Genomic DNA, 57671 nt, shown 5'->3' on the forward strand with positions numbered 1-57671 from the left:
GAGACAAACGATGCTAAAGTGAATATTGAGGCGATTGCTTCCTAATAGTCACCGATTACGGGTGACCTTCTCAAACACCATCTCCCTGGGCGCGGCCATCCCCTGAGGTGGGGTGTTGCGACGACCACTAGAACGGAAGCGGGAAAGGGCGGGGGCATGATCGCGTAGGCTTTCGTGGCATGATGGCCGACCTTGTGGCGAAACGGGTGACGGACGTGCTCGCGCCCCAGGTGCTGGTCATCGTCATGCCGCCGCTCGTGGGCCTGCTCGCCCAGGGCTGGGGCGGGGCCGCGTGGGGGCTGGTGGCCTCGGCGTTCTGCGGCGGCGTCCCGGCGGCGGTGATCGCGCTGGGGGTGCGCTCAGGCCGCCTCGACTCGCACCACATCGTGGACCGCGCCAGGCGCACCGGCCCGCTGCTGGCCGCCTCGGTGGCCGTACTGGCGGCGCTCGCGCTGCTGGTCGTGCTGGGCGCGCCGACGCTGCTGGTGGCCACCGTGAGTGCGATGCTGGCCGCGCTGGCCGTCACCGTCCCGATCACCCTGCGGTGGAAGATCTCCTTCCACGCCGCCGTGTCGGCGGGCACGGTCGTGGTGATCGCGCACGTCCTGCCCCCGTGGCCGACCGCGATGATCGGCGGCGCCGTCGTGGCGCTGGTGTGCTGGGCCAGGGTGCGGCTGATCCACCACACGTGGGCGCAGGTGGCCGCGGGCGCGGCGGTCGGCGTGCTGACGACCTGGACGACGCTGGCGGCGTTCGGCGTGGAATAGGAGCACGCCCGCCGGGGTTGCCGCGAGCATGGATGCCACGAACCGCGGCCGGGTACGCGTCGAACGCACGGCCAAGCGTGTGAGGACCTATCTGGGCGGCCGGGTGGTGGCCGACACCACCTCCGCCCTCCTGGTGTGGGAGGTGCCCTACTATCCCGCCTACTACTTCCCGCTCGAAGACGTCGACGAGTCGGCGCTCAAGGCGACGGGCGCCACCAAACACTCCCCGAGCAGGGGCGAGGCCGTGGTGTACACGGTCAGCTCCGGCACGAAGGAGGCCGCGGACGCCGCCCTGGCCTATCCGGACTCGCCGCTGGAGGAGATCCGGGGCCACGTCCGTTTCGAGTGGGACGCGATGGACTCCTGGTTCGAGGAGGACGAGCAGGTATACGTCCATCCGCGCGACCCGTACACGCGGGTGGACATCCTGCCCAGCTCGCGGCACATCCGGGTCGAGGTGGACGGCGTCACCGTGGCCGACTCCCGCCACGCGCGCATCCTCTTCGAGACCGGGCTGCCCGCCCGCTACTACCTGCCCAAGACGGACGTACGTCTCGATCTCCTCGAACACACCGACACCATCACCCACTGCCCTTACAAGGGGAGCGCCGAGTACTGGACGCTCAACGGCCGGCAGGACCTGGCCTGGTCCTACCCGACGCCGCTGCCGGAGAGCGAGCGGGTCGCGGGGCTGGTCGCGTTCTACAACGAGAAGCTCGACATCTACGTGGACGGCGTGCTGCAGGAGCGCCCGAAGACGAAGTTCTGAGTCGCAGGGCGGCCTTCCGGCCGTGGCGCCCTGCGCGAGAAGGGCTTCACGTGGGACCAGATCGCCGACGTCCTCTCGCTCACGCACGACGTCGGCCCGGTTCACCGCGAAGGCTCAGGGGCCGAGGCGGCCGGCCTTGGCGTTGAGGTAGCGTTGTTGAGGCAGGCTTGGTGTGCGCCGTGCTGCCTCCAGATATTGCTCGCGTGCCGCTTCAGGGTTTCCGGCCAGTTCCAGCAGATGGGCTCGTACGGCGTGCACGCGGTGGTCGCCGCTCATGCGCGGGTCGGCGGCTACCGTCTCCAGCAGCGGCAGTGCGGCCAGCGGGCCGCGGGCCATCGCCACCGCGACCGTGTGGTTGAGCGCCACGACCGGGTTGTCGCCGTGGCGTAGCAGCAGCTCGTACAGGCCCACAATCTGCGGCCAGTCGGTCTGGTCTGCGCTGGGAGCCTCATCGTGGACGGCGGCGATGGCCGCCTGCAGCTGGTAGGGGCCGGGCACGCCGCGCGGCAGGGTGGCGGTGATGAGCGCGATGCCCTCGGTGATGTCGTCGGTGCGCCACAGGCGGCGATCCTGCTCGGCCATGGGGATGAGGCGGCCGTCCGGACCGGTGCGGGCCGGGCGGCGAGCATCGGTGAGCAGCATGAGCGCCAGCAGTCCGCTCACCTCGTTGTCGTCGGGCAGCAGACGGTGCAGCAGCTGGGTCAGCCGGATCGCCTCGGTTGCCAGCTCCACACGCTGCAGTTGCGGCCCCGCCGTGCTGACATACCCTTCGTTGAAGATCAGATACAGGACGTGCAGGACCGCTGCCAGCCGGGCGGCCCGCTCACGGCCGGTCGGCATCGCGAACGGCAGGCCGCTGTCGCGGATGCGGTGTTTGGCCCGGCTGATCCGGCGCGCCATGGTCGCCTCCGGCACCAGGAAGGCCCGGCCGATCTCCGCGATGCTCAGCCCGCCGACCGCCCGCAGGGTGAGCGCGATCTGTGCGGTGCCGGGCAGCGCGGGGTGGCAGCACAGAAACAGCAGGATCAGCGTGTCGTCGGCATCGGCAGGTGGCCGGTCGGCGGCCGGGGAAAGCCACTGCTCGGGTAGCACCCAGCCGGCCACGGTCTCCTCGCGGCGGCGCCGAGCCTGCTCGTTGCGCAGCAGATCGGTCAGCCGCCGCGAGGCGACAGTGATCAGCCAGCCGCCCGGGTTATCCGGGACACCCTGCTTGGGCCACTGCCCGGCGGCGGCCAGCAGGGCCTCCTGCACGGCGTCCTCGGCGGTGGCGAAATTGCCGTATTGGCGTACCAGCGCGCCGAGGACCCGCGGCGCCAGCTCACGCAGCAGGTCCTCCACGCCTCACACCTCCAGGTCCTGGACCGCCTCGGCCAGCGGCCGGACATCGGCGTAGGCGTTGGCGGCCAGCTGTGGCGGCGCCGGGCACTCGCCCAGCCGGGCGGCGATCTGGGTCGCGCGATCAAAGCTGTCGCACTCCACGATCCAGTAGCCGGCCAGCACCTCCTGCGTTTCGGCGTAGGGGCCATCGGTGACGTACGGCACACCGTCGCGGCCGCCGACGCGGCGGGTGTGCACCGGGGCGGCCAGTGCCCTGGTCTCCACCAGCTCGCCGGAGTCGGCCAGGGACTGGTTGAAGCTGTCCATCCAGGCATACATCGGGCCGAAGTCTTCCGGCTTCAGGCCCAGATCGGCGCCGTTGCCGCCCATCGCGTCGTACTCCTGCTGGGAGGCGTAGCTGAGGATGATGTACTTCATCGTGCTCTCCTTGTCGGTTGGTGCGTTCACGGGAGACGTCGAAGCTGGCGCCGCCGATCGGACAGCAGACGGACATCAGAATGCTCTGATGTCCGGATGAGCAGGAGGGCAAGAGCCGCGAACTGGACGAACTGGACCGCGGAACCGAGCACCAGGCGCAGGCTGAGACTGTCCAGATCAGGCCAGGCCACGATGACGGCATACAGGACCGACGCCCCGACGCACGCCCACGCCCACCCGCGCCGACCCAGCCGGAAGAACCTGCGCGCCCACACAACGCACACGGCGATCCAGGCGAGCAGGAACAGCGGACCGGCCAGAACACCACAGGCCAGCAGACGAGAGGTGGCGAACATACGGGGACTCCTTCCGAGTGGTGTCACCTCGGAGGTCGAAGCCACAGCGCGGATCCGGACACCGCCACGAAGCGCTACTGACACTCCGTGCCGTCGGCCGCCGCGCTCAGTTAAGGTGGAAGAGGGTCTGGGTCGGGCGGTCCGGGCAGGAACGGCACTCGAAGATGTACACGTCGCCTCCGCCTCCCACTTCCAGGCCGTGCGGGTTCTTTGTGGCCGCGGCTCGTTGGAAGCGGTGATTCCGGAAATAGAGCGGCCCGCCGTCGTCGTCGGGCCGGTCCTCCACCGGGAGCCAGGTCCGCCAGGACTCTCCGTCGAACTCCTCGTGCCGTACGGACAGCAGATGCTCGACGGGCCCTCCGCACCTCTCGCAGGCGAACCATCTCGTCGCGGCGATCAGGCCGTTGGGGTAGCCGCCAACCTTGGTTCCAGGGGCCACGCTGAGGTGGTAGTAGTAGTCCCACCCGGTGGCCTCCTTCAGCCCGTCCAGTTGGCCGTCGATCGTGTTGTGCAGATCATCCGGCATCTCGTACCCGTGGGGGTACTCCATCACCTGCTCCGGATGCACCACACAGGGCACGGGAACGTGGCCCTGCGGAGCGTCAGCGGATCGCGGGGGCGAGGCGAGCACGCGGCGGACGTCGGCCGCGTCCTTGGCGTAGTGCTCCTCGGCGCACGACGGCCAGGGCTCATCGGCCGGCCATCGTAAAGGCCCCCCGAAGGAGCTGTTCTCGTAGGACGGAACTCCCGTGCGCGGATGAAGCCGAAGCGCCTGCCTGCCGAGCGGCTTCAGTTGCGGGAAGAGCTCCGCCACCGCTACCGGCCGGGGCGGGGTATGACGAGCCATCAACGTCTCCGATCGCGCTGGACGCACGGACTCTATCGCCCAGGTCCGACAGCGCCTCGGACAGCCAGGCTGCTCGCGCGGATCGATCGGCTGGACGACGGCGACCCCATCGAGGAGTACCTGATCCAGGTGCGGCCCGCCCCGCGGGACGGGCCCGTCATGGTCAGGTCCACCAGCAAGACCGCGGCCATGTGGACAAACGCGGTGAGGTCTGCCTGTTGAGCAGTGTCGCGGCCGCCGCGCAGGCGGTCATGCCACCTCCCGCCGGTACCGTGTCAGGACGGCGGCGCCGGCCGGTTCGGCCGACAGGCACTCCAGGTAAGCGGGTGGCCCGCCGGCGGGAAAAAAGCCGATCGCCGGTGCCGAGGATGGTGGGGAAGGTCAGCAGCCGGTATTCGTCGATCAGGTCCTCGGCCATCAGCGCATGGACGACGCTCAGGCTTCCGGTGATGATCACATCCCGCTGCTCGCGCTTGACGGCGTCGATGAGGTCGCCGTCGATGACCTGCGAGTTGGCCCAGGCCGAGGACGATGACGCTCACGATGGGTGTCCCTTTCGTTTGATGCTCACCTGTATGTACCGGCGGCATCGGCCGGACTCATCGCGATCTGTCGAACGTGTTGAAAACAATCTCCTGGGACAGGCCGAACGCCTCGAACACGGCGGGATCGGCGAAGACGACGTTACGCGCGATCCGGCCACTGGTGACCGTGAAGACCTGGAGCGTGTGCAGGCGATGTCCGCCACCGGGCTCGGGGGCGTACGCGGCGAGCGCGGGCTGGCCGTTGGCGGTGAGGCGCCTGAGGCCCCAGCCGGTCCCGCGCATGTCGAACACGCGACGCATGAACAGGCCGTAGTCGTGGCTGCCCCGGTACCACAGCGGCACGGGCGGCATCTCCAGGACGGCGTCGTCGGTGAGGAGCCGGACGAGTGCGGGGACGTCGGCTGTCTCGAACGCCCGCATGTACCGCTCGATCACCTGGCGCACCTTCGGGTCGTCCGGCTCGCTGACCTCGCCGGCGTCCGTGGCCTCGCCCGCTTCGGCGAGGGCGGCGCGGGCCCGCTGCAAGGCGCTGTTGACGGCCGGGACCGTGGTGCCGAGCTGGACGGCCACCTCGGCGGCGCTGAACTCCAGTACCTCGCGCAGCACGAGCACGGCCCGCTGACGCGGCGGCAGCGTCTGCATCGCCGCCACCAGCGCGAGCCGCATGTCGGCCCGTACCCCCACCTCGAACCGGGCGTGGGGAAACGGCTGAAGCCAGGGAATGTCGAGGGCCGGTGCGAGCGGCGCCCCGGGATCATCGCTGGGCGCGCCCAGCCCGGACGGCAACGGCCGCCGCGCTCGGCCCTCCAGCGCGCTCAGGCAGACGTTGGTCGCGATCCGATACAGCCAGGTCCGCAGCGACGCGCGGGTGCTGTCGTACCGATTTCGGGCCTTCCACGCCCGCAGCATCGTCTCCTGTACCTGGTCCTCAGCCTCGTGGAATGACCCCACCATCCGATAGCAGTACGCCACCAATTCGGCTCGATACGGCTCAAAATCCACCGCCCCATCATGGCGCACGCGACATCCACACGTCTGCGGGCAAGCATTCACGTCGTGAGCATGACGTAGCGGTGCGAGAGCTGTTGATCGCTCTGACGCGTGCTCCGATCGGAGCTGAACAGGCTGTCGAGGGGCTATGGGGAGGGGGTTGGCCGAGGCCGCTGTGTGCTTCACCAAGAAGCTCGACATCTACGTGGACGACGTGCTCCAGGAGCGCCCGAAGACGAGGTTCTGAGCCGCGGCGACCCGGATGTCACCGGGCGGCGGCGGGCTCGTCAGTGAGGCGGTGGCCGTAGACCTCCTCGGTGTAGGCGCTGTTGGCCGCCGCCCGCAGGATGAGCGGCATGAAGGAGTCGAGGAAGAGCCGGCCCACCGGACCCGCGGCCTTGCTGTTGTTGATGCGCGCCGCCTGCTTGACGATCTTCTCCACCCTGGGGCGGCGCAGCTCGACGAACCTGTCGAAGGCGGCGGTGTGGGAACGGGTGTCGCGCAGGCAGCGGCCCAGGATCACGGCGTCCTCGACGGCCAGCGAGGCGCCCTGGCCGGAGCTGGGCGAGGGCGCGTGCGCGGCGTCCCCCAGGACGATCATCCGGCCTCGGTGCCAGGTGGGCAGGCGTTTGAGCAGGTGGACCGGGCTGGCCTTCATGACCTGCTCGACGGGTGTGGCCTCGAGGATGCGCACGGCGGGGCCGGCGTCGTCCTTGAAGGCGTCCACGAGCGTGCGCAGCCACTGCTCGCCGGTGATCGGCGCGAGCTCGCCGCGATCGGGTTCGGCGGCGCGCGGGAGGTTGACGAACCACCAGACCTCGCGGTCGGGAGCGACGGCGTAGCCGAAGAACGCGCGCCGTCCGAAGATCATCGTGTATGAGCCGGGCTCCTCGTCGACCCGCACGCCCCGCGTGTAGCCGCCGAGGCTGATCAGGCCCGCGTACGCGGCGGCGGGCGCCAGGGGATCGACGGCCCCGCGGACGGTCGAGTGCACGCCGTCACAGCCGATCAGCAGGTCCCCGGTGGCGGTGGTGCCGTCGGCGAAGGTGGCGCGGACGTCCGTGCCGGACTGTTCGGCGCTGACCAGGCGCCTGCCGTGGTGGATCGGGATGCCCCGGCCGGCCGCCTCCTCGTAGAGCGCGCGATACAGGTCGGCGCGCCTGACGGTCCTCGACGGCGCGCCGTTCGCGGCGCTGATCTTGGAGATGCCCAGCCGCTTGCCCTTGGCGCCGCGCAGGGTGATCTCCGGGGTGGCGAAGCCGTCGGCGGTGGCCCGCCCGTCGGCGCCGATCGCGGCCAGCGCGTCGATGCCGTTGGAGCCGAGGGTGAGGAAGACCCCGGCGCCGTCCGCGCCTTCCGGGTACGCCTCGTAGATGGTGGGTTCGATGCCGGCCTGCTGGAGTGCCATGGCGGTCGCCGGTCCGGCGATCCCTCCGCCGATCACGAGGGCTGTGCGGCTCATGCTTGTCGTTCCTCCATGTCGTGGTGGAAGGCGGCCCATTGACGGCCCCAGTCGTTGTCGATCCGCTCGATGAACCGGGTGGTGAACGCCTGGTCGGCCTCCAGGAGTGCCAGGCGGTAGTCCTCCTCGACGAGGAACAGCGGGTGCGTGCCGGCCGCCACGGTGTCGTCGATCAGCGTGCGAATCTCCGTTCGCTGCGCGGACAGGCGGCGCAGCCGTTCGTTGAGCAACTCGATCACCTCGTCGGGGTGCAGCGCGCCGATCAGGGACAGCGCGGCGACGAAGCGCGGGTACTCGTGGCCGGGATCGGCCACCAGCTCCCGCATCCACTCCCGCAACTCGGCGCGGCCGGCGTCGGTGAGCGAGTAGACGGTGCGCTCGGGACGCTGCCCTTCGCGCGTCGTCTCCTGCTCGACGATGAGGCCCGCCTTGGCGAGCTGCCCGAAGACCATGTAGAGCGATCCGTGGCTGAACTTGATGCTGCGCGCGTCGTCGTTGTCGCGCATGGTCCGGGACAGCTCGTACGGGTGCATCGGCCGCCCGCTCAGGTACGACAACACCGCCAGCCCCAGCAGATTGCCCCGCCTGCCCATCGTCTGCTCCCTTCGTCAGTTATGACTATCCACGATCGACTAGTCAGAATCAACTATTTCGGTAAAAGTCCGGCTCGCGGAGTGCTGTGAAGGACTTGCCGTGAGGCTGAACCCCCCGGCTCGGATGCGCCCATTACTGCGCAAGACTTCGGCCCTGACCTGGGTAAACGCTGGTGATCTGACGCCCGGTATTCCCTCCCCGGCGCAACCTCTCGATCAATCTGTGACCACGCAAGTACAATGCGTATGCATCCCTTGACGAGAGGTGAGCGTGATGTCCGGTGAGGGCTATCGAGTTCTGCTTCTGTCCCGTTCTTGGGGCAAGCGCCTACGTGAGAAGGGGTTCACGTGGGACCAGATCGCCGACGTCCTCGAACTCACGCACAACGCCGGCCCGCTGCGCCGTTACCGGCTGGCCCACGGTCGGACCGCCGCCGAGGTGGTGTCCATGGTCAACGACGCCGACCCGGCGGGCACGGCCTGCATGCGAGAAGCTCGGCTTTACTCCTTCGAGACGTGGCCGGAAGCGGGCCGCCGCCCGTCCGCGCGACTCCTCGCGATGCTGGCCAAGATCTACCAGACCGCCGCCACCTGCCTGGTCACCGACGACGTCCTGAGCACCTGCAGCGCCGTCGACCGGGACGAGATAGACGGCGCGGATTTCCGCGACCTGGACGTCAATCGTCCTCGCGAAGCTCGTGTCACCATGGAACCGAGCGCAGCGGCCACACCCACCGACACGTCGCTCCTGGACGCTTCGGCGTGCGTGCGACTGCTGCGCGCCATCGACGTCGAGGAGACCGACGTGAAACGACGGGAACTGCTTTTCCAACTGGCCCTGGTACTGGGCGGAAGCAAGGCACTCGACTTCCTGCGCATCCTCACTCCCGACGAGGAAGACCGCCTGGCCGGAGTACTCCGCAACACCTGCCGCGTGGACGAGACAACAGCGCGCACCTTCGAGAAACTCACCATGCACGCCCGCCAAGCCGACGACAAGTTCGGGCCGGTCAGCCTGCTCCCCGTGGTGAACGGGCATCGCACAGCGCTCGCCCAGATACTCGCTCGCGAGTCGATGTCACCCATGCTGCGAGACCGACTCCTCAGTTCATATGCGCAACTGTCCCAACTCTCCGGTTTTCTCGCCTATGACCTACTCGATTACGCAGCGGCCGAGCACGCGGCCAACGATGGGCTGAGAGCCGCACTCGAACTCGGCGACCCAACGTCGATCGGCTACATGCATTGCCGGATGAGCACCATGGCCGCCTACCGGCAGCAGGCGACCGCGGCTCTGGACCACGCCTTCGCCGCGAGGGGCTGGGCAGCACGATCCCCGAGCAAGCTGTTGCGTGCACAGGCCGAATCGGTGACTTCGCAGGCCCACGCCCTTGGAGGCAAAGCCTTGGCAAGCGCCCAGGCGCGCGACAGCGCCATGGCGCTGGCTGCCGCGCCGGGCGATTCCGAGCCGGCGTTCCTCTACTGGGTCTCGCCGTCCATGATCGAGAGTAAGGCGGCCCGGTCGCTGATCTGGTTGAGACAGGCCGGACCTGCTGTGACGGCGGCCCAGCGGTCGCTGGCCGGACTCGATCCGAGTTACAAGCGGGAGCGTGCGTTCGCACTCGTTCAATACGCCGAGGCCATGATCTTGGCCAAGGAGATCCCGGAGGCGACGAGCAGGCTGGCGGAGGCCGCCGGCATCGCCGCGAAGCACAGTTCGGCCCGTCCGATCGATCAGCTCAAAAGGGTGCGGGCCCATCTGGAGCCGTGGGCCGGAGACAGCCACGTTCGCCGGTTGGACGAGACCCTGCGGTTCCACGGGCTGAAGGCGCAGCCTATCTCGGTCTGACAAGTGACCGTACGCCGCCGTGGAGACGCTTCCGTCTCCACGGCGGCTTCCAGTTTTCGCGCCCTTACTGCAGATCGGCAGGGCGGTTGGGCAAGCGGAGATGGCGGCCGAGGCGGGTCATTTCATGAAGCAGCTTGAAGCCCTCCTCGGCGGAGCAGAGCCCTTCTACGGCTGCTTCGCAGAACAGGTCCATGGTGTCTCGAGTGGTGATGCCCCGCGCACGGGCGTACTCCCCAGCGTCTCGATCGTCTGTGATCCAGAAGGATCCGCGGAACTGTGACCAGTTGAGAATGACGTGACATGTCTGTGCTTCGCCCAAGTGTTGGGTGGGCCTCTGGGGTGAACCGCCGAATACCGCACGGCGTACCTGCTCGATCTGGCGGCTCTCGTTCAGGTCGGTGATCTCGATGGGTTCGCCCAGCCAGCCGTCCTGGCTGACCATGCCCAGTTCCGGATAGATGGCCTTCGACTTGCCGGCCTCGGCTTCGATGGCCTCGACCCAGCGGCCTCGGCCACGCAGAATCTCCTCCAAGAGTCGTAGGCGTGAAACCGTGGCGAAGTTGCAGAGCACGGTGTTATCGGGGAACCAGTACCAGGTCATGATGCTAGCGGAGGTTCCTCTCCGGCTTGTTCGAGCGCTTGCCGGATGGTCTCGCTGTCCATGCCGATCAGGTTGGCGAAGGGACGCAGGGTCGAGGCCCCGTCGAGGTAGGCCTGGAAGGTGTCGCGCAACAGCAGCTGTGGGATCCGACGGTGGGAGGCGGCGTCGATCCACTCGGTGAACGAACCCAGCTCGCCGGCCAGCAGAGCCGCCGACTCGGTGGTTATGCCTCGATACCGGTCGCAGAGGTCCTTGGGAATCAGGTTCAGGTTGTGCAGTCGCCAGGCCAACGCGCTGGGCGATACCCACCACCGGAAGGCCAGCTTGGCGAAGGCCTCCTTTGCCCAGGTCATTCCGCTCGTCTCGGACCTCAGCATGTCTTCGGGTAGGAGGAAGGCGGTGGCGAAGGCGTTGGCCCGGATCTCGGACGACTGGCGGCTGTGGCGTTTGTCGTAAATATCGGCTTCCACAAGCAGGCCCTGATCGTCACCGGCCAGCACGTGTCCCAGCTCATGGGCGAGCGTGAACCGCTGGCGGCTGGGGACCGTCGAGGTCCCGGCAACGATCAGCCGGGCATGCTCCTTGGTGCAGGCCAGACCGTCGAATCCGTTTGGCAGGTCGCTGATCGCCACATCGATCTTAAAGACATTCTCGATCAGCTCGGCCAGATCGCGGGTGTGGCTGGGATCGGCTCCGGCATTGCGTGCCTGGTCGAGGGCCCATGCGGCGAGTTGCTGCCCTTGCCCGATCCACCTGTCGCCGATCGGCGGGGTTCGGGGGAGGACGGAGTGTTGCTCATAGCCGAGGAAGGCAAGGTCCGCGCGTAGCTGAGTGAGCCGGTCGGCCTCCAGGGTGACACTGCCCACAGAACTGTCCGGTGGGGACGAGAGCCGCGCCGCCAACGCAGGGGTTTCATCGGCGCCGAGCAGCCAGTCAACCGTCACGCCGCCGAGTTCGGCGAGCCGTGCCAGGTCGAGGGAGGTGAACCTCCGGGTCCCGGAGAGCGATTTGGACATCTTGGACGGGTCGAGCCCGGCCAGCACCGCGAACTCGCCCTGGCTCTGTCCGCTGTTTGTGATCAATTGGCGGACACGCTGCGCCACGACATCCCCGTTCATGGCTTCACCCTAAGCTTCTGTTGCGAAAATCGCAACAGAAGTTCATTGGGCAGCCTCGCCGGGACGGAAGCGCCGTTCTGAAGATCACTCACATGCCGAAAGCGAGGGCTGGTCGTCTGGCCGTATTCGTTTCGCCTCGGCGATCAGGCCGGTGATCAGCATGTTCAGGGCCTGCTCGAAGTCCGCCTCGGGTGTCACGCCCCGCTGGGTGCCGCGCAGTAGCCGGCTGAAGTGCGGCAGTGCCACCGGGTCAATCTCCCGGATGTAGGCGCCCACGTTCTCCTGGCCCGCGTGCCTGTCCGGGTCGCCGCTGAAGCCGCCGGTCGACATCAGCAGGCAGCCGAAGACCAGCCCGTTCACCGCCCCCAGCGCCCGCCAGGCGCCCACGTCGTCGAACCCCGCCTGGAACAGTGCCCCGGCCAGGCCGTCCAGCGGCTCCAGTGCGCGGACGGAGGTCGGGTTGGAGCGGTCGGTGACCAGCGCGAGCGGCACCACGGGGTGGCGGGCGAAGGCTCGGTACGTGCTCAGTGCCACCTGGCGGACTTGCTCGTGCCATGGCAGCGCCGGGTCCGGCCGTTCCACCTGGCTGAACACCCGCTCCGCGATGCCATCGAGGATGTCGGCCTTGTTCGAGACGTGGTTGTAGAGCGACATCGCCTCGACGCCGAGCGTTTTCGCCAGCCGCCGCATGGACAGCCCCTCCAGGCCCTCCTCGTCGGCCAGTTCGAGAGCTGCGTCCAGAACCTTTTCCCTGCTCAACGGCTCGCGCCGGGCCATGCAGTGCTCCTCTCGCCGCCTTCCCGATTGACGAAGCTTACGGTGTATGTGTTCTACTTACGACGTAAGCATACGCTGTAAGTAGGGAGGGATCGGGCAATGACCGATGTCATCGTGGTCGGCGGCGGGCCCGTCGGGCTGTTGCTGGCGTGTGAGCTGAAACTGGCGGGCGCGGACCCGCTGGTCCTGGAGGCGGCCACCGGGTTCGTGCCCGAGCGCAGCATGGGCCTGCGCTCGCTCAACGCGCGCAGCGTGCAGTCGCTGGCCCTGCGCGGCCTGGCTCAGGCGGCGGCCGAAGAACAGCGGGCCATGCTGGACGAGCTGGCCGGGCGGCGCGACAGCGCGGAGGGGGCCGACGTCGTGGCACTGTTGATCGAGCTGCTGGGCAAAGGGCTGGTCAGGGGGCACTTCGGCGGGCTGCCGCTGCTGACCGACGGCGGCGCCGACTATCTCATGCTCAAACAGCACCGGCTGGAGGCTGTGCTCGCCGGGCGGGCCGACGAACTGGGCGTGCGGGTCCAGCGGGGGTGCGCGGTGGTGGACGTCGCGCAGGAGCCTGACGCGGTCGTCGCCACGCTCGCCGACGGGCGCGTCGTACGCGGCTCCTACCTGGTCGGGTGCGACGGCGGACGGAGTGTGGTGCGCAAGCGGACGGGGTTCGCGTTCGACGGGACGGCGGCCACCATGACTGGGCGTACCGCCGTGGCGGAGCTGGCCGACCCCGACGCCGTCTCCTCGTCGCTGCGCGGGCCAGGCGGGCTGGTGAACCTGTCGCTGGTGCCGGGGGAGATCGCGACCATCGAGTTCGACGGCGGTCCGGAGGAGCGAGACACACCGATGACGGCCGGGGAACTACAGGAGAGCCTGCGGCGGGTGACCGGGATCGACGTGGTCGTCTCCCGGCTGGAGACCGGGATCCGGTACGGCGACAACACCCGGCACGCGTCCACGTACCGGACGGGGCGGGTGCTGCTGGCGGGCGACGCCGCGCACGTGCACTCGCCGATCGGCGGCCAGGGGCTCAACCTCGGGCTGCAGGACGCGGTCAACCTGGGGTGGAAGCTGGCGCTCGTGGCACGGGGCCTGGCGCCCGAGAGCCTGCTCGACACCTACACGGGGGAACGGCATCCGGCGGCGGCCAGGGTTCTGCGCAACACGCGGGCCCAGGTGGCCCTCATGCGGCCGGGACCGCAGGTGGACGCGTTGCGCGAGGTCCTATCCGAGGTGCTGGAACTGCCGGAGGCCCGCGACCACTTCGGCGGCATGATGGACGGGACGGACATCGCCTACGCGCCCGGTGCCGATGCCCGCGTCGGCCGCTTCGCCCCGACAGCCCTTGAAGTAGTGGAGGCAGTGAGAGCAGCCGGGGACGAGGCAAGCGCGGGTGCCAGGTGGGCCGCCGCCGTCTCCGCACCGGGCGATCCTCGCGGCCGGTCGGCCGTTCTCACGCTCGGCGGCGCGCTGCGGGACGGGCGCGGGGTGCTGGTCGACCTGGAAGGCGGGGGAGACGGCGCGGCGTCGACCGTGGCCGGGCATCGGGGCCGGGTGCGGCTGGTCCGCGCTACCACGCCCGACCCCGACGGCGCCCAGGCCCTGCTGGTGCGCCCCGATGGTTACGTGGCCTGGGCGGGTGGCCGCGAGGGGGTCGGCGAGGCGCTCACCCGCTGGTTCGGCCCCGCCGCACCGGTCAAGTGAGCAGGCGGGTGAGGACGCGGGTGCCGAACTCCAGGCCCTCTACCGGTACTCGTTCGTCCTTGCCGTGGAACATGCCGAAGTAGTCCAGATCGGGACGGAGCATCAACGGCGCGAACCCGTACCCCTTGATGCCGATCCTGGCGAACGACTTGGCGTCGGTGCCGCCGCTCATCACGTACGGGACCGGCCGCGCGAGCGGGTCCTCGGCCACCAGTGCCCCCGCGAGCTCGTCGAAGAACGCCGACGGGAACGGCGCGTCCGGCGCGTCCTCGAGGTTGACGAACTCCCGGGTGATCTTGGGCCCGAGGAGCGCGTCGATGGTCTCCAGGAACTCCTCCTGCAGGCCCGGCAGGTACCGCCCGTCCACGTGCGCCTCGGCCGTGGAGGGCACCACGTTGACCTTGTAGCCGGCCTGCAGCATGGTCGGGTTCGCGGAGTTGCGGATCTGGCTCTTGAACAGGCTGCCCAGCGGGCCGAGCCGGGCCGCCTCCTCGTCCAGCCGGTCCAGGTCGATCGGCCGGCCGGTGATCTCCGACAGGTTCTGGACGAGGGCGGCGACCGACGGCGTCAGCCGTACCGGCCAGCGGTGGGAGGCCACCCGCGACAGGGCGTGCGCCAGCGTCGCGACCGGGTTGTCCACGGGCGGGCGCGAGCCGTGCCCCGCCACGCCGTGCGCGGTCACCTTCATCCAGGCGGTGCCGCGTTCGCCGACCGCGATCGGGTACACGCGGTGCTCGCCCGAGGCCACGCTGAAGCCGCCGGACTCGCTGATCGCCTCGGTGACGCCGTCGAACAGGTCGCGGTGCTCGGTGACGGCGTGGCGCGAACCGTAGTCGCCGGTCGCCTCCTCGTCGGCCAGGAACGCCAGCACCAGGTCACGCTTGGGCCGCACGCCGCGCGCCGCCAGGTCGAGCGCGGTCGCGATCGTCATCGCGCACGAGCCCTTCATGTCGACCGCGCCCCGGCCGTACACGCAGCCGTCTTCGACCTCGCCGGAGAACGGGTGCATGCGCCACTCGGCCGGGTCGGCGGGCACCACGTCGAGGTGGCCGTGGATGAGCAGCGCGTCGGGGGAGTCGCCGTCGATCCTGGCCACCACGGTGGTCCGCTTCGGCGCGGACTCGAACACCACCGGCGCGAGGCCCGCCTCCGACAGCAGCGTGGCCACGTACTCGGCCGCCGGTCGCTCGCCGGAGCCCGGATTGGTGGTGTCGAACCTGATCAGATCCGAGCAGATCTCGGCAACGCTCTTCACGCTCTCCCCTTCAGTGTCAACGGCGGTACTCCGGGCGTCTCCATGCCGAAGATCAGCCCGTAGAAGGCCAGTTCAGCCTCCAGCACCGCGACGATAGTCTCCTCCCTGCGCCATCCGTGCTGCTCCCCGGGGAAGGTGAGCAGTGCCCACTCTTTGCCATGTTTGTCCAGTTCGGCGGTGAAGCGTTCGGCCTGTCCGACGTCCACGATCGCGTCCTCCAGGCCGTGCAGCATCAGGCAGGGGCCGGAGGCGCGGGCCGCGTTCAGCAGCGGGGAGCGCTCGGTGTAACGGGCGCGGGTCTCCGGCAGCGGGCCGACCAGGCCGTCCAGGTAGCGGGACTCGAAGTCGTGCGTCTCGGCCGCCCAGCTCTCCGGGTCGGTGATCGCGTAGTGCGCGACCCCGCCCGCGAACACGTCGCTGTGCACGAGCGCGGCCACCGTCGTCCAGCCGCCGGCGCTGCCGCCCCTGATGGCGAGCTTGGCGGCGTCGGCGTAGCCCAGCTCGACCAGGCCGCGCGCGACCCTGGCGCAGTCGTGGACGTCCACCACTCCCCACTGGTGGCGCAGCCGCTCGCGGTAGGCGCGGCCGTAGCCGGTGGAGCCGCCGTAGTTCACCACGGCCACGCCGATGCCCCTGCTGGTGAAGTAGGAGATCTCCAGGTCCAGCATGATCGGCAGGTTGCCGGTGGGGCCGCCGTGCACGAAGATCACGTACGGTGCCGGGCCCGTGGCGCCGGCCGGTGGGTACACGTGCGCGTGCACGCCCTCGACGGTCATGGCCTCGGGGGTGGGCAGCAGATCGCGGTCGGGCAGGGGCTTGGGGGCGGAGACCACTTCGTGCTCGCCCGTGCCGAGGTCGACCAGCCTCACCTCCAGCGGCGTGTACGGCGTCGCGCCCACGGCCGCCGCCTTGCCGCCCGCGACCGACACGGTCGAGGCCCAATGGGTGGCCTCGCCGCCGATCTCCGTCAGCTCCCCGGTCCGCGGGTCGAGCACGCCGAGGCGGCGGTGGTCGGCGGTGCCGTACACGACGGCCAGGCGGCCGTCCTCCGCGACGGCCAGGTACGACATGCCCGGCTTCCACGCCGCGCCGCCGAACTCCAGCTCCATCGGGGTGAGGTTGCGGCCGGGGGAGCCGTCGAGGGGGATCAGGTGGACGTTCCACCAGCCGGTGGGGTCGGTGGCGGCGTACAGACCGGACTCGTCGCGCCACTCGGCCTGGGCGACGGACTCCTCGGGGCCTCCGGCGACCACGCGGTGTTCGCCGGCAGTGCCGTCCTCGTTCAGCGGGGCCACGCAGAGTTCGGTGCCGTCCCAGGGCATGTTCGGGTGGTCCCAGCCGATCCAGGCGACATGACGCCCGTCGGGCGAAATTCTGGGATTCATCAGGAAATGGTGGGCTTTGACGATCACCCTGACCGGGCCGCCGCCGAGCGGCGCCGCCACCAGGTCGCGCACGTCGTCGCTCTCCCTGACCGCCCACACCTCCTCGCGGCCCGGCGGCAGATAGAGGTCGGCGTAGCGCGAGGAGGCCTCCGGCGAGATCGCCACGGGCGTCCCCGCCCCGGCGTCGAGCCGGTACAGCCGCTGGTCGGCCCAGTTCGTGAAGACCAGCCCGCCGCCGGGCAGGGGACGCCACGAGCGGCCCCCGTACTCGATCACCCGGTTGCGCGCGTTCCACCCCGGGGGCAGCACGTCGGTGCGGGAGCCGTCCGGCAGGCGGCGCACCACGCAGCGCCGGCCGCCCTCGTGCGGGCGCGGCTCGTCCCACCAGACCTCGACGCCGGCGGGCGTGGCCACCGCCTCCACCCACTGGGGGCTGCCGTCGGTACGGGCCACGTCGATCGGTCGAATGCTCATCAACTCACCAATTGCCGTTGGTACATGGAGGAAGGGGCTGCTCGGGCGGGTGCAGGATGTACGCGATGCCGCCGCTGCCCGAGCTCCTGAGCCACACGTTCTCGAACGCGGCCCTCGGATAGACCCTGCGCACCTCGGCCTCGCTCGGCGCGGCAGGATCGTTCACGACGACGTCGCCCCCGGCCGTGAAACCGACGACGACCAGAATGTGCCCGTTGGTGGAGTAGCAGGAACCGGGCAGCTCATGCGCCTTGAACGACTGCGAGGTGATCACGGGGATGCCGGCTCGGACGAACCGCTCCAGCTCCACCGCCGACCGCAACCGCGTCACGAACCCGGACAGCCCGAACCGCCCCGCGTACGCCACGTTGAACGCCCAGTTGCCTGTGCCCTGATAGCTCTCGTCGTAGGCGCCCCCGGCCGCGTGGTCCACGATCGGCGCGGGATCGCCCTCGCCCACCCAGGCCAGCTCCTGCGGACCGGGGCCGAGGCCCCAGTAGCCGAGCACCATGGCCACCGAGGCGGGGCTGCACCAGTTGGCGCCGCCGCCGTCCCACTGCGGATGGTGTCCGGCGTGCGCGTGCTGCGAGTGCCGGGGCACCGCCAGCTCCACCGGGCCCGCCCCGCTGGGCGCGCTCGGCCGCACCGGCCGCTGCGGCAGGGCCGAGGCCATCACGCCCAGCCCGCTCAGCCCGGCGCCCGCGCCGTGCAGGTCGACCCGGACCTGGTACGCCGTCACCGGCCGCCTGGCCACGAACGTGTCCACCGCGACGTCGCCGTCCTCGTCGCCCTGGCCGGGAACCGACGTGCGCGGCCGGTCGTACTCGGACCAGCGGCCCATGACGTACCACTTGGTGAGCTCACCCGAGGCGGTCCTGGCCCGCAGCGCGACCTCGATCCAGGCGCCCCGCGGGGCACGCGCGGTCCAGGACGGCACGAGCTGGGTGGCGGCGAAGCCGATCGGGCGTTCCCCGCTCGTCCACCGAGGTTCGAGGGCCGCGGGCACGGCGAAGCGGGTGAAGGCGACGCGTGCCAGATCGACGGTGAGCACTGGACCTATTGTGGATTCGTACCGCTTGATACGCATCGGATGGTTTACGTACCGGCCCCGGATTGTGTCGGTGATGATCTCTATGGTTCGGGGCATGACTCAAGCGGTACAGGCATACTCCTACGCCGGGCCCTCCGCTCTGGCCGACGGCAGGCTCGGGCTCTCGACCTCCGGCGGCACGGCCTTGTCAGGGCCGCAGGCCCACCCCCGCTTCTTCAGCGGCCTGCTCACCCACGCCGCGCCGGCCGCCGCCGGGCTGCTGGCCGTGGCCGACGTGGCGCTCACCCGCTACCACCAGCCCAGGCCGGGCTGGACCCGCGACCCGGTGGTGACCTGCGACGGCGGGCGGCTCAGGTTCGAGTCGTTCTCGGCCTGCGGCGGCGTCTACGCCCGGCTCGACGTGCTGGAGCTCGACGGCGACGTGCTCGACAGGGGCACCACCAACGTCGACGTCAACGGCCCGCTGCGCGAGTCGCTGGCCAGGGTGGGCGGCCGTGACCCGCTCCACCTCGGCGTCGGGCCCGACGAGCTGACGGTCACCACGCTCGACGGCGCGGTCGTGGAGAAGAAGGTGCCGCTGCCGTCGCGGTGGCTGCGCGGGTTCGCGGAGGTGCAGGTGATCGCCGCCGGGTTCGACCTGCGGGCCGAGCTGACCGGGCCGCACGCCGTCCGGTTCCTGCGCTCGCTCCCGAAGGCCGCCCGCGCCACCGTCTGGGCCGTCCCCTCGGGCCGCGACCTGCGCCTGTCGTCGGCGCACGCGCCAGGCGGCGTCTGCCTGTCGGGCGCAGGACGGGTGGCCACACTGCTGCCGCTGCTGCGCTTCGCCAAGGCCCTGCGCGTGTACGGCCCCTCCGACCGCTCCTCCACGGCCGGCGCGTGGGAGCTGGAGCTGCCCGGCATGCGCTACACCCTGGCCGTCTCCCCGGAGCCGTGGCGCGGCTTCTCCGGCGAGGGCGCGGTCCTGGCCGACCTGGCCACCGACGAGGCCGCCGACGACGCCGACGTGGTGGGCATGCTGCTCAACTTCGAGCCGTCGGTCGAACTCGGCCTGCTCGCCGACCGCTCGGGGCTGCCCGTCGAGCGGGTACGCGCGGCGCTCACCCAGCTCGGCACCGCCGGGCGCGTGGGATACGACCTGTACGAGGCCGCCCACTTCCACCGCGAACTGCCCTACGACCGGGCGCAGGTCGCCGAGCTCAACCCGCGCCTGACCGCCGCGCGGGCGCTGGCCGAGTCGGACGCCGTCCGCCTGAACGGCGACGTCGCCCACGTGACCACCGACGGCGGGGTGCGGCGGGTGCATCTGGGCGACGGGTCGTGCACGTGCCCCTGGTGGTTCGACCACCGGGGGTCGCGGGGGCCCTGCAAGCACGTGCTGGCGGCGCGGATCGTGGCGCGGGTCGTGGTCGAGGTCCCCTCATGACGCCGCCCGTCATGTCGATGGGCGCCTTGACGGAGGCCATCGGAGCGCAGGCGCGCGGCGTCGTGCCGGGGCGCGCCGACGCGGCCGCGTCGGGAGTGAGCGGCGGGCGCGTTTCCCGCGCGTACGGCGGAGTCGAGCCGGAGGCCGGCGGTCGGGGGGCCGCGTGGGAGGCGGTGGTCGCGGCCATCGACAGCGGCGACGTCGAGTTGGTCGCCGAGCGGGTGCTGGCGCTCGACGACCAGGCCCGCCGCCAGGTGGCCGCCGCCCTGCCCGCCCACATCCCCGTGGCCGAGAAACGCGCGCAGGCCAGGCGGCGGGAGCGCGAGGCCAGGCGGGAACGCGACAACGAGGCCGCCTGGCAGGAATACCGCCGCAGCGCGGCCCGCCTCGGCCGCACCGTCTACGACTTCGAACGCTGGAAGTGGGACGCCCCATGGAACCGTCCCGCCCGACCGGCCATGGACGAGACCTGGATCGGCCCCATGCGGGTGGCCGGGGCGGCGGCCATCGGGGGCGCGGCGGCCGTCGTCGCCTGGCTGAACCGCCGCGAGTTCGACAACCACTGGAACGAGGCGAGCGACAATCCCGCCCTCCTCGAACGCATCCTGTCCACCCGCCCACCCTCCTGGCAGGCCGACTTCGCCACCCGCGCCGCCCTCAGGCTCCGCGACACCGTACGCGGACGCCGCCGCCTCGACGACGCCGCGGCGCCGGCCCTGGCGATGCTGCGCCGCACCGGCATCACCCCGCCAGAACACGACCCGCTCGTACTCGCCTGGCTGAGCCGCCAGGTCACCGCCGCCGACCTGCGCGAGGACCCCCTGCTGGACCATCTGCTGCCGAGGCTGTTCGAGGCGGAGGGCGCCGGCAGGCTCCTGCGGAGCGAACGCGCCGAGCCGCCCGGGGCCGGCGCCTGGCTGAGCGCGCTCGCCGAACTGGAACGCGAAGGAAGAATCGGCAGGGACCTGCTGCTCGACGGGTGCCTGCGCCGTTTCCTACGCGGAGGCCAAGCCGCCGACCTGCGCTTCTTCGTCCAGTTGCACGAGCTGATCGCACCCACGCACGAGGAGGCGGGCGAACGCGCCCGCGACTACCTGCGGCTGCTGCCGACCGCGCCGGGACCCGTGGCCGAGGCGGCCCTGCGGCACCTGCGCGGGCTCGGCTCGCTCGGCCCCGCCGAGGTGAGGCGGGCACTGCGGGCGCTGCTGTTCAGGCAGGAGCGCAAGCTCGTGACGGCCGGGCTGACGTGGTTCGACGCGGTGGCCCGCGAACCCGGCGGCGACCTCGACGAGCTGGCCCCCGCCCTCGCCCACGCCTTCGTCTGCGAGTCGGCCGACGTGCAGGGCCGGGCGGTGCGGATGGCGGTCAAGCACGCCAAACGGTTCACGGCCGAGGGGGCGCGGAGCGTGCGCGAGTCCATCGGCCTGCTGCCGCCGGAACTGGGTGAGACGCTGGCCGCGGTGTTTGGCGAGGAGGCGGCGGGGCTCGACGGGTTCACCACCGTGCCGCTGCCCGAGCCGAAGCGGGCCGGGCCGTTCCCCGCGCCCGTCCGGACGGTCGAGGAACTGGGCGACTGGCCGTTCGGGGGCGGTTGGGAGGCCACCGAGCTGTGGCTGGCCGGAGTCGTCCGGCTGCACGCCGCCGACCGGGCGGGGCTCGCGGCGAAGCTGGCGGCGGGACGGCCGCCGGGCAATGCGCCGAAGACCCCGTTGAGCGTGCCGTGGCACTGGTGCAGGGAGATCGCCAGAGTGATCCTGGCGCAGGCCGGCGGAACGGGCCCCGAGGCCGGTGCGCGGCTGCCCGAACCGGGCGACGTCCTGGCTCCCCACCTGTTCACGCTGCGGCGCTGCGCCGAGATCCACGACGCGCTCGTGGCCGGGACGCTGCCGCCGTACCTGCTGGCCGAGCCCACCGGGAAGACCGGGCACGTGGACGCGGCCGAGCTGGTCGAACGGCTGGCCGGATACGAACGCGCGGGGGTCGAGGCCATGCCCGCCGACCTGCAGCAGGCGCTGCTGCGGCTGCCGCGCGAGAGCGCGCCCGAGGTGGTGGCACGGGCCGCCACGCTCACCTCGCAGGCGGGCCGGGCGGCGGCGCGCTGGATGGACGGCGGCCGCCCCGAGCCGGTGACCGAAGTGATCTGGTCGAACGCCGGGAGCCTCGGGCCGGCCACGGAAGTCGTACGGCCGCAGGACGGCCGTCCCGACCAGGTCGCCGGAGACGTCCGGTCGGACGGCGGCGTTCGGAGCGCGCCTCTCGACGACCGTGCGCCGGTCGGGCCGGGCGGCCTGCGGCCCATGCCGCGGATCCACGCAGCCTCGACCGGGCTCCCGCTGGTCGACGGCCTGTTCACCGACCCGGACCCGTCCGGCTGGGACGGCGCCGACGCCTTCATCCCGTGGTGGCCGCACGTGCTGCCCTCCGACCGGGAGGTCGTCGCCCAGCACCTCCTGCCCCACCTGCTGGACCGATGGGACAGGCCCGCCTTCCAGCCGTCCCACGCCCACGCGCTCGCGCGGGCCTCGGGGCCCGCGGGCGAGGCCATGGCGCTCGTCCAGGCGCACGTCATCGCGGGCCCCTCCGGGCCAGGGCCGTCCGACGAGCGGTCGGGGCTGGTCGTCGACCTGGCCGCCCGAGGGGAGCCGAACGCCGAGGAGGTCGGACGTCAGCTCGGGCTGCTGGTACGCCGGGCGTCCGCCAAACCGGGGCTGGTGTTCAGGACCCTGGAGAACGCCGCCCTGCAAGGAGCCCAGCGGGAAGTGTGGCGGATCATGACCGGGTTCCTGCCCGTGTTCCTGCCGGGAGAAGCAGAACGGCCCCACGCCCGGCACACGCAGGGGCTCGCCTTCGCCCTGCGCGCCGCACGCTGGGCCGAGGCCAGGGGGCCGCTGCCGTGCGTGGCCGAGGTCGCCGGGCGCAGGGCGTCGAACAACCTCGTACGGGAGGCGCGCCGGTTGCACTCCTTCCTGGCGTGAGGCCCTCACGCCAGGAAGCCGGTCAGAGGTAGAGGCCCGTGGATTCCTCGCCCGTGGACGGCGTGATCTCGCGGCCCGCGCGGAGCGCGTACAGTTGCGCCAGCGTCGCGCCCGAGGGCCCCACGCCCTGCGACGAGCCCAGCCACGCCACGGCCTCCTCCTTGCTCAGCGGCCCCACCTCGACCTGCGCCAGGCAGCGGCCTGGACGGACGACAGCGGGGTGGAGGCGGGTCAGGTCCTCGTTCGTGGTGATCGCCACCAGGACGTCGCGCCCCTGGCCGAGCAGACCGTCGGTCAGGTTGAGCAGCCGCGAGAGCCCCTGCCCTGCCTGGGCCTTGGCGCCCGCGCTGATCAGCTCGTCGCAGTCCTCGAGAACGAGCAGCCGCCACCGCTGGGCGTCCTCGTCGGTGTCGTAGCCGACCGCGACCTCCATGAGGTAGCCGGGCTCGTTGAACAGGCGCTCGGGGTCGAGCACGCAGTCGACCTGGCACCACTCGCGCCACTGCTTGGCCAGCGAACGCAGCAGCGTGGTCTTGCCGGTGCCCGGCTGCCCGTGCAGGAGGACGAGACGGCCGTTCACGTCGGCCGGGGTGATCGCCATCAGCTTGTCGAGCGCCGGACGGACCTTGGCCGAATAGTTCGAGCTGATCTCGTTCCACGGCTGCGCCGTGATCGGCTTCTCCGAACGGGTGCCGCCGTGCGCGCCCCGCCACCAGAAGCCCATCTCGACGTGGTCGACCTCCGGCATGGCCTCTTCCGCGCCCTCGATGCTCTCGGCGAGCACGGTCTTGGCCAGCTCCTCGTTCACCGCCGTGACGCTGACGGTGGCGGTGCGGTTGCGGTGGCGCACCACCCGCAGCGTCCAGCCGTCGCCGGAAATGAGGCGGGACTCCGACCCGTCCTCGACCCGCGCGGTACGCAGCACGCGCCCGCTCGCGGGCGTCAGCGTGGCATCCGGGCGGACGCGCTCCAGATTGGCCAGCCGGGACCACGGCTGAGCCCCCGTCGCGAACGGCGACAACGCCAGGGCGTCGATGACGTCGATGGCGGAGTCGGCGTCGTCGATCCAGATGTTCATCGGGAGCTCAGAGGAGTCCGGGCCCGGGAACGGCACCTCCCTGATCACAGACATACTGGCCATGATCTATGCAGAGGCCCCGGATGTCGAAGGGTTTTGACAGACAGAATCGTTCAGTCTTTCTTGAACGTGCCGCTCTGGGTGACGAGGTTGAAACCTGGTACGTCCCGCCAGGTGTAGCCGAGTATGTCGTTCTCCATCAGGTCCAGCTCGATCGTGCCGGGGATGCAGCCGCCCTCGTTCGCGCCGAGGGCGAACGTCAGCCGGGTGGCCTCGACCTTGGTCAGCGTGATGGTGCCCGAGCACGTGCCCTGGCCGTGCTCCTCGGTCCAGGCGGCGGTGGACTTGCCCTTCTTCAGCTTCACCGTGTTTTTGGCGCCGCTGCTGAGAGGGTTCGTGCTGACGGTGTGGCCTGACCAGTCGCCCTCGAAGGCGGCGGGGATCTTCAGGCTCGGGTCGGCGGGCGGGGTGTTGTCCGCGGTGGAGGGGGTGCCGGACGGTGTGGTGGTGGCCGGGGGCGAGGAGGTTTCGTCGCCCGGTGTCGTGGCCGGGGAGGAGGACGTGCGGTCGCCGGTTCCCGTGGTCGGGGTCTGGTTCAACTGCAGGAGCGTGACGGTGGCCGCGACCGCCAGGGCCACCGCCGCCGCCACACCGCCGACGAGCAGGCCCCGCGATCGGGAGCGCCGCGTCCCGCCGGTGATCTCGGCCGGGCCCTGCGGTCCGGTGGGCCCGCCGTCACGCGACGGCTGCCCCGGTGCGGCCCCGTGAACACCGGGCCCCGCCCCACTGCCGGTCTGTAATCCGGGCCCCGGCCCCGCGGACGCCGCAGACGAGGCAGGGCCGGCCGGACCCCGGACCGAATGAGGGGGCGCTGATGGAGTGGGCACCGGGCCTGAGGAGGCCGGGCCCGGGACCGCCGAGTGGGCCAGGCCCGTGGTGCCGGAGGGTGTGGGGCCTGTGGTGCCGGGAGGTGTGGGGCCGGGGCCGGTGGAGGACGGACCGGGGGCGGGGGGTTGGACGTTGGGGGTGACCAGGGACACCATGAGGTGTTGCGCTGTCGGCCGGAGGGCCGGGTCCTTGGCCACGCAGGCCCCGATCCACCCGCGTAACCGCTCCGGCAGCACCGACAGGTCAGGCTCGGCGTGCAGCACCCGGTGCAGCACCGCGGGCACGGTGTCGGCCCCGAACGGGCTCGTGCCCGTGGCCGCGTACAGCATGGAGGCGGCCCAGGCGAACACGTCGGAGGCGGGCGTGGCCGGCGAGCCGCCGATCTGCTCGGGCGCCAGGTAGGCGGGCGTGCCGATCAGCCCGCTGGTCAGCGTCGCCGCCCCTTCGGCTCTGGCGATGCCGAAGTCGACGACGCGGGGCCCGTCGGGACCGAGCAGCACGTTGGCGGGTTTGAAGTCGCGGTGCACGATTCCGGCCGCGTGGATGGCGGCCAGCGCGGTGGCCGTGCCGACGACCAGGCGTTCGAGGTCGCCGCCGCGCAGGGGGCCGCGCTCGCTCACGCGGTCGGCCAGTGAGGGCCCGTCGATGTACTCGCTCACCACGAAGGGCCGCTGCCCGCCGGTCGAGACGTCGAGCACCCGCGCCGTGCAGAAGGACGCGATGCTCTCCAGCGCCTCCAGCTCCCGCCCCAGCCTGGCCCGCGTCTCCTTGTCGCCCGTGCTGAGCAGCTTGATCGCGACCGGCTCTCCGGCGGGGGAGTGGGCGAGATACACCACGCCCTGCCCGCCCTCGCCGAGCCTGCCGGACAGGCGATACCCGCCCAGAGACGGCGGATCGTCGGGGATCAGGGGGGTCACCATGGCGGATACGTTACCTGTCACCATGCGGATACAAAGATCGGCCGCTACCCTCGGACGCTGGGTCAAATCACTCCTTACGCGGAGGTATCGGGGAAGTGTCGAAGGTCACGTTCCGTGAGCGGGCGCGATACTGGTTCGACAACACCATGTCCAAGGGCACGGCGTCATTGATCGGCTGGCTGGCGGTGGTGTCGGTCGGGCTCATCGTGCTGGTGACGGTGCTGACGCTCTGGCTCGCGCCCGGCGAGCCAGAAGGCGTCAGCAATGTCGGGGAGGTTCTTTGGATCGCTCTCATGCACGCGCTGAACCCCGGCAGGATCGCCGGCGACAAGGGTTCGATCGCGTACATGACCGTGATGTTCGCCGGTTCGCTCGGCGGTCTGTTCATCGTCAGCATGCTCGTCGGCCTGCTCGCCAACGGCCTCAAGGAGAAGGTGGACCGGCTGCGCAGGGGCCGTTCGCGGGTCGTGGAGTCCGGTCACACGGTGGTGCTGGGCTGGTCCGACCAGGTGTTCACGATCGTGTCCGAACTGGTCAAGGCCCAGTCCAGCCAGAAGCGTTCGGCCATCGCGATCCTGGCGGAACGTGACAAGCTCGACATGGAGGAGCAGATCCGCGAGACCGTCGGCGATCTCGGCAAGACCAGGGTGGTCTGCCGCACCGGGCGGCCCACGGAGCCGCGCGACCTGGCGCTGATGAACCTGGCGGGAGCCGCCTCCGTCGTCGTCCTGTCACCCGAGGGCGAGGACCCCGACGCGCACGTCATCAAGATCCTGCTGGCGCTGGCCAAGCGCAAGGGCGCGCACCCGCCGGTGGTCGCGGCCCTGGCCTCCAGCCGCAACATCGCCGCCGCCCGCCTGGCAGGCGGGGAGGAGGTGCACCTGGTCGACTCCGACGACACCGCCTCGCGGCTCATCGTGCAGTCCTCCCGCCAGTCGGGCATGTCCGTGGTCTGCATGGACCTGCTCAACTTCGACGGTGGCGAGATCTACCTGCGCACCCCGAAGAAGCTCGTCGGCATCACCTACGGGGAGGCGCTGCACGCCTACCAGACGGCTTCCGCGATCGGCCTGCGCCGGCCGTCCGGTGTCGTGCTGAACCCGCCCATGGACACCGTCATCAACGCCGACGACCAGATCATCGTCATCGCGTACGACGACTCCCACGTCCGCCTGGCCGCCGGCAAGCACGCCGTGGACGAGGGCGCCATCGTCATGGCCGAGAGCGAGCCCCTCGAACCCGAGCGCACGCTGCTGCTCAACTGGAACGGCAGGGCCGAGCAGATCATCCGCTACCTCGACGGCTACGTCTCCCCCGGCGCGGTCCTGGAGGTCGCCGCCGACCACCCCAAGGCGGGCACGAACCTGGCGGGGCTGCGCAACCTCACCGTGAACGTCAAGGACTGCGACACCACCGACAGGTTCGCCCTCGAATCGCTCGGCGTCGGCCTCTTCCAGCACGTCATCGTCCTGTCGGACGACCGCTTCGACGCACGCCACTCCGACACGCGCACGCTCATGACGCTGCTGCAGCTCCGCGACATGCAGAGCACGCTGGGCGAGCACTACTCGATCGTCAGCGAGATGCACGACGAGAACAACCGCGCCCTGGCCGAGGTCACCGAGGCCGACGACATCGTGATCAGCGACACCGTCATCGGCCTGCTCCTCGCCCAGCTCGCCGAGAACAGGCACCTGGCGGACGTGTTCGCCTACCTGTTCGACTCGCGCGGCTCCGAGATCTACCCCCGGCCCGCCGCCTCCTACGTCAAGACCGGGACGAAGGTGACCTTCTCCACGGTCGTGGAGGCCGCCCGCCGCCGGGGCGAGACCGCCATCGGCTACCGCGACTCCCAGGCGCGCAACGACCCGCCCCACTACGGCATCGTCCTGAACCCCGACAAGTCCGAAGTCGTGGTGCTGGGCGAGCGGGACTCGGTGATCGTTCTCGCCGAACGCTGAGCGCGGCGGGGAGGTACGTTACCGTTTGCCCCGTGAGGACCATTGACTGGGTCGACGGCGCGGTCGAACTCGTGGACCAGACCCGGCTCCCCCATGACCGCGTGATGCTGCGCGTGCACACCGTCGACGAACTCGTCGACGCCATCAGGCGTCTGGCCGTGCGCGGCGCGCCCGCGCTCGGCGTGGCGGGCGCTCTCGGCGTCGTGCTGGCCGACGGCGACCCCGCCCAGATCGCCCGGCTGCGCGCCGCCCGCCCCACGGCGGTCAACCTCGCGTGGGGCGTCGACCAGGCCGCGGCCCACCTGCCGGAGGGCCGCGAGGCGGTGCTCGCGGCGGCGCTGCGCGTGCGCGACGACGACATCGCCGCCTGCAGGGCCATGGGCGAGCGCGGGGCCGACCTGCTGGAGGGCGACCGGCTGCGGATCATGACCGTGTGCAACACCGGCGGGCTCGCGGCCGTCGAACGCGGCACCGCGCTCGGCGTCGTCCAGACGCTGCACGAGCGCGGGCGGCTGGCCGAGGTGCTCGCCCTCGAAACCCGTCCGTTGCTGCAGGGGGCCAGGCTCACGACCTGGGAGCTGGCCAGGATGGGCGCGCCGCACCGGCTCATCGCCGACTCCGCGGGGCCGTACCTGCTGGCCAAGGGCGAGGTGGACGCGGTCCTCATCGGCGCCGACCGCATCGCCGCCAACGGCGACACCGCCAACAAGATCGGCTCGTACGCCCTCGCGCTCGGCGCGGAACGCGCAGGGGTGCCGTTCCTGGTGGTCGCGCCCGAGTCCACGATCGACCAGAACACCCCGTCGGGCGAGCACATCGAGATCGAGGACCGGGGCGCGGAGGAGATCGTCAGCCTCGCGGGGGTGCGCGTGGCGCCTGAGGGGACCCAGGCGCTGAACCCGGCGTTCGACGTGACACCGCACGATCTGATCACCGCGATCGTCACCGACAAGCGGGTGATCAGACCCTAAATCCCCAATCCTTGGGACCTGTCCGCAATCCCCGCGTTACGCTCGGACATCACGACAGCGACCCTCGGAGCTCACCGTGGCCATCGACCTGGTGTTGCGGCGCGATTGGAACGCTCGCCCGCCACACGGCGACTACACCCAACTCGACTCCACCAAGGGAGTGAAGGTTCACTACACGGGCGGACGGGTCGATCCCGGCATCGTGTCCGACCACGACGGGTGCGCCGCCCTGGTCCGCTCCATCCAGGCCGACCACATGGACGGCAACGGCTGGATCGACATCGCCTACACGTATGTCGCCTGTCCGCACAGGAAGGTCTTCGAAGGACGCGGGCCGCACCGCCTGCCCGCCGCCAACGGCGCCGGGCTGAACACCGGCCACTACGCCGTGCTGGGGCTGGTGGGCAACGCGGGGCTCGTGCAGCCGACCGACGAGATCCTGCACGCCATCCTCGACGCCGTCGAGCACCTGCGCGACAAGGGCGGCGCGGGCAAGGAGATCAAGGGGCACCGCGACGGCTACGACACCGACTGCCCCGGCGAGCCCCTCTACGCCTGGGTCCGCCGCGGCGCGCCCAGGCCGGGCACGGCCTGACCGGCCGATGACCTGGAAGTAGACCTTGCGAGGCCTCGCCCGGCTGGCCCCGGTATCACCGAAGGTGCTCACTTCGGCCTACTATCCGAACCATGGAACTGGCAGCGGGGTTCACGTCCACCACCCGCGAGGACTGGCGGACGCTGGCGGTGGAGGTTCTGCGTAAGTCAGGGGTGGAGGTGGACTCCCCGGAGGCGGCGCTGGCCACCACGACCTACGACGGGATCACCGTCGCGCCCCTGTACGACCAGGACGACCTGCCCGGCGATCCTGGACTGCCCGGCGCGGCGCCCTACGTCCGCGGCGGGCGTACCGTCCCCGGCTGGGACGTGCGGCAGCGGCACGCCGTGCCCGACCCGGAGGCGGTGCTGGCCGACCTGGAGAACGGGGCCACCTCGCTGTGGCTGGTCGTCGGCGACGGCGCGATCCCGGTGGACGCGCTCGGCACGGTGCTGAAAGACGTCTACCTCGACCTCGCGCCGGTCGTCCTGGAGGCGGGGGAGCGGACGGGAGAGGCCGCCGAGGCCCTGTTCGGGCTGGCCGCCGCCCGAGGCGTCGCGCCGCGCGGCAACCTGGGGGCCTCCTGCCTCGGCCCGTCCGCCGTGACAGGGCTGGAGCTGGCCCGTCGCTGCGCCGCCGACTTCCCCGGGCTACGGGCCGTCACCGTGGACGCCACGCCCTACCACGACGCGGGCGGCAGCGACGCCGAGGAGCTGGGCTGCTCGATCGCCCGCGGCGTCGCCGAGTTGCGGGCGCTCACCGATGCCGGGCTGACGGTCGAGGCGGCGCTGGGGCAGATCGAGTTCAGGTACGCGGCCACCGCCGACCAGTTCGCCACCATCGCCAAACTGCGGGCCGCCCGGCGGATGTGGGCCCGGGTGGCCGAGGTGTGCGGGGCGGCCGAGCACGGGGCCCAGCGGCAGCACGCCGTCACCAGCTCGGCCATGATGACCGCCCGCGACCCGTGGGTGAACATGCTGCGTACCACCCTGGCCTGCTTCGCCGCCGGGGTGGGAGGGGCCGACGCTGTCACCGTGCGGCCGTTCGACGCCTGCCTGGGGCTGCCCGACGCGTTCTCCCGCAGGATCGCCCGCAACACGCAGTCGCTGCTGCTGGAGGAGTCGGGGCTCGGGCGGGTCGTCGACCCGGCGGGCGGCTCCTGGTACGTCGAGCGCCGCACCGCCGACCTCGCCGAGGCCGCCTGGGGCTGGTTCCAGGAGATCGAGGCGGCAGGGGGGATCACGGCGGCGGGGACGCTGGTCTCCGGCCGGATCGCCGCCACCCGGGCCCGCCGCGACGACGACATCGCCCACCGCCGCTTCCCGATCACGGGGGTCACCGAGTACCCGAACCCCCACGAAGAGCCCCTGCGCAGGGACGCGGCTCCGGCCACCGGCGAGACGGGGCTGCCGAGGGTGCGTTACGCGCAGGCGTTCGAGGCGCTGCGGGACCTGGCCGACGCGCAGCCCGAGCGCCCCAAGGTGTTCCTGGCCACCATCGGCCCCGTGGCCGTCCACACCGCGCGGGCGGCGTTCGCGGCGAACCTGTTCCAGGCGGGCGGCCTGGACGTCGAGACCGCAGGACCCGGCGCCGATCCCGAGCAGATCGCCACCGCCTTCGCCGTCAGCGGCACCACCGTCGCCTGCCTGTGTTCGAGCGACAAGCTGTATGCCCAGCACGCCGCCGCCGTCGCCACCGCCCTGCGCAGAGCGGGCGCGCGAAAGGTGTGGTTGGCTGGGAAGGGGGAGTACGAGGGTGTGGACGCCCGCCTTTACGCCGGCTGCGACGCGCTGGCCGTGCTCCGTGAGACCTTCGAGGACCTGGAGGTGACTCGATGATCCCGGATTTCTCCGGCATCCCGCTCAAATCCCAGCTACCGGTCGACCAGGAGCCGCCAGAGGCCGGCGAGGTGTGGGAGACGCCGGAAGGCATCGGGGTCAAACAGCTCTACACGGCCGGGGACATCGAGGGGCTCGACTTCCTGCGCACCTACCCGGGCAGCGCCCCCTACCTGCGCGGCCCGTACCCCACCATGTACGTCACCCAGCCGTGGACCATCCGCCAGTACGCGGGCTTCTCCACGGCCGCCGACTCCAACGCCTTCTACCGGCGCAACCTGGCCGCGGGCCAGAAGGGCCTGTCGGTGGCCTTCGACCTGGCCACGCACCGCGGCTACGACTCCGACCACCCCCGCGTGGCCGGCGACGTCGGCATGGCGGGGGTGGCGATCGACTCGATCTACGACATGCGGCAGCTCTTCGACGGGATCCCGCTCGATCGGATGTCGGTGTCGATGACCATGAACGGCGCTGTGCTGCCCGTGCTGGCGCTCTACATCGTGGCGGGCGAGGAGCAGGGCGTCGCACCGGAGCAGCTCGCGGGGACCATTCAGAACGACATCCTCAAAGAGTTCATGGTCCGCAACACCTACATTTATCCGCCAGGCCCGTCGATGCGCATTATTTCCGACATCTTCTCGTATACCAGTGAAAAGATGCCGAAATTCAACTCGATCAGCATCTCCGGTTACCACATCCAGGAGGCCGGCGCCACGTGTGACCTGGAGCTGGCCTACACGCTCGCCGACGGGCTCGAATACCTGCGCGCCGGGGTGGCCGCCGGGTTGGACATCGACCGGTTCGCGCCGAGGTTGTCGTTCTTCTGGTGCATCGGCATGAACTTCTTCATGGAGGTCGCCAAGCTTCGTGCCGCCCGGTTGTTGTGGGCTCGGATCGTTTCCGGATTTAACGCGAAAAATCCCAAATCGCTGAACCTTCGTACCCACAGCCAGACCTCCGGCTGGTCCCTCACCGCCCAGGACGTCTTCAACAACGTCGCCCGCACCTGCGTCGAGGCCATGGCCGCCACCCAGGGCCACACCCAGTCCCTGCACACCAACGCCCTCGACGAGGCGCTCGCCCTGCCCAGCGACTTCTCCGCCCGCATCGCCCGCAACACCCAGCTCCTCCTCCAGCAGGAATCGGGCACCACCCGGGTGATCGACCCTTGGGGCGGCTCCTACTACGTCGAACGCCTCACCCACGACCTCGCAGAACGCGCCTGGGCCCACATCCAGGAGGTCGAGGCCGCGGGCGGCATGGCCAAGGCCATCGAGGCCGGCCTGCCCAAGCTGCGCATCGAGGAGGCCGCCGCCCGCACCCAGGCCCGCATCGACTCGGGGCGCCAGCCCGTGATCGGCGTGAACAGGTACCGCGCCGACAGCGACGAGGCCATCGAGGTCCTCAAGGTCGACAACAGCGCCGTACGCGCCCAGCAACTCGACAAACTGGCCCGTCTCAAGGCCGAACGCGACGCCGAGGCCGTCAAGCACGCGCTCGACGCCCTCACCAAGGCCGCCGACGACCCCGCTCCAGGGCTGGAGAACAACCTGCTCAAGCTGGCCGTCGACGCCGCCCGCGCCAAGGCCACGGTCGGGGAGATCTCCGACGCGCTTGAACGGGTGTTCGGCCGGCATGCCGAGCAGGTGCGTACCATTTCCGGCGTGTACCGCGACGAGTCAGGCTCATCCGCCGCCATCGAACGCGTCCGCCGGGCCTGCGCCGACTTCGAACGCTCCCAGGGCCGCCGCCCGCGCATCCTGGTCGCCAAGGTGGGCCAGGACGGCCACGACCGAGGCCAGAAGGTGATCGCCACCGCCTTCGCCGACCTGGGCTTCGACGTCGACGTCGGCCCGCTGTTCCAGACGCCGGAAGAGGTCGCCAGGCAGGCGGTCGAGGCCGACGTGCACATCGTGGGCGTGTCATCGCTGGCCGCCGGACACCTCACGCTGGTGCCCGCGCTGCGCCGGGCCCTGGCCGACCTGGAGGCCGCCGACATCATGATCGTGGTGGGCGGTGTCATCCCGCCGGGAGACCACGAGGAACTACGCGCCGCGGGCGCCGCCGCGATCTTCCCACCCGGCACCGTGATCGCCGACGCCGCCCTCGACCTCCTCGACCAACTCAGGAAGCACTGACAGGCGTCCAACGGGCCTCTGGGGCGCCCTGGGGCTGCCTGGGCGCCTCAGGCAAGCCCGACGCCCCGAGGGCCCGCAATCGGCCATATCGCCGCGACCTCGAAGAGGACCTCGCCAAGCTCGCCCCGACCGACGACCGTCACGCCCGCAGGACTCCGGGCTGCTATGGACCTGACAGGCCCCGTCCAGGGCGCTTCTCGGGGGGCCTTAGTTGGTCACGCTCTCGGTCCCGCTCTCGCCCTCGCCCTCGCACATCGTGATCATGGAAGACCTCTGGGTGATGATGGGGGCGGTGATTCGCAGGGTGACGCGGTGGACGCCTCCCGTGCTCGTCAACGCCTGCGGCGAGGTCAGGAGGCGCTGGCCGTTCTCGGTGATCGTGGTCGACGCCCGCCCGACGGGGGTTCCGTCGACGTACCAGGTGTAGCTGAAGTTCAGCGGGGGGCCCGTGCGCCGCACCAAAGCCCGGAGCGTCACCTGGCCGCCAGACCAGCAGTCGCCGTTCCTGGTGCCGTTCGCCCGCACGCTCGCAACCCTGAGGCCCGGAACCGTCGTGCCGTCCGTCGGGACGGCGCTGGGCGTGCCGTCGGACTGCGGGGTGGGCCTGGCGGTGCGGGTCCGCCCGGGCTGCTGCGTCTCGACCGGGGCGCTGGCGGCGGTGGTCGTGGGCGCGTCCGTGGTGACGGAGGCGTTGGTGGTTTTGGGGGTGGGGGTGGTGGGCGTGAGCCACACGATGGCGGCGGCCAGGGCGAGCACGGAGATACCGGCCAAAATGATGATGATCGCGATCTTCAACCGCCGCCGCCACCGCCGCGGCCGGGCAGCCGGAGCAGGGGCCTGCTCCTGAGCGGGAGCTTCGGGGGCCAGCAACTCGACCAACGCCGAGTGCTGGGCCATGGCGGGCTGCTCACCCCTGGAACCGTCCAGAGGCGCATCGGCCGCGAACTGACCCGGCACGGGCTGCTCGCCGCCGTTCGGGTAGGACGCGTGGGCCGCTTGCTCACCGGAGCCCGCGTATGCCGCGTGGGCGTGGTGCTCGCCCGCATCGGGGAAGTGCGCGTGGTGCTCGCCGCTGCTCGGGTGAGGCGCGTGGGCCTGATACTCGCCGGAGCCCGGATACGGCGTTCGCGGGTGCTCGCCGGAGCCCGAGTACGGGGTCCGTGGATGTTCGCCCGCGTCCGGGTACGGCGTCCTGGCGGCGTGCTCGGTCTCGACCGGAGCAGGGAACGGCATCGACGCCGCCCCCGGATGGGATGCGGCGCCTGGGTGCGATTCGGCACCCGGATATGAGGGGGCAGCCGGATCGTGACGCGAGCCGAGCCCAGGATGCGCGGCGGAGTCGTGGTGCGGGGCGGCGTCGTGGTCGAGGGTTTGATCGGGCGTCTGAGGCCAGCCCTGCCCCGGGTCGGGGGTCTGGTCGGCGGTCCGCTGCCAGGCCGTCGCTTGGTCAGCGGGTTGGTGGTGCCAGGTCGCCGGTTGGTCGGCGGTCTGCTGCCAAGCCGCCGGTTGGTCGGCGGTTTGTTGCCAGGCTGCCGCTTGGTCGGAGGCCGGGTCTGAGGTCTGTGGCCAGCCCGTCGCCAGGTCGCCGGTCTGGTCGGCCGTCTGATGCCAGGCCGCCGCCTGATCAGCCTTCTGATCAGCGGGTGCCGCCTGGTCGGCGGTGTGGGGCCAGCCCATCGCCAGGTCGCCGGTCTGGTCGGGTTCCTGGGCCCAGTTCGCGACCCGGGGAGCGCCGCCTCGCGACGAGCCGCCGTCCCGTGCCCTGCCACCGTCCCCGGAGACGCCGCCACCGCCTCGCGAGGTGCCGCCGCTTCGAGAGGTGCCGGCCCCGCGCGATGCCGTACTGCCGCGTGAGGCGCCGCCGCTGCGGCCCTTGTCGCCGCCGAGCAACCTCAGCAGCACGTCCCGCATGGCGGGCCGGGCGCCGGGTTCCTTGAGCAGGCAGATCGGGACGATCTCCCGCAACGGCCGCCGCAACTCCCCGAGGCGCGGGTCCTCGCGCAGGATGCGGTTGATCACCGCGGGTGGCGAGTCGTCACCGAACGGCGGTGTTCCCGTCGCCGCGAACACCATCACCGACGCCCACGCGAACACGTCCGCCGGCGCCCCCACCGCCTTGCCCGCGAGTTGCTCGGGCGCCATGTAGGCGGGCGTGCCCACGATGTTGCCCGTCCCGGTGACTCCCTGCGCGAACGCCCCCGCGATGCCGAAGTCCACGACCAGCGGCCCCTCGGGCCCCAGCAGCACGTTGCCCGGTTTGAAGTCGCGGTGCAGAACGTCCGCCTGGTGGAGGGCGTCCAACGCGGTCGCGGTCGCCACGGCCAGCCGCTGCAGATCCGTTCCGCCGAGCCGTTCGGCCTGCTCCAGCGAGGGCCCGTCCACGTACTCGGACACGATGTACGGCCTGTCGCCGGTCGAGGCGTCGAGCACCCGCACGAGGCAGAACGGTTCGACCTTGCGCGCGGCCGCGACCTCCTGGGCAAGGCGGTCGCCCTCGGCCAGCCCTTCACGCAGCACCTTGACGGCTACGGGGCTTCCGTTGCGTGCCTGGCCGAGGTAGACGACGCCGTGGCCGCCCGCGCCGAGCCGCCCGACCAGCCTGTAGGACCCCACCGTCGGCGGGTCGCCGTCACGGAGGGGTTCGACGTTGGGCATGAGGGGAGTGACTCCTGTGACGGCTGAGACAGAACTCCAGCACCCTACTGGCAAAAGTCAAAACTTGTCAGAAGTTAGGCTGATCAACTGGGAAGAAAGGGGTATGCGGGGTGCATTCGCTGGAGAACTACGCCGACGGCGTACGGGCCGGGTCCCGTACGTGGATCGCCCGCGCGATCACCCTGGTCGAGTCGACCAGACCCGACCACATCGCGCTCGCACAGCGACTGCTCGTCGAACTGACCCCGCTCACCGGCCACGCGCGCCGGGTGGGGATCTCCGGTGTGCCCGGCGTGGGCAAGTCCACGTTCATCGACGCACTCGGGACGATGCTGACCGGGCAGGGCCACAAGGTGGCCGTACTGGCCGTGGACCCCTCCTCCAGCAGGACCGGCGGCAGCATCCTCGGCGACAAGACCCGCATGGCCCGCCTGGCCGCCGACCCGGCCGCCTTCATCCGCCCCTCGCCCACTTCCGGCACCCTCGGCGGTGTCACCAAGGCGACCAGGGAGGCCATGGTCGTCGTGGAGGCCGGCGGCTACGACGTGGTGCTGGTCGAGACCGTCGGCGTCGGGCAGTCGGAGACCGCCGTGGCCGACATGGTGGACACGTTCCTGCTGCTCACACTGGCCCGCACCGGCGACCAACTCCAGGGCATCAAGAAGGGCGTGCTGGAACTCGCCGACGTCATCGCCGTCAACAAGGCCGACGGGGAGTACGAACTGCCCGCCAGAAAGGCGGCCAGGGAACTGGCGGGGGCGCTGCGCATGCTCCGCTCCGACTCCGTCACCCCGCCCGTGCTCACCTGCAGCGGCCTCAGGGGCGATGGCCTGGACAAACTCTGGCGGCACGTCCTGGCCCACCAGGACTCCCTCGACCTCGCCGCCAAACGCCGACGCCAGCAGGTGGGCTGGACGTGGACCCTGGTCCACGACCGGCTCCTGACCGAACTCCGCAACGACCCGGAGGTGGCCGCCATCGCAGCGGAGGTGGAACGGAAGGTCCTGGCAGGCGAACTGACCCCCGCCCTGGCAGCCGACCAACTCCTGTCCGCCTTCAAACGCCCCTGACCCCGCTCCTCCGCCGTATTGAAAAGCTCCCATTCCTTACGGCAGGCCAACGGCACGCCGCCCACCGACCGTGGCTGGGGCCCATCCAGGGGAACGCTCCTCCGGTGTGCGGGGCCGGGCGCCGTGACGACCGGGTTCGGCCGCCCAAGTGGTGGTCGCGCGTGTTGGGTTGCCATCGAGGATGGTCTTCTTCATGCGGCGGGACAGTGGCTTCTCCCTGCGGAGGAAGTCTGCGTATCCGCGGCCGCCACGCGCGGGTTCCACGCGGTTGACGCGTGTCACGATGACGCGCAACCGGACGTGGGAGAGGCGCGAATGTGTGCGGAACCGATGCTGCCCGAGAAGGTCGCGGGCGCACTGGAGGAGTACGGCCGGCTGCTGAGCCGCCACGGCATCACCTGGGGCGAGCCGGAGATCCATTACGTCAAGTTCTTCGCCAGGCGCAGGGTGCTGAGGCCCGCGCTGTTCGACCGGTTCTGGGGGCTCGTCTTCGAGGCGGTCGCCCAGGAGTATCCGGGCACGCCGCACGACCAGCTCGCGGCCCGGCTGGCCGAGCCCGACTACGACCGGGTGCTGCGCGACACCTTGGACGGCGAGCTGCCGGGACATCTCGTCGCGGTGCGCGTCGGCCCTGACGGGGTGTCGCTCGAAGGCGCGCCGAGGATGGTGCTGCTGCCGTTCGGACAGAGCACGGAGAGTCAAGGTGCGGGCCGGGGTGGGGAGCGGGTGTCGCTGCTGTTCGATTCCTCGCGCGATGAGGACTGTGTGGCGGCGGTGGACGGGACCGAGCGGCGGATCGCGCCCTGCGGCGCGTGGCTGGTCGAGGCCGACCCCGGCAGCACGGTTGTCGTGGACGGCGCCCGCCTGCGCCTGGACGCGCTGCTGCGCCCCACCCCGGCGGCCAGGCTGCGCCTCGTGGCCGGGATGCCGTGCCGGTGGAGCGTGGTGGCGGACGACGGCAGCGGCTGGTTCCCGCAGGACACCCCCAACCGCTACGACTTCCACAACCGCCCCTACTTCCATGGCGACGACATCGTCCTGGACGTCCCCGCCGTGCCGCTGAAGGTCACGGTCACCAGGGGCATGGAGTACGAGGAGTCGTCCCTGGAGCTGACCCCGGCCCCCGGCGAGGAGCACCTGGTGAGCCTCACCCCTGAGCGCCTCTACGACGCGGCGGCGCGGGGCTGCTACGGAGGCGACATGCACGTGCACCTCAACTGGGCGGGCGACACGGTGGGGCTGCCCGCCGACGCGGCCGCCGCCCAGCTCGGCGAGGATCTGCACGTGCTCAACCTGCTGGCGGGCAACGTCTCGGGCAGGCGCGTCTACGACCGCGAGGCGCTGGAGGTCTGGGCGGACCGGGACCTGCCGTGGTCGGACGCCGCCCACGTGGCCAGGATGGGCGTGGAGTACCGCAACGACCTGCTCGGCCACATCTACGCGTTCGCGCTCAGGGCCGCGCCCGGCCGCTACCACACCGGTTTCGAGGGCGACGCCGACTGGCCGCCGAACGCCGACGGGCTGCGCGAGCTGCGCGGCCTCGGCGCGCTGGTCGGCTACAGCCACCCCTTCCGCACGCCGATCTCCGACGCCGACCCGCCGAAGGGCGTCGTGGGGCCGTCGCCGCGCAACTGCGCCGCCCGCGAACTGGTCGCCGACGCCGCGCTCGGGCTCGTGGACAGTCTCGACGTGCTCACCCACGCCTCGATCCCGTCCACGGCGGCGGTGTATCGGCACTTGATCGGCGCGGGCAACCGGCTGGCCGTGACGGCGGGCACGGACGCGATGATCTCCTTCACCCGTTCGGACAACCAGTCCAACCCGCCCGGCTGGGCCCGCGTCTACGCCAAGGTCGAGGGGGAGCTGACCGCCAGGACGTTCGCCGCGGCCGTGCGCGCGGGCCGGACGTTCGCCACCACCGGCCCCTGGCTGGAGCTGTCGGTGGACGGCCACGGCCCCGGCCATGTGATCCAGGCCCGCAGGGGTCAGCGCCTGACGGTCACGGCGAGCGCGGTCGGCCCCGAGGTCGCGGCGGTGCGCATCCGCACGGCCGACGGCGTGCGGGCCGGGGCCGAGCGGTTGTCGGCCGACTTCCGGCACTCGGGCGAGGAGACGCTCACGGTGACGACCGCCCTCGTGGTGGACGGGCCGACGTATGTGATGGCCGAGGTCCTGTGTGACCCGCATCCGCGCACCATGACCACCACCGGGTACGCCCTGACCAGCCCCGTCTACGTGGACGTGGACGGCAGGCACGTCGCCAGGCGGGAGGACGTGCTGTGGTGCCTGGAGTGGCTGGAAGAACTGGAGAAGCTGATCAAGCAGCACGGCCGCCTGGCCGGCCCGTATCAGCTCGGCGACCACCTGTCTCTGCTGGAGCGCGCCAGGACGGTCTACCGGGGGCGGCTAGGCTGAGCCGGATGGATGTCAAGGCTCTGTTGCGCGCCCACCCTGACTGGCTGGCGCACCTCGAATCCCTGGGCGGCTTCGACCTCGCCCTGCCCGGCGACCTGGTCTCGGAGCTGCTCAGGCTCGCGGTGCCGCATGAGGACGTCAACGCCGTTATCGCGGCCCGCCCCGAGCCGGGCGATCCGCGGTGGTGGCTGGCCGAGCGGTGCGCGCACTCGCTGGTGGCCACGATGGGCGTCGTCGACGGGCCGCCCCCGTTCCCGGTGCTGCCGGAGCTGGGGCCGTACTTCTATGTGTTCGTCTATCTGGCCGCGTTGCCGCACACCCGCGCCTACCACCGGCGGCTGGGCGTGCCCGAGGAGGTGTCCTGGGCGACGTTCGCCGACCTGGGGCGCAACATGGCCGTGCACCGCAAGCGGCACGGTACGGGAGGGCTGCACGCCCCCGACTGGTTCATGCTGCACGCCCGCGGGCTGCTGTTCGAGATGGGACGCCTGCAGTTCAACCGGGCCAAGCTGAACCGTCGGGTGGGGCAGGCCCTGGAGAGCGCGGGCCTGCCGGTGGGGCCCGGGTCGCCGGCTCTCGGCGTGCACGTGCCCGACTTCCGCGGCCCGATGACGCCGGCGGCGTGCGACGCGTCGTTCGAGCGGGCCAGGGAGTTCTTCCCGAGGCACTTCCCCGACGAGGACGTCCGCGTCGTGACGTGCGGGTCGTGGCTGCTGGACGAGCAGCTCGCCCGCTACCTGCCCGCCGAGTCCAACATCGTCGCCTTCCAGCGCCGTTTCCACCTGCTCGACCGGTATGACGGCAGCGACATGATGGCGTTCGTGTTCGGCGGGGACGCCGCCGACCTGGCGCGGCTGCCCCGCCGCACGCGTCTGGAGCGGGCCGTCGGCGACCATCTCGCGGCAGGCGGCACCTGGTACGGCCGGACCGGCTGGCTCCGCTTCTGACCGAGCCTCCTGACTACCCTTCTGTCCGGCTGTGCTAAATTTTGGCCATGCGGTCAGAAATTGGACCGAGCGGCAAGAAACGCTCGTTCATCGAGGAGGCCAGGCGCGCCCAGATCGTCGCGTCCGCCGTCGAGGTGATCGCCGAGGTGGGGTTCGCCCAGGCGTCCCTGCAGCGCATCGCCGCGCACGCGGGCATCAGCAAGGGCGTCATCTCCTACCACTTCGAGGGCAAGGAGAAGCTGATGGAGGAGGTGGTGGAGCGCACCTACGGCGCCATCACCGAGAACGTCGTGGCCAGGATGGAGGGCCTGACGACCGCCACCGAGCTGCTCAGGACGCACATCCTGGCCGTGGCCGAGCACATGCGCGGCCACCGCGCCCAGCTCAGGGCCCTGGGCGAGATCTTCGCCAACCTCCGGACCTCCGACGGGCGGCCGCGTTACGGCATCAAGGCCAACGAGGAGATCTACCGCGCGCTGGAGGAGATCTACCGGTTCGGCCAGCGGAGCGGGGAGTTCAGGGAGTTCGACCCCCGCGTCATGGCGATCACCCACTCCTCGGCCATCGACAACATGTTCGCCTACTGGGTGGCCACCCCCGACCACGACCTCGGCGCGCACGCCGAAGAACTGGCCGACCTGTTCGAAAGGGCCTGCAGAGCATGAAGACCGAGCCAAGAACCCGGCTCTACGCGATCGACAACCTGCGCATCGTGCTGACCGCGCTGGTCGTCGCCCACCACGTCGCCATCACCTACGGCAACATCCCCCTCTGGTTCTACACCGAGCCCGCCAAGGACGCCTCGGGCGGCCTGCTCGACCTCCTGGTCACCTTCAACCAGGCCTTCTTCATGGGCTTCTTCTTCCTCATCTCCGGCTTCTTCACCCCGGCCTCCTACGACCGCAAGGGCGTGAGCCCGTTCGTCCGCGACCGGCTCGTCCGGCTGGGCGTCCCGCTGCTCGTCTTCATCCTGCTGCTGCGCCCCATGGTCAACTTCTCGTCCCGCACCGACCCCGATCAGCCGTACTGGCAGTTCTACCTGGCCTCATGGGATCCGGGTCCCATGTGGTTCGCCGAGGTGCTGATCGTCTTCGCGCTGGTCTACGCGCTGTGGCGGGCCGTGAACAAGCCGCTCGACGAGCGGCCCGCCCCGCTCACGTTCGGGACCGTCGCGCTGTTCGTGGTGGCGCTGGCCGTCGTCACGTTCGCCTGGCGGCTCTTCGTCCCGACCGGTACCTACGTCCCCGTGATCGGGCTGCCGTCGCCGCAGTTCATGCCGCAGTACGTCAGCATGTTCGCGCTCGGCTGCGTGGCCTATCGGCGCCGCTGGTTCGAGACGCTGCCCGCCCGCGCCGGGCGGCTGGGCCTGATCGCGGCCGGTGTGTCGAGCGCGGTGCTGCTCCCGGCCATGGTCCTGACCGGCGGGATGTTGTCGCCGGCCGCCGGGGCCATGTGGGAGTCCGCCTTCGCGGTCAGCATGATCATCGGGCTGACGGTGCTCTTCCGCGAACGGTTCGGCGAGCAGGGGCCGCGCGGGAGATTCCTGGCCCAGCACGCCTTCACCGTCTACATCATCCACCCGCTCGTGCTGGTCGCGCTCGGCTACGGGCTGCGCTGGCTGGAGGCGGTCGCGATCGTCAAGTTCGCCGTCATGCTGGCCCTGGCACTGCCGCTGTGCTGGGCGCTGGCCTACCTGGTGCGCTCGATCCCGGGGGCCAGACGGGTGCTGTGAGCGTCGCGAGCGGCGCTGATCGGGTGACCACGGGTCATGCGTCGTAGAAGGCGTCGAGGACCTTGCCGTGGCGCTCCTCGACGGCCTTGCGCTTGATCTTGAGGCTGGGCGTCAGCTCGCCGCTCTCCACCGAGAAGTCCTCGGCCAGGATCGCGAACTTCTTGACCGTGGAGTAGCCGGCCAGATCCGCGTTGACCTGCTTGATCGCCTTGTCGACCTCCTCGAGCATGCGCGGGTGCTCGCGCAGCGACCCGGCGTCGGCGGGCAGGGACTCGGCCCGCGCCCACGGCCCGACCACGTCCATGTCGAGGGTGACCAGGGCGGTGACGTAGTTGCGCCGGTCGCCGTGGACGAACACGTGCGAGACGTAGGGGCAGGCCGCCTTGATCCTGCCCTCCAGGTAGGTGGGCGCGATGTACTTGCCGCCCGAGGTCTTGATCAGCTCCTTCTTGCGGTCGGTGATGGTCAGCCGCCCCGCGGAGTCGATCTCGCCGATGTCGCCCGTGCGCAGCCAGCCGTCCTCCAGCGCCTGCGCCGTCTCCTGCGGCAGTCCGTGGTAGCCGCGCATGATGCCCCGCCCGCCGATGAGGATCTCGCCGTCCTCGGCGATGCGGACCTCGGTGCCGGGAAGCGGCGGCCCGACCGTCCCGAACTTCACCGACTGCGGCAGGCTGAGGAAACTGCCCGCCGACGACTCCGTCAGCCCGTAGCCTTCGAGGATCGTCAGGCCCGCCCCGTCGAAGAACTCCGCGACGTCCTTCGACAGCGGGGCGGCGCCGGAGATGAAGTAGCGGATCCGGCCGCCGAAGCGGGCGCGCAGCTTGCTGAAGACGAGCCGGTCGGCCAGGGCGTACTCCAGGCGGGTGGTCAGCGGGATGGCCGCCTCGCGCTGGCGGGCCCTGCTGACCCTGATGCCGGTCTGCCGCGCCCAGTTGAAGATGCGCAGCTTGACGCCGCCCTCGCGCTGCTGGGTGGCCGCCACCGTGTTGTGGATCTTCTCGAAGATGCGCGGCGCGGCGGCCATGACGGTCGGCCGGAGCTCGCCGAGGTTGTCGGCGATCTTGTCCAGGCGGCCGTCGATCGCGGTCGGCACCCCGATCTCGATCATGACGACCTCCAGCAGCTTGCCGAACGAGTGCGACAACGGCAGCCACAGGAAGTGCAGGTCGGTCTCGGAGATGAGGTTCAGCTCGCGGACGGCGCGGGAGACGTAGAGCCAGTTGTCGTGGGTCAGCTCCACGCCCTTGGGACGGCCGGTGGTGCCCGAGGTGTAGATGAGGGTGGCCAGGTCGTTCTCGGTGATGGCGTCGACCATGGCGTCGTAGTCGCCGTCGCCGCCGAGGGAGTCGAGCGTGACGACCCAGCCGTCGTCGCCGGGGGAGCCCTCGATCACGACCACGCGGGTGACGCCGGGCAGCTCGTCCCGCACGGACCTGATCTTGGCGACCTGCTCGTCGTTCTCCGCGATGACGATCGTGCTGCCGGAGTCGCCGATGACGAACGCCGACTCCGCCGCCGTGTTGGACGGGTAGATCGTGGTCGTGGCCGCGCCCGTCGCCAGCACCGCCAGGTCGGCCAGGACCCATTCGAGCCGGGTCGAGCACAGGATCGACACGCGCGTGCCGGGGCCCGCGCCGAGCGCCGCCAGGCCCAGAGCCAGCTCGCGGACCCGCTCACCCACTTCCCGCCAGGTCATCGAGGTCCAGCCGTCCAGGGCCGGCGTGCGGTACGCCTCGGCGTCGGGAGTCGCCGCGATCCGGTCGCGCAGCAGGGAGGGAATGCTCGACATGCCTGACCTCCTGGAGGGTGTTGAGCCCGACTCTAGGACGACGGCGGCCGATCAGTCGATGTCCTGATCGTTATCGGGGCCGCATACCCGTCGGTGATGCGGTGGCCACCAGCCGTGACGTGCGCACCTCCCACGCGCCGCACGCGCAGCGCAGGTAGGAGACCAGTCCTTCCGAGGTGCGGTGTGAGGAGACGAGGGTCAGGGCGAAGGGGTCGTGGGGGTCTCTGGAATGCATGATTCCAACCTGATGTAATGGCCTTATGCATTTCAATGCTTACGGCGGCAACGGGGCGGCCCTCGCGGCGGCGTTGGTCAACGCGACCGACTTCAGCCCGGCCGCCGTGCGGGCGCTGCTGTCGGAGCACCGCCTGCTGCGTACCGGCGTCAACGCCGAGCAGGCCGAGGAGCTGCGCGACTGGGCCGGGCGGCTGGCCCCGGTCTTCGGCGAGCGCGACCAGGACCTGCAGATCAAGCTGATCAACGAGCTGCTCGACGTCTCCTCGTCCAAGCCGTACGTCAGCGCCCACGACGGCCGCGAGCCCCACCTGCACTTCTTCTCGGTGGAGGCCGACATCGTCTCCAGGGCGAAGGACACCACGGCGGGCGGGCTGGCCGTGGCCATGTCGTTCGCGGGCGGGAACCGCCTGGGCCGGTGCGACCGCGAGGGGTGCGCGACCGTCTACGTCGACACCTCGCGCAACGGCCGGCGCCGGTTCTGCTCCCTGGCCTGCGCGAACCGGGTCAACGTGGCGGCCCACCGGTCGCGGCGGCTTGCCAGCTGATCCGAGGGTCGCATACGCTGTGCGACGTCTTATCGCCGACCCACGGGGGCAGTTGACGTGAGGATCTGAGGTCGCGGGCACCGCGCGGTTCCGCCCTGTCGTGGGCGATGCGCGCACACCTGGACCCCGGCGACATCCTCAGAGCGGTTTGCGCCTGCCTCGTTTCGCACGTCACCACCACTTGCCTGTCGTCTCCACCCCGCCGCACGTCGGCGGGAGTGTCTTTGGAGAAGGGCCGGAGTGATGCCGGTACGGGGCTGACGTACGCAGCGGATTGGTTCGTTCAGAGGTCTCGCGTGTGGCGTGCATTCGCGGTGATTCCCGCCAAGTCACGAAATTTCGACTTTGGTGCTGGGAGCCGCTTCATGTCTTTTTCCATTGTCGTCGATCACGTGTCCTTCGGCTGGCCCGATGGAACCAAGGTGCTCGACGGCCTCGACGCCGCCTTCCCCGCCGGGCGTACCGGGCTCATCGGGGTCAACGGGTCAGGCAAGTCGACCCTGCTGAAGATCATCGCCGGGGAGCTCGTCCCGAGGTCCGGGTCCGTGTCGGTCTCGGGCGTGGTGGGCTACCTGCCGCAGAACGTGCCGCTCGGCGCGAGCCGTACCGTGTCCGACCTGCTGGAGATCAGCGCGACGCGGGCGGCGCTGCACGCCATCGAGGGCGGCGACGTGGCGGAGGAGCACTTCGCCGCCGTCGGCGACGACTGGGACGTCGAGGAGCGGGCGCGGGCCGAGCTCGACCGGCTCGGGCTCGACCACCTGGGGCTGGACCGCACGGTCGGCACACTGTCGGGCGGCGAGACCATCATGGTCGCGCTCGCCGCCCAGCTCCTCAAACGCCCCGACGTGCTGCTGCTCGACGAGCCGACCAACAACCTCGACCTGGACGCGCGGCAGCGGCTGTATGCCGCGGTCGCCGCCTGGCAGGGCGTGCTGGTGATCGTCAGCCACGACCGGACGCTGCTCGAACTCGTGGACCAGGTCGCCGAGCTGCGCGAGGGAGTCGTGCGCCTCTACGGAGGCAACCTGACCGCCTACGAGGAGCAGGTCGAGGCCGAACAGGAGACCGCCGCGCGCATGGTACGCGTCGCGGAGGGGGAGGTGCGGCGGCAGCAGCGCGAGCTCGTCGAGTCCAGGACCAGGACCGACCGCTCGTTGCGGTTCGGCAGGAAGGCGTTCGAGAACAAGAAGGTGCCGAAGATCGTGGCCAATGGTCTCAAACGCAAGGCCCAGGTGACGGCGGGCAAGCAGAAGGCGCTGCACCAGGAGCGGCTGGAGGACGCCCGCGAGCGGCTGACCGAGGCCGAGCGGGCAGTGCGGGACGACGCCGAGATCCGCATCCAGCTCCCCGGAACGGAGGTCCCCGCGGGCCGCACGGTCCTGACCCTCCCCCTCGCCCCGCCACCGGGCGCCAAGGTTTCGGTCACCCTTTCGGTCACTGTTTCGGACACCGAAGACACCGAGGACACCGGGGATGCAGAGAACACCGGGGACGAGGACACCGGCCGGCGGATCGTGCTGGAGACGCTGGTCGTGCGCGGGCCCGAGCGGATCGCGCTGCTCGGCCCCAACGGCTCCGGCAAGACCACCCTGCTCAAGCGGATCGTCGAGCACGGCGCCCACGTCCCCGTCCGCTACCTGCCACAGCGGCTCGACCTGCTCGACGACGGCATGAGCGTGGTGGACAACGTCCGCGCCGTGGCCCCGTCCGCCTCGGTGAACGAGGTGCGCGCCCGCCTGGCGCGCTTCCTGTTCAGGGGCGAACGGGTCAACCAGGCCGTCGGCACGCTGTCGGGAGGTGAACGTTTCCGCGCCACCCTGGCCGCGCTGCTGTCGGCGGAGCCGCCGCCGCAGCTCCTCCTGCTCGACGAGCCGACGAACAACCTGGACATGGCCAGCGTCCGCCAGCTCGCCCAGGCGCTGTCGGCGTATCGGGGAGCGCTCATCGTGGCCAGTCACGACCTGCCGTTCCTGGAGACGATCGGCATCACCCGCCGCTTGCGACAGGATCGGGATGAGGGACTGACCGAAACGTAATTGACGGCCGGGGATCAACCGGACGATAGTGTGGCAGGTGGCTGCACCACGGTTGATCTCCTGCGTTCTGGCAGTGGCGACGTTGACGATCGGCGGATGTTCCTCGGCCTTACCCTCACCGACCGGCGGCGAATCGAAGGTCAGCGGCGTCGCCGGCGGCAAGGGCGGCGTCCCGTCCGGGGGCGCCGCGCCCGGCAACAGTGACCCGAGCCCCGGCCCGAGCGCGCTGACCCCAGAGGCGTACAAGAGCGAACTCGACGGCCGGCACAAGGCGATGGCGGGCGCGATCGACGCCCTGGCGGGCGCGCGCTCGGTCAAGGCGCTCGACCAGCGCGTCGGCAAGGCGGAGGAGGACCTGAGCGAGGCCGCCGACGCCCTGGCCGCGCTCACCCCGCCCGACGCCGTCCGCACCCAGCACGACGCGTACGTGACGAGCCTGCGCGACTTCGTCTCCGAGCTGGGCACCACCTCGGGCAAGGTCGGCTCCAGAGACCTGTGCACGTCCTCGGCCGTGCTCACCGACATCGACGACCAGCTCGAAGCGCTCGACAAGGCGGGCGAAGCCCTGCAGAGCGCCGGCGACTACCCGGCCGATGTCGTGGACGTGAAGGCCGGCGGCAAGCAGAGCAGGCGGCTGAAGAACGGCTCGTTCATCCGCAAGGGCACGCTCAACGGCCGAGGCTCCCTGGAAGTGGACAACGGCAGCACCCGCGACGCCGTGATCACCGTCGTCAAGGGCGGCAGCAAGGCGTTCAGCATCTACGTGCGCAAGAAGGCGAAGTTCAAGGTCCGGGGCGTGCGCGACGGCAACTACAAGATCTACTTCACGCACGGCGTGGACTGGGACGGCAAGAACCGGGCGTTCACCCGCGACTGCAGCTTCGAGCGCTTCCAGAAGACGGTGACGTTCAAGACGACGTTCACCGCCACGCAGATCCGCTGGCACGACTGGCGCATCACGCTGCACGCGATCTCGGGCGGCAACGCCCGCACCTCGCCCGTGGACCCCGACGACTTCCCCGGCTGAACCCCCATCGACGGGGAAAGGGCCGGGCACCCGCCGGTGCGCGGCCCTTTTGCCATCAGGTCGAGAACAGCATGCCGACCCAGCTGCGCTGGCCACGGTGGTGGCCGTGGTGGCCGTAGTGGCCGCCGCCGTGGTGCGGGGCGGGGGCGCCCCAGGCGGGGCCGGCGGCGGGCGGCGGAGGCGGGGGAGCCGCGTGGTACTGCGTCTCCATCCGGCTCAGCGTTTCGAGCTCGCCGTAGTCGAGAAAGATCCCCCGGCAGTTGTCGCACTGCTCGATGTGGACGCCGTTGCGCTCATAGGTCCGCATGTTCCCGCGGCACTTGGGACACTGCATCTAAGTCGCTCTCCTTGATCCGAGGTCTCAGTGTGGAAACCTACCGCGCGCAACCCCGTCACGCTCGGACGATTCTGTTGCACGATTCGATTAACGATAGTTCGACCTCGTCCAGTTCCCGGCTCTCACGTTCGGCGTTGAGGACGGCCACGGCGGCCAGTTGAACGGTCAGGGCCCTGGCCGGTATGTCGAGCCGCTGCCACGGGTCGCGGCCCTGGCCCAGCGCCGGCCCTCCCGAGGCCAGATACGCCCCCAGGAACCGCTCCCAGACGGCCGGATCGAGCAGCCCCGCGGCATACCAGGCGGCGGGTCTGGCCAGGTCCCATGCCGGGTCGCCGACCCCGAGATCGTCCACGTCGATGAGCAGCCAGCCGTCGCGGTCGACGAGCTGGCCGAGGTGCCAGTCGCCGTGCGTGAGCAGGGCGGGCAGCGGCGGGGAATCGGGCAGCTCCTTGAACGTCCGCCTGACGAGCTGCTCGACGGGCCCGTCGCCGCTCATCCTGGCCACCGCCCTGGCGGCCCGCGCCGGCCCGCCCGCGGCCGGCAGCTCTGGCAGGCCGGTCAGCGGGACGGCGTGCAGCCGGGCCAGCAGCCGCGCCCCCTCCTCCCACGGAGCCGAGTCGGGGTCGTCCTGCGCGACGGGACGGCCCGCCGGCCACACCGTCACGGCCCGGCCCAGGGCCGTCAGCACCCGCTCCTCCAGCGGGGCCAGCATCACGCCGCGCACGGCGGCCGAGGCGGTGGCCCGCAGCCTGGGGCGCAGCGACTCGGCGTCGTCGCGCGCCGAGTGGGCCTTGACCACGACGTCGCCCCTGCGTAATACGACGACGTCGGTGCGCGTCGGGTGCAGGACGGGCTCTCCCGCGCCACCGTAGGACAGGGCTATCCCCGCCAGCTCTTCCTCCAGACCCACTCGTCCAGACTAGAGGGCATGAGAGTCGGTTTCGCAGTACCCGTGTCAGGGCCGTGGGCCACGCCGGAGAACATGCGCCGCATCGCCACCCGCGCGGAGGCGCTCGGCTACCACGAGTTGTGGACGTTCCAGCGGCTGCTGTATCCGGTGGGCCACCCCATGGGCCCCACCTACCGCAGCGTTCACGACCCGCTCATCACGCTGGCCCACCTGTCGGCCGTGACCTCCCGCGTCAGGCTGGGCGTGGCGGTGCTCAACGCGTACGTGCAGCCGGTGCCGCTGGCCAAGCAGCTCGCCACGCTGCAGACCCTGTCCGGCGGCCGGCTGTCGGCCGGGATCGGGCTGGGCTGGCTGCCCGAGGAGTTCGAGGCGACCGGCGTGAGCATGGAGCGGCGCGGGCGCAGGGCAGAGGAGTTCGTCGGGCTGCTGCGCGAGGCGTGGAGCGACGACCCCGTCGCGCACGACGGCGAGTTCTACCGGGTGCCGCCCGCCCACATCGACCCCAAGCCGGTGCCCGCGCCGCCGCCGATCCTGCTCGGCGGCACCGCCGAGGCCGCGCTGCGCCGCGCCGCCCGGCTCGGCGACGGATGGGTCAGCTCCAGCAGGGAGGACCTGTCGGCCATGGCCGGGCGGGTGGCGCTGATCACCTCGGAGCTGGCCGAGGCAGGCCGCGACGCCTCGGCGTTCCGCTTCGTCTGCCGCGGCGCCACCAAGGTCAGGGACGCGGCCGGCGACGCCCCGCTGACGGGCCCGTACGACAAGATCAGGCGTGACGTGGACGACCTGGCCGCCGCCGGCGTCACCGACGTCTTCCACGACCTGAACTTCGACCCGGAGATCGCCTCCGGCGAGGCCGAGGAGTCGATGCGCAGGGCCGAGGAGGCGCTGGAGGCGCTGGCCCCCTAGAAACCGCCGTACGGAACCGTGATGATCTCCAGGTTGTGACCATTGGGGTCGGACCAGTAGACGCCGCGGCCGCCGTCGTTGGTGTTGATCCGGTCGGGCTCCTGATGGAACGGATCGGCCCAGTACGTCAGGCCGCGGCTCTTGATCCGTCCGAGGATCTCGTCGAACTCCTCCTCGCCGACGAGGAACGCGTAATGCTGCGGATGCACTGTCTCGCCCGCCTGGACGACGTCGAGTGACACGCCGTTACCGAGCGAGACCACGCGGAACGGGCCGTAGACCGGCGCCGGCTCCAGGCCGAGCACGTCGACCAGGAAGGCGGCGGTCCCGTCTCTGTCCTTGGCTTCCACGATCGTGTGGTTCAGATGCACGGACATACTTCGAGGTTATTACTTCAGGGTGACGGGAAGAGAAGCGACTCCGCTGACGAAGTTCGACGGCAGCCACGTCACCGGGCCGCTCACCTCGACGGCCCGCACGCTCACCCGCAAATCGGCCAGCAGGGCCGCGATCTCGGCGCGGGCGAGCTGGGCGCCCAGGCAGAAATGCGGCCCGTGGCCGAACGTCAGATGCCGGTTCGGCGTCCTGCCGACGTCGAAACGGCCGGGATCGTCGAAGACCGCCTCGTCGCGGTTGGCCGAGACGGTCCACAGCGCCACCACGTCCCCGGCCGGGACGCGCCGCCCGGCCAGCTCGACGTCCCGGACGGCGACCCTGCCGACGTGGGCGGCCGGGGTGGTCCAGCGCAGGATCTCCTCCACGGCCGGGCCGACGAGGGCGGGATCCGCGCGCAGGCGGGCCCACTGCTCGTCGTGGGTCGCCAGCGCCAGCACGCCGCCGGCCAGCGCCAGCCGGGCGGTCTCGTCACCGCCGATGATCAGGTTGTAGCAGTTGAGCAGGACCTCCTCCTCGGTCAGGTCGCCGCCGACGAGCAGGCTGATCACGTCATCGCCCGGGGCCGTCCTGCGTTCGGCGGCCAGGCGGGTGTAGTAGAGCAGGATCTCGCTCTGGGCGATCCTGGCGGGCAGGCCGCCGTCGTCGCCTTCCCCCAGCATGGCCGCGCCGGTCAGCTCCAGCACCCGCTGCCGGTCCCGTTCCGGCACGCCGAGCAGCTCGCAGATCGCGCGCAGCGGCACCTGGGCGGCCACCTCCGCCACGAAGTCGCCGCCGCCCCGCCGCACCAGGCCGCCCAGGAGCTCGCGGGTGGCGGCGGTGATGGAGGCGGTGATCGGGCCGAGCGCGCGCGGCCCGAAACCGGGTGTCAGCAGGCGGCGCAGGTGGGTGTGGCGGGGGCCGTCGGTGACGACGATCATCCTGCCCGCGCCCGGGTCGTGGCCGCGCAGCAGGGTAGGCAGCATGTTGCCCTTCAGCGAGGTGAACGCCGCCGGGTCGCGGACCACCCGCAGGACGTCGGCGTGGCGGGTCACGCTCCAGAAACGTTCGTGCCTGCGGACCGGGTCGTTGGCGCGCAACCAGCGCCAGACCCCGGTGAGGTCGTGGCCGGCGTGCAGGTGGGGGTCGAGGAGGTCCAGATCGTCGATTCCGGCCGGGTCCGCCGCCGGCCTCATCGTTCGAGTTCGTCGAGCAGGTCGCCGAGCGGGTCGTCGTCGTCCTCGCGCAGGATGCGGGCGATCAGCTCGTTCATGGGCAGCTCATTCAGGAACAGCTCGATCGGGACGTCCAGGGTGAAGCGGTCGCGCAGCTCGCCGACCAGGAACACCGCCGTCAGGGAGTCGCCGCCGACGGTGAAGTAGGTCTTGGTCAGCTCGGCCCGGTCCGGCAGGCCCAACGTGGTCATGAACAGCTCGGTCACCGCCTCGGCCGTGTCCCCCGGCGGCGGCTGCTCCTGGGCGGCCGGACGGGCGGTGAGGGTGAGGGCGCCGTGGCGCGGGCCCGCGAACGGGTAGGTGGGCAGGTGGACCCGGCGTCCTGTGGGCCAGGCGACCTCCTGGCCGGCCGTCCACGCCTCGCCGAGGGGCGAGGAGCCGCAGGTGAGGGTGTCCAGGGCGGTGGCGGCCTCCTCGTGGGTGGAGGCGACCACGTACGCGCGGACGTCCAGGGCCGCCCGGCCGTGGGCGAGGGTGTGGGCGACGTCGGCCAGCGTCGGCGCGCCGGGCTCACGCAGCGCGGCGGCCAGCCGTCCCGCGGCGGTGACGAGCTGCTCCCTGGTACGGGCGGACAGCGGCAACACCACGGGGACCCGCTTGACTGTGGCGGGCGTGGCTCGCGGGACTGATGGGGTGGGAGGTTCCTCCAGGACGACGTGGACGTTCGTGCCGCCGATGCCCAGCGACGACACCCCCGCCAGTCGCGTCCCGCCGGGAGGCCGCTGCCAGCCCTCGGCCGTGGTCAGCAGGTGGAACGGGGTGGTGTGCAGGTCGAGGTCGGGGTGAGGCCGGGTGACGTTCACCGTGGGGACCATCGTGCGGTGGCTCAGCATCAGCGCCACCTTGATCAGCCCCGCGACGCCGGCCGCCGCGTTCAGGTGGCCCACATTGGACTTCACGGACCCGATCGCGCACCGGCGCGCCCCGTCGAACGCCGCCGCCGCGGCCTCCACCTCGATCCGGTCGCCCAGGTCGGTCCCGGTCCCGTGGGCCTCCAGGAACTGCGCGTCCGCCGCTTCGAGCCCGGCCGACGCCCACGCCTCGACGATGGCGGCCAGCTGCCCGTCCACCCCGGGCGCGGTGAACCCCACCCGGGCCGCGCCGTCGTTGCCGGCCGCCGAGCCGCGGATGACCGCGTAGATCGGGTCACCGTCGGCCACCGCGTCCTCCAGGCGCCGCAGCACCACCAGGCCCACGCCGTCGCCGCCGACCGTGCCCGCCGCCTTCTCGTCGAATGGCCGGCACCGCCCGTCGGGGGAGGAGATGCCACCGGGCTCGTAGACGTAACCGCGCGGGTACGGCGACTCGATCGACACGCCGCCGGCCACCGCCAGGTCGCACTCGCCGACCAGCAGCGCCTGCACGGCCACGTGCACCGTGGTCAGCGACGTCGAGCAGCCGGTCTGCACGGTCATGCTCGGCCCGTCCAGCCCCAGCCGGTACGACAACCACCCGGCCAGGAACTCCCGATCGGTGAAGATCCGCACGTGCATGGGCCCGAGCCGCGCCCGCAGCCCGGCGTCGACCTGCGCCGCGATCGCGTGCTCGCTCGGGGCGCCGCCCACGTACACGCCGGTCCGCTCAGGGGCGGCGCGCGGGTCGTAGCCCGCGTCCTCCAACGCCGACCAGGCCGTCTCCAGCAGCAGCCGGTGCTGCGGGTCCAGCGCCGCCGCCTCGGTCGCGTTGAACCCGAACAGCTCGTGCTCGAACCTGTCGGCCTCCGACAGGAACCCCTTGGACGACACGTAGCCGGGCCCCGCCTCCACCCCGGCCGCCCGCAGCTCCTCCTCGTCGAAGTCGGCGATCGAGCAGACGCCCGTACGCAGGTTCCGCCAGAACTCGGCCACGTCACGGGCGCCGGGGAAACGGCCGGCCATCCCCACGATCGCCACCGCCGGTGTCTCACTCATGCGTTGTCGCCCTTCTGCGTGTTCTGTCCGCTGCGCGCGTCAGCGGTTGTGTTCCTGCGGGCCGTCAGCCGTTCGCGTCTGAGCCGGCCCCGCTGCAGGGACTCCCCGTGGCCCGCCCGCGCCGGGCCCTCCAGGCGGGCGGCCAGGGCCGCGATCGTGGGGTGCCTGAACAGGTCGACCAGCTTGACGCCGCCGTCCAGTTCGCGCTCGCGCAGCGCCGACAGCACGGCCAGCAGCCTGATCGAGTTGCCGCCCACGTCGAAGAAGTTGTCGTGCGCGCCGACCCGCGCCAGGCCGAGCACCTCGCCCCAGATCCCGGCGAGCAGGCGCTCGGTCTCCGTGGCCGGGGCGGTGTAGGGCCCTTCGAGGTCGGGTCGGGCGCCGTCCGGCTCGGGCAGACGAGCCCTGTCGATCTTGCCCGAGCGGTTGAGCGGCAGCGCGTCCATGAACACCACCTGCTCAGGCACCATGTAGCCGGGCAGCCTCCCGCCCAGCCACGCCCGCAACGCCGCTGCGTCGGCAGGGGCGGGCTCGGGGGAGCGCATCACGTAGGCGACCAGCCGGTCCCCTCGCACGGTCGCCGCCGCCATCGACACGCCCGGGTGCGCCGCCAGGACGGTCTCGACCTCGCCCAGCTCGACCCGGAACCCGCGCAGCTTGACCTGCGTGTCCACCCGGCCCAGGTAGGACAGGACGCCGCCGGCGTCGTAGCGGCCCAGGTCGCCGGTGCGGTACATGCGCTCACCTGGCGGCCCGAACGGGTCGGCCACGAAACGCTCGGCCGTCAGCCCAGGACGGTTCGCGTAGCCGCGCGCCAGCCCCGAGCCCGCCAGGTAGATCTCCCCTGTCACCCCGACGGGCACCGGACGCAGCCGCTCGTCCAGCACGTACGCCCGCGAGTTGGCCACCGGCCGCCCGATCACCACCGGACGGCCCGGCGCCAGATCGGCCGTGGTGGCGTACACCGTGGTCTCGCTCGGCCCGTAGGCGTCCACCACCCGGCGCGACGGCGTCGCCCAGCGCTCGACCAGCTCGGCCGGGCACGCCTCGCCGCCGATGGCCAGCGTGCGCAGGTCGGGCAGCGCGTCCGGCGGGCACGGCAGCGACATGGCGGCCGACGGGGGCAGGAAGGCGTAGGTGATGCGGGAGTCGCGCAGGCGGGCGTACAGGTCCTCGCCCAGGCGTTCGTCCTCGGCCGCGACGTGCAGCTCGGCGCCGGCCACGAGTGTGAAGAACAGGTCGGAGACGGCCACGTCGAAACCGAACGACACGTACTGCAGCACCCGGTCCTCGCCGGTCACGGGGAACTGGGGGCGGACGGCGGTGGCCAGGTTCAGCAGGGCGCGGTGCTCGACGGTCACGCCCTTGGGGGTGCCGGTCGAGCCGGAGGTGTAGAGGATGTAGGCCGTGTCGCAGGGCGCGGGCGACACGAAGGAACCGGACGCGCCCCCGGCCCCGATCACCGGCACCGCGCCTCCGGGGGTTGCCACGGGGACGCCCAGGTCCATTGGCTCGGCCGCGATCAGCAGCCTGACCCCGGCGTCTGCGACCATGAAGCGCAGCCGGGCGGGCGGATGCCCGGGATCGAGCGGCACGTACGCGCCCCCCGCCCTCAACACGGCCAGCGCCGCCACCACCATGTCGATCCCTCTGGGCAGGCAGAGCCCCACCGGGACCTCAGGCCCCACGCCCGCCGCGCGCAGCCGTCCGGCCAGCTCGTCGGCGCGCTCCAGCAGCTCCCGGTAGGTGAGCGTGTCCTGTCCGAACACCAGAGCGGTCGCGTCAGGCCGCTCACGGGCCCGCTCGGCCACCAGGTCGGGCACCAGGCGGCCGGGCGTGGGCACGGCGGTGCGGTTCCAGTCCTCGACGACGAGGCGGCGCTCGGCGGCCGACAGCAGGTCTGCGGCGGTCACCGGCGCGGCGGGCCGGTCGAGCAGGCCCTCCAGCAGTGTCTCGAAGGCCCGCGCCCAGTGGCGCACGGTCCGCGGGTCGAACAGGTCGGTCCGGTGGACGAAGTGGGCGAGCAGGCCGTCGCCGTCACGCTGCACGTTCAGCAGCAGGTCGAACTTGGCGTCGTCCAGCAGCAGCTCCAGGCGCTCCACGGTGGCGCCGGGCAGGTCGAGGCTGAGCCGGGTGTCGTCGTCGTAGGCCAGCATGACCTGGGCGAGCGGGTCGTGGCTGAGCTCCCTGCCGGGGGCCACGGCCTCGACGACGGCCTCGAAGGGCGCGTCCTGGTGCGGGCGGGAGGCCAGGAGCCGTTCGCGGAGGCGGGTCAGCAGGTCGAGGAACGACGGCTCGTCCGTCAGGTCGGCGCGGACCGCGATCGTGTTGGCCAGCATGCCTATCATGTCCTGCACGTCCGGGTGGTCGCGCCCGGCGACCGGAAGCGCCACGACCAGGTCCCGCTGGCCGGAGAGCCGGGCCAGGAACGCCGCGAACGCCGCGAACATGGCCGTGAACGGGGTCGTGTCCCGCAGGGCGGCGACCTCGGCCAGGCGTTCGCGCGTGCCGGCGGGCAGGTTCAGCCGGACGACGCCTCCTGCGGTGGACTGCACCGCGGGGCGCGGGTGGTCGGCGGGCAGGGGGAGCGTGCCGGGGGCGTCGTCGAGGGTGCCGGCCCAGAAGCCGACGGCGGCGTCCAGGGCGTGGGAGTCCAGACGGTCGCGCTGCCAGGCGGCGTAGTCGGCGTACTGGATGGGCGGCGGGTCCGCGGGGGCCAGGCCGCGGCAGGCGCCGGAGATCTCACGCAGCAGCACCCGCAGCGACCAGCCGTCGCACACCAGGTGGTGAGCGGTCAGCAGGACGCGGTGGGTGCCGTCGTCCAGGCCGTAGACCACGCACCGCAGCAGCGGCCCGGCCTCCACGTCGAACGGCGCCGCCGCCTCGGCCGCCAGCAGCGCGCCGACACCCTCGGCGGGCACGTCGTGCTCGATCCGCAGCGCGGCCTTCGCCTGTTCGGCCACGACCTGCACGTACTCGCCGTCGCGCGGACGGAACACGGTACGCAGCGACTCGTGCCTGGCGACCGCCGCGTCCAGCCCGAGGGCGAAGGCGTCGACGTCGAAGGGCCCGCGCACGGCGAAGGCCACGGGCACGTTGTACTGCGCGGTCCCGGGGTTGAGCTGGTCAAGCACCAGCAGCCGGGCCTGCGCGGGGGAAACGGGGAACTCGTACTCGACCGGCGCCATCACAACTCCCGCAGGATCAGCTCGACGACTTCTGCGATCTCGGCGGCGGGACCGGGCCTGAGCAGGTCGCTGTGCCCGCAGTCGAGATCGTGGACGCGCACGTGCCGCGCCGTGCGCCGCCAGCGCTCCGCCTTGACCTCGGTGGCCGGGCCGCCCGGCTGGGCTGCGGCGGAGAACAGCAGCACGGTCCCGTCGTACGCGGGCGGCCGGTAGGTCACCGCCAGCCGCAGATGCCCGGCCACCGTGTCGGCCACGGCCGCCAGCCGCTCGTCCCCCAGCCCCGACAGCGGGCCCTCGCTGTCGCGCACGGCGGCGAGCACCCGCGCCCGCTCCAGCGGACCCGGCTGGGCGTAGGGGTGCAGGGCGCGGGTGCGCAGCAGGATGGTCAGCGCCTCCTGCTCCACCTCGCCAGGGTCGGGCTCCGTCCCCTCCGGCCACGGGACCGCGTCCAGCGAGGCCACCAGCCCGACCTCCTGCCCGGCCGCGCGCAGCCGCACGGCCATCTCGTAGGCGAGCAGCCCCCCGAAGGAGTGACCGAGCAGCAGGTACGGCCCCCGCCCCTGGACGGCCCTGAGCCGCTCCACGTAGTCGTCGGCCAGCTCCGCCATGCTGCCCGGCAACCTCCAGCCGCCCTGGAGCGCGGGAGACTGCAGGGCGTGCACCGGCCGCCCCGGGTCGAGGTGGGGCAGCAGGGCGGTGTACGACCAGCCGATGCCCCGCCCTGGATGCACGCAGAACAGCGGCGTCCGCTCACCCTCCGCGCGCAGCGTCAGCAGCGGCGACAGGTCCAGCTCAGGGGCGGCCCTGTCGAGGCGGACGGCCAGCCCGGCGGGCGTGGGGGCCTCGAACAGGGCCGCGACGGAGGCGCGGACGCCGAGCGTGTTCTCGATCGAGGCCATGAGCCGCATGGCCAGCAGCGAGTCGCCGCCGCTGGTGAAGAAGTCGCTGTCGGGCCCCGCCTCCCGCGCCGGCAGCACCTCGGCGAACAGGCCGCACAGCTCCCTCTCCCGCTCGGTCCGCGCCGTCCCGCGCGCGGCGGGGGCGGCCGGGGCGGGCAGGGCCGCCCTGTCGAGCTTGCCGTGCGGGGTGAGCGGGAGCCGATCCAGCGGGACGTACCGGGCGGGCAGCAGATAGGCCGGCAGGCGGGCGGCGGCGTGCGCGCGCGCCCGCTCCAGCGCGCCGCCGGGCACGACGTAGGCGACCAGCCGCCCCGCCTCGGCGGTGACCGCTGCCCGCTCCACGCCGGGGCAGCCCTCCAGCACCGCCGCGACCTCTCCCGGT

46 protein-coding genes (1 of these 46 running past the window's edge) are annotated in these 57671 nt (G+C 71.4%); 20 read left to right on the plus strand and 26 right to left on the minus strand.

The genetic code is table 11. From position 1 onward, the window contains the following. The first annotated feature begins 179 nt into the window (after positions 1-179). Both ACFOY2_RS15425 and ACFOY2_RS15430 read left to right on the plus strand, forming a co-directional pair. Entirely contained in the window at positions 180-767 is a 588-nt protein-coding gene (locus ACFOY2_RS15425; protein WP_379528692.1) for a hypothetical protein, read from the plus strand. A gap of 28 nt (positions 768-795) precedes the next feature. Further along, positions 796-1536, plus strand: coding sequence for a DUF427 domain-containing protein (locus ACFOY2_RS15430; protein ID WP_379528693.1), 741 nt, complete (start codon positions 796-798; stop codon positions 1534-1536). A 114-nt stretch (positions 1537-1650) separates the two neighbouring features. Here ACFOY2_RS15430 and ACFOY2_RS15435 read toward each other — a convergent pair whose 3' ends face one another. The 8 genes from ACFOY2_RS15435 to ACFOY2_RS15470 all read right to left on the minus strand — a co-directional run bounded on the left by ACFOY2_RS15435 (position 1651) and on the right by ACFOY2_RS15470 (position 8084). Then, positions 1651-2874 (minus strand): RNA polymerase sigma factor, encoded by a 1224-nt coding sequence (locus ACFOY2_RS15435; RefSeq protein ID WP_379528694.1) that lies wholly within the window; start codon positions 2872-2874, stop codon positions 1651-1653. Positions 2875-2877: 3 nt separating this feature from the next. Next, entirely contained in the window at positions 2878-3291 is a 414-nt protein-coding gene (locus tag ACFOY2_RS15440) for a YciI family protein (RefSeq protein ID WP_379528695.1), read from the minus strand. Between the two features lie 26 nt (positions 3292-3317). Continuing rightward, entirely contained in the window at positions 3318-3647 is a 330-nt protein-coding gene (locus ACFOY2_RS15445; protein ID WP_379528696.1) for a hypothetical protein, read from the minus strand. A 106-nt stretch (positions 3648-3753) separates the two neighbouring features. Beyond that, positions 3754-4494, minus strand: coding sequence for a DUF1963 domain-containing protein (locus tag ACFOY2_RS15450; RefSeq protein ID WP_379528697.1), 741 nt, complete (start codon positions 4492-4494; stop codon positions 3754-3756). Positions 4495-4657: 163 nt separating this feature from the next. Next, on the minus strand, positions 4658-4996 hold the full coding sequence (locus ACFOY2_RS15455; protein ID WP_379529010.1) for a dihydrofolate reductase family protein: 339 nt from the start codon (positions 4994-4996) through the stop codon (positions 4658-4660). 97 nt (positions 4997-5093) lie between these two features. Next, positions 5094-6041, minus strand: coding sequence for a sigma-70 family RNA polymerase sigma factor (locus ACFOY2_RS15460; protein ID WP_379528698.1), 948 nt, complete (start codon positions 6039-6041; stop codon positions 5094-5096). Positions 6042-6294: 253 nt separating this feature from the next. Continuing rightward, on the minus strand, positions 6295-7491 hold the full coding sequence (locus tag ACFOY2_RS15465) for an FAD-dependent oxidoreductase (protein ID WP_379528699.1): 1197 nt from the start codon (positions 7489-7491) through the stop codon (positions 6295-6297). After that, the gene (locus ACFOY2_RS15470; protein WP_379528700.1) at positions 7488-8084 is read right to left on the minus strand and encodes a PadR family transcriptional regulator; all 597 of its coding nucleotides are present in this window, start codon (positions 8082-8084) and stop codon (positions 7488-7490) included. The genes ACFOY2_RS15465 and ACFOY2_RS15470 overlap by 4 nt, the downstream gene beginning before the upstream one ends. A gap of 274 nt (positions 8085-8358) precedes the next feature. Here ACFOY2_RS15470 and ACFOY2_RS15475 point away from each other — a divergent pair, with 274 nt between their 5' ends. Further along, positions 8359-9933 (plus strand): hypothetical protein, encoded by a 1575-nt coding sequence (locus tag ACFOY2_RS15475; protein WP_379528701.1) that lies wholly within the window; start codon positions 8359-8361, stop codon positions 9931-9933. A gap of 64 nt (positions 9934-9997) precedes the next feature. Here ACFOY2_RS15475 and ACFOY2_RS15480 read toward each other — a convergent pair whose 3' ends face one another. The 3 genes from ACFOY2_RS15480 to ACFOY2_RS15490 all read right to left on the minus strand — a co-directional run bounded on the left by ACFOY2_RS15480 (position 9998) and on the right by ACFOY2_RS15490 (position 12429). Beyond that, positions 9998-10534, minus strand: a complete 537-nt coding sequence (locus ACFOY2_RS15480) for a hypothetical protein (protein ID WP_379528702.1) — start codon at positions 10532-10534, stop codon at positions 9998-10000. Continuing rightward, positions 10531-11652: a helix-turn-helix domain-containing protein gene (locus ACFOY2_RS15485; protein ID WP_379528703.1), complete on the minus strand. Its 1122-nt coding sequence runs from the start codon at positions 11650-11652 to the stop codon at positions 10531-10533. The genes ACFOY2_RS15480 and ACFOY2_RS15485 overlap by 4 nt, the downstream gene beginning before the upstream one ends. Before the next feature lie 84 nt (positions 11653-11736). Beyond that, a complete protein-coding gene (locus tag ACFOY2_RS15490) occupies positions 11737-12429 on the minus strand; it encodes a TetR family transcriptional regulator (protein ID WP_379528704.1) in 693 nt (230 codons plus the stop codon). A 99-nt stretch (positions 12430-12528) separates the two neighbouring features. Here ACFOY2_RS15490 and ACFOY2_RS15495 point away from each other — a divergent pair, with 99 nt between their 5' ends. After that, positions 12529-14124, plus strand: coding sequence for an FAD-dependent monooxygenase (locus tag ACFOY2_RS15495; RefSeq protein WP_379528705.1), 1596 nt, complete (start codon positions 12529-12531; stop codon positions 14122-14124). On the opposite strand, the gene ACFOY2_RS15500 is transcribed toward ACFOY2_RS15495, so the two are convergent. The 3 genes from ACFOY2_RS15500 to ACFOY2_RS15510 are packed head-to-tail and all read right to left on the minus strand — an operon-like array spanning position 14117 to position 18289. Next, on the minus strand, positions 14117-15379 hold the full coding sequence (locus ACFOY2_RS15500; RefSeq protein WP_379528706.1) for a M20/M25/M40 family metallo-hydrolase: 1263 nt from the start codon (positions 15377-15379) through the stop codon (positions 14117-14119). The two genes, ACFOY2_RS15495 and ACFOY2_RS15500, sit on opposite strands and share 8 nt — an antisense overlap. Beyond that, positions 15376-17238, minus strand: a complete 1863-nt coding sequence (locus ACFOY2_RS15505; RefSeq protein WP_379528707.1) for a dipeptidyl-peptidase 5 — start codon at positions 17236-17238, stop codon at positions 15376-15378. Before ACFOY2_RS15505 ends, ACFOY2_RS15500 begins: the two co-directional genes overlap by 4 nt. A 4-nt stretch (positions 17239-17242) precedes the next feature. After that, a complete protein-coding gene (locus ACFOY2_RS15510) occupies positions 17243-18289 on the minus strand; it encodes a C39 family peptidase (RefSeq protein ID WP_379528708.1) in 1047 nt (348 codons plus the stop codon). A gap of 94 nt (positions 18290-18383) precedes the next feature. On the opposite strand from ACFOY2_RS15510, the gene ACFOY2_RS15515 reads away from it, so the two are divergent. Together ACFOY2_RS15515 and ACFOY2_RS15520 are read left to right on the plus strand one after the other, a co-directional pair. Further along, complete coding sequence (locus ACFOY2_RS15515) at positions 18384-19712, plus strand: SWIM zinc finger family protein (RefSeq protein WP_379528709.1); 1329 nt, start codon at positions 18384-18386, stop codon at positions 19710-19712. Then, a complete protein-coding gene (locus ACFOY2_RS15520) occupies positions 19709-22687 on the plus strand; it encodes a DUF7824 domain-containing protein (RefSeq protein ID WP_379528710.1) in 2979 nt (992 codons plus the stop codon). Before ACFOY2_RS15515 ends, ACFOY2_RS15520 begins: the two co-directional genes overlap by 4 nt. A 22-nt stretch (positions 22688-22709) precedes the next feature. Here the strand turns inward: ACFOY2_RS15520 and ACFOY2_RS15525 are convergent, their stop codons facing one another. Together ACFOY2_RS15525 and ACFOY2_RS15530 are read right to left on the minus strand one after the other, a co-directional pair. Then, positions 22710-23819: a DUF5925 domain-containing protein gene (locus tag ACFOY2_RS15525; RefSeq protein ID WP_379528711.1), complete on the minus strand. Its 1110-nt coding sequence runs from the start codon at positions 23817-23819 to the stop codon at positions 22710-22712. Between the two features lie 59 nt (positions 23820-23878). Continuing rightward, on the minus strand, positions 23879-25573 hold the full coding sequence (locus ACFOY2_RS15530) for a serine/threonine protein kinase (protein ID WP_379528712.1): 1695 nt from the start codon (positions 25571-25573) through the stop codon (positions 23879-23881). Between the two features lie 95 nt (positions 25574-25668). Between ACFOY2_RS15530 and ACFOY2_RS15535 the strand changes: the two genes are divergently transcribed. From ACFOY2_RS15535 to scpA, 5 genes are all read left to right on the plus strand, one after another. Then, positions 25669-27534: a CASTOR/POLLUX-related putative ion channel gene (locus ACFOY2_RS15535; protein ID WP_379528713.1), complete on the plus strand. Its 1866-nt coding sequence runs from the start codon at positions 25669-25671 to the stop codon at positions 27532-27534. Positions 27535-27566: 32 nt separating this feature from the next. Further along, entirely contained in the window at positions 27567-28505 is a 939-nt protein-coding gene (mtnA, locus tag ACFOY2_RS15540; protein ID WP_379528714.1) for an S-methyl-5-thioribose-1-phosphate isomerase, read from the plus strand. Between the two features lie 76 nt (positions 28506-28581). Further along, positions 28582-29100 (plus strand): peptidoglycan recognition protein family protein, encoded by a 519-nt coding sequence (locus ACFOY2_RS15545; RefSeq protein WP_379528715.1) that lies wholly within the window; start codon positions 28582-28584, stop codon positions 29098-29100. A gap of 92 nt (positions 29101-29192) precedes the next feature. After that, positions 29193-30938: a methylmalonyl-CoA mutase family protein gene (locus tag ACFOY2_RS15550; RefSeq protein WP_379528716.1), complete on the plus strand. Its 1746-nt coding sequence runs from the start codon at positions 29193-29195 to the stop codon at positions 30936-30938. Then, complete coding sequence (gene scpA, locus ACFOY2_RS15555) at positions 30935-33076, plus strand: methylmalonyl-CoA mutase (RefSeq protein ID WP_379528717.1); 2142 nt, start codon at positions 30935-30937, stop codon at positions 33074-33076. The genes ACFOY2_RS15550 and scpA overlap by 4 nt, the downstream gene beginning before the upstream one ends. A gap of 207 nt (positions 33077-33283) precedes the next feature. On the opposite strand, the gene ACFOY2_RS15560 is transcribed toward scpA, so the two are convergent. Next, positions 33284-35731: a protein kinase domain-containing protein gene (locus ACFOY2_RS15560; protein WP_379528718.1), complete on the minus strand. Its 2448-nt coding sequence runs from the start codon at positions 35729-35731 to the stop codon at positions 33284-33286. A gap of 110 nt (positions 35732-35841) precedes the next feature. Between ACFOY2_RS15560 and meaB the strand changes: the two genes are divergently transcribed. The 5 genes from meaB (at position 35842) to ACFOY2_RS15585 (ending at position 41895) form a co-directional block, all read left to right on the plus strand. Then, complete coding sequence (gene meaB, locus ACFOY2_RS15565; RefSeq protein ID WP_379528719.1) at positions 35842-36801, plus strand: methylmalonyl Co-A mutase-associated GTPase MeaB; 960 nt, start codon at positions 35842-35844, stop codon at positions 36799-36801. 315 nt (positions 36802-37116) lie between these two features. Next, a complete protein-coding gene (locus tag ACFOY2_RS15570) occupies positions 37117-39216 on the plus strand; it encodes a CehA/McbA family metallohydrolase (RefSeq protein ID WP_379528720.1) in 2100 nt (699 codons plus the stop codon). A 5-nt stretch (positions 39217-39221) separates the two neighbouring features. After that, positions 39222-40163: an acyltransferase domain-containing protein gene (locus ACFOY2_RS15575; RefSeq protein WP_379528721.1), complete on the plus strand. Its 942-nt coding sequence runs from the start codon at positions 39222-39224 to the stop codon at positions 40161-40163. Between the two features lie 47 nt (positions 40164-40210). Then, positions 40211-40828 (plus strand): TetR/AcrR family transcriptional regulator, encoded by a 618-nt coding sequence (locus ACFOY2_RS15580; RefSeq protein WP_379528722.1) that lies wholly within the window; start codon positions 40211-40213, stop codon positions 40826-40828. Beyond that, the gene (locus ACFOY2_RS15585) at positions 40825-41895 is read left to right on the plus strand and encodes an acyltransferase family protein (RefSeq protein WP_379528723.1); all 1071 of its coding nucleotides are present in this window, start codon (positions 40825-40827) and stop codon (positions 41893-41895) included. The genes ACFOY2_RS15580 and ACFOY2_RS15585 overlap by 4 nt, the downstream gene beginning before the upstream one ends. 34 nt (positions 41896-41929) lie before the next feature. Here ACFOY2_RS15585 and ACFOY2_RS15590 read toward each other — a convergent pair whose 3' ends face one another. Both ACFOY2_RS15590 and ACFOY2_RS15595 read right to left on the minus strand, forming a co-directional pair. After that, entirely contained in the window at positions 41930-43684 is a 1755-nt protein-coding gene (locus ACFOY2_RS15590; RefSeq protein WP_379528724.1) for an AMP-dependent synthetase/ligase, read from the minus strand. Between the two features lie 70 nt (positions 43685-43754). Continuing rightward, a complete protein-coding gene (locus ACFOY2_RS15595) occupies positions 43755-43919 on the minus strand; it encodes a hypothetical protein (protein WP_379528725.1) in 165 nt (54 codons plus the stop codon). Positions 43920-43944: 25 nt separating this feature from the next. Between ACFOY2_RS15595 and ACFOY2_RS15600 the strand changes: the two genes are divergently transcribed. The 3 genes from ACFOY2_RS15600 (at position 43945) to ACFOY2_RS15610 (ending at position 47532) form a co-directional block, all read left to right on the plus strand. Next, positions 43945-44466 (plus strand): CGNR zinc finger domain-containing protein, encoded by a 522-nt coding sequence (locus ACFOY2_RS15600; RefSeq protein ID WP_379528726.1) that lies wholly within the window; start codon positions 43945-43947, stop codon positions 44464-44466. Positions 44467-44831: 365 nt separating this feature from the next. Then, positions 44832-46505: an ABC-F family ATP-binding cassette domain-containing protein gene (locus ACFOY2_RS15605; protein ID WP_379528727.1), complete on the plus strand. Its 1674-nt coding sequence runs from the start codon at positions 44832-44834 to the stop codon at positions 46503-46505. A gap of 37 nt (positions 46506-46542) precedes the next feature. Beyond that, positions 46543-47532, plus strand: coding sequence for a hypothetical protein (locus ACFOY2_RS15610; RefSeq protein ID WP_379528728.1), 990 nt, complete (start codon positions 46543-46545; stop codon positions 47530-47532). 55 nt (positions 47533-47587) lie between these two features. On the opposite strand, the gene ACFOY2_RS15615 is transcribed toward ACFOY2_RS15610, so the two are convergent. Both ACFOY2_RS15615 and ACFOY2_RS15620 read right to left on the minus strand, forming a co-directional pair. After that, positions 47588-47866: a TFIIB-type zinc ribbon-containing protein gene (locus ACFOY2_RS15615; protein ID WP_379528729.1), complete on the minus strand. Its 279-nt coding sequence runs from the start codon at positions 47864-47866 to the stop codon at positions 47588-47590. A gap of 58 nt (positions 47867-47924) precedes the next feature. Then, on the minus strand, positions 47925-48779 hold the full coding sequence (locus tag ACFOY2_RS15620) for a phosphotransferase (RefSeq protein ID WP_379528730.1): 855 nt from the start codon (positions 48777-48779) through the stop codon (positions 47925-47927). Between the two features lie 18 nt (positions 48780-48797). On the opposite strand from ACFOY2_RS15620, the gene ACFOY2_RS15625 reads away from it, so the two are divergent. Then, positions 48798-49685, plus strand: coding sequence for a TIGR03619 family F420-dependent LLM class oxidoreductase (locus ACFOY2_RS15625; RefSeq protein WP_379528731.1), 888 nt, complete (start codon positions 48798-48800; stop codon positions 49683-49685). On the opposite strand, the gene ACFOY2_RS15630 is transcribed toward ACFOY2_RS15625, so the two are convergent. The 5 genes in view from ACFOY2_RS15630 to ACFOY2_RS15650 are tightly spaced (at most 12 nt apart) and all read right to left on the minus strand, a layout consistent with a single transcriptional unit that may run on beyond the window. Continuing rightward, positions 49682-50062 carry a VOC family protein gene (locus ACFOY2_RS15630; RefSeq protein WP_379528732.1) on the minus strand — a complete coding sequence of 127 codons (381 nt, stop codon included), beginning with the start codon at positions 50060-50062 and terminating at the stop codon, positions 49682-49684. The genes ACFOY2_RS15625 and ACFOY2_RS15630 overlap by 4 nt on opposite strands. 12 nt (positions 50063-50074) lie before the next feature. Continuing rightward, on the minus strand, positions 50075-51253 hold the full coding sequence (locus ACFOY2_RS15635) for a cytochrome P450 (RefSeq protein ID WP_379528733.1): 1179 nt from the start codon (positions 51251-51253) through the stop codon (positions 50075-50077). Further along, on the minus strand, positions 51250-53202 hold the full coding sequence (locus tag ACFOY2_RS15640; protein ID WP_379528734.1) for a beta-ketoacyl synthase N-terminal-like domain-containing protein: 1953 nt from the start codon (positions 53200-53202) through the stop codon (positions 51250-51252). Before ACFOY2_RS15640 ends, ACFOY2_RS15635 begins: the two co-directional genes overlap by 4 nt. Next, entirely contained in the window at positions 53199-56390 is a 3192-nt protein-coding gene (locus tag ACFOY2_RS15645; protein WP_379528735.1) for a non-ribosomal peptide synthetase, read from the minus strand. Before ACFOY2_RS15645 ends, ACFOY2_RS15640 begins: the two co-directional genes overlap by 4 nt. Continuing rightward, positions 56390-57671: the 3' end of a non-ribosomal peptide synthetase gene (locus ACFOY2_RS15650; protein WP_379528736.1), read on the minus strand. Its footprint extends 2366 nt past the window's final position; the window shows 1282 of its 3648 coding nt (coding positions 2367-3648); its start codon lies off the right edge, out of view — the gene reads right to left on this strand; its stop codon occupies positions 56390-56392. Before ACFOY2_RS15650 ends, ACFOY2_RS15645 begins: the two co-directional genes overlap by 1 nt.

The sequence above is a fragment of the Nonomuraea purpurea genome (assembly GCF_042650645.1).
Lineage (GTDB): Bacteria > Actinomycetota > Actinomycetes > Streptosporangiales > Streptosporangiaceae > Nonomuraea > Nonomuraea purpurea.

Bases quoted from the DNA above. Each gene is read 5' to 3' on its own strand.
- ACFOY2_RS15465 (WP_379528699.1), bottom strand. From the start codon at position 7,491: ATGAGCCGCACAGCCCTCGTGATCGGCGGAGGGATCGCCGGACCGGCG.
- ACFOY2_RS15625 (WP_379528731.1), top strand. From the start codon at position 48,798: ATGAGAGTCGGTTTCGCAGTACCCGTGTCAGGGCCGTGGGCCACGCCG.
- ACFOY2_RS15445 (WP_379528696.1), bottom strand. From the start codon at position 3,647: ATGTTCGCCACCTCTCGTCTGCTGGCCTGTGGTGTTCTGGCCGGTCCG.
- ACFOY2_RS15515 (WP_379528709.1), top strand. From the start codon at position 18,384: ATGACTCAAGCGGTACAGGCATACTCCTACGCCGGGCCCTCCGCTCTG.
- ACFOY2_RS15480 (WP_379528702.1), bottom strand. From the start codon at position 10,534: ATGACCTGGTACTGGTTCCCCGATAACACCGTGCTCTGCAACTTCGCC.
- ACFOY2_RS15495 (WP_379528705.1), top strand. From the start codon at position 12,529: ATGACCGATGTCATCGTGGTCGGCGGCGGGCCCGTCGGGCTGTTGCTG.
- ACFOY2_RS15560 (WP_379528718.1), bottom strand. From the start codon at position 35,731: ATGCCCAACGTCGAACCCCTCCGTGACGGCGACCCGCCGACGGTGGGG.
- ACFOY2_RS15595 (WP_379528725.1), bottom strand. From the start codon at position 43,919: ATGCATTCCAGAGACCCCCACGACCCCTTCGCCCTGACCCTCGTCTCC.
- ACFOY2_RS15470 (WP_379528700.1), bottom strand. From the start codon at position 8,084: ATGGGCAGGCGGGGCAATCTGCTGGGGCTGGCGGTGTTGTCGTACCTG.
- ACFOY2_RS15640 (WP_379528734.1), bottom strand. From the start codon at position 53,202: ATGAGTGAGACACCGGCGGTGGCGATCGTGGGGATGGCCGGCCGTTTC.
- scpA (WP_379528717.1), top strand. From the start codon at position 30,935: ATGATCCCGGATTTCTCCGGCATCCCGCTCAAATCCCAGCTACCGGTC.
- ACFOY2_RS15570 (WP_379528720.1), top strand. From the start codon at position 37,117: ATGTGTGCGGAACCGATGCTGCCCGAGAAGGTCGCGGGCGCACTGGAG.
- ACFOY2_RS15635 (WP_379528733.1), bottom strand. From the start codon at position 51,253: ATGAGGCCGGCGGCGGACCCGGCCGGAATCGACGATCTGGACCTCCTC.
- ACFOY2_RS15580 (WP_379528722.1), top strand. From the start codon at position 40,211: ATGCGGTCAGAAATTGGACCGAGCGGCAAGAAACGCTCGTTCATCGAG.
- ACFOY2_RS15615 (WP_379528729.1), bottom strand. From the start codon at position 47,866: ATGCAGTGTCCCAAGTGCCGCGGGAACATGCGGACCTATGAGCGCAAC.
- ACFOY2_RS15475 (WP_379528701.1), top strand. From the start codon at position 8,359: ATGTCCGGTGAGGGCTATCGAGTTCTGCTTCTGTCCCGTTCTTGGGGC.
- ACFOY2_RS15505 (WP_379528707.1), bottom strand. From the start codon at position 17,238: ATGAGCATTCGACCGATCGACGTGGCCCGTACCGACGGCAGCCCCCAG.
- ACFOY2_RS15520 (WP_379528710.1), top strand. From the start codon at position 19,709: ATGACGCCGCCCGTCATGTCGATGGGCGCCTTGACGGAGGCCATCGGA.
- ACFOY2_RS15605 (WP_379528727.1), top strand. From the start codon at position 44,832: ATGTCTTTTTCCATTGTCGTCGATCACGTGTCCTTCGGCTGGCCCGAT.
- ACFOY2_RS15600 (WP_379528726.1), top strand. From the start codon at position 43,945: ATGCATTTCAATGCTTACGGCGGCAACGGGGCGGCCCTCGCGGCGGCG.
- ACFOY2_RS15425 (WP_379528692.1), top strand. From the start codon at position 180: ATGATGGCCGACCTTGTGGCGAAACGGGTGACGGACGTGCTCGCGCCC.
- ACFOY2_RS15585 (WP_379528723.1), top strand. From the start codon at position 40,825: ATGAAGACCGAGCCAAGAACCCGGCTCTACGCGATCGACAACCTGCGC.
- ACFOY2_RS15440 (WP_379528695.1), bottom strand. From the start codon at position 3,291: ATGAAGTACATCATCCTCAGCTACGCCTCCCAGCAGGAGTACGACGCG.
- ACFOY2_RS15485 (WP_379528703.1), bottom strand. From the start codon at position 11,652: ATGAACGGGGATGTCGTGGCGCAGCGTGTCCGCCAATTGATCACAAAC.
- ACFOY2_RS15590 (WP_379528724.1), bottom strand. From the start codon at position 43,684: ATGTCGAGCATTCCCTCCCTGCTGCGCGACCGGATCGCGGCGACTCCC.
- ACFOY2_RS15630 (WP_379528732.1), bottom strand. From the start codon at position 50,062: ATGTCCGTGCATCTGAACCACACGATCGTGGAAGCCAAGGACAGAGAC.
- ACFOY2_RS15430 (WP_379528693.1), top strand. From the start codon at position 796: ATGGATGCCACGAACCGCGGCCGGGTACGCGTCGAACGCACGGCCAAG.
- ACFOY2_RS15575 (WP_379528721.1), top strand. From the start codon at position 39,222: ATGGATGTCAAGGCTCTGTTGCGCGCCCACCCTGACTGGCTGGCGCAC.
- ACFOY2_RS15525 (WP_379528711.1), bottom strand. From the start codon at position 23,819: ATGTCTGTGATCAGGGAGGTGCCGTTCCCGGGCCCGGACTCCTCTGAG.
- ACFOY2_RS15530 (WP_379528712.1), bottom strand. From the start codon at position 25,573: ATGGTGACCCCCCTGATCCCCGACGATCCGCCGTCTCTGGGCGGGTAT.
- ACFOY2_RS15490 (WP_379528704.1), bottom strand. From the start codon at position 12,429: ATGGCCCGGCGCGAGCCGTTGAGCAGGGAAAAGGTTCTGGACGCAGCT.
- ACFOY2_RS15450 (WP_379528697.1), bottom strand. From the start codon at position 4,494: ATGGCTCGTCATACCCCGCCCCGGCCGGTAGCGGTGGCGGAGCTCTTC.
- ACFOY2_RS15645 (WP_379528735.1), bottom strand. From the start codon at position 56,390: ATGGCGCCGGTCGAGTACGAGTTCCCCGTTTCCCCCGCGCAGGCCCGG.
- ACFOY2_RS15550 (WP_379528716.1), top strand. From the start codon at position 29,193: ATGGAACTGGCAGCGGGGTTCACGTCCACCACCCGCGAGGACTGGCGG.